This is a genomic window from Azotobacter beijerinckii, assembly GCF_900110885.1.
GTDB lineage: Bacteria > Pseudomonadota > Gammaproteobacteria > Pseudomonadales > Pseudomonadaceae > Azotobacter > Azotobacter beijerinckii.
Genome location: NZ_FOFJ01000001.1, coordinates 1 through 57,671, shown reverse-complemented (window position 1 = coordinate 57,671; position 57,671 = coordinate 1). Strand labels below are relative to the sequence as shown.

The 57,671-nt window shown below is 64.6% G+C and carries 47 protein-coding genes, 2 tRNA genes and 1 pseudogene (1 of these 50 running past the window's edge); 33 read left to right on the top strand and 17 right to left on the bottom strand.

Annotation, left to right across the window (positions count from 1 at the left end):
* The 6 genes from dnaK to greA all read left to right on the top strand — a co-directional run.
* A protein-coding gene (gene dnaK / locus BMY22_RS00245) for a molecular chaperone DnaK (protein WP_090618633.1) crosses the window boundary here: on the top strand, positions 1-1,630 show its 3' portion. It extends 293 nt beyond the left edge of the window; 1,630 of the gene's 1,923 nt are visible here — the last part of the coding sequence; the start codon falls outside the window, past its left edge; it ends in the stop codon at positions 1,628-1,630.
* A 116-nt stretch (positions 1,631-1,746) separates the two neighbouring features.
* The gene (gene dnaJ / locus BMY22_RS00240; RefSeq protein WP_090618632.1) at positions 1,747-2,862 is read left to right on the top strand and encodes a molecular chaperone DnaJ; all 1,116 of its coding nucleotides are present in this window, start codon (positions 1,747-1,749) and stop codon (positions 2,860-2,862) included.
* A gap of 51 nt (positions 2,863-2,913) precedes the next feature.
* Entirely contained in the window at positions 2,914-3,717 is an 804-nt protein-coding gene (gene dapB / locus BMY22_RS00235) for a 4-hydroxy-tetrahydrodipicolinate reductase (protein WP_090618630.1), read from the top strand.
* Between the two features lie 182 nt (positions 3,718-3,899).
* Complete coding sequence (gene carA / locus BMY22_RS00230) at positions 3,900-5,036, top strand: glutamine-hydrolyzing carbamoyl-phosphate synthase small subunit (RefSeq protein WP_090618629.1); 1,137 nt, start codon at positions 3,900-3,902, stop codon at positions 5,034-5,036.
* A gap of 36 nt (positions 5,037-5,072) precedes the next feature.
* Entirely contained in the window at positions 5,073-8,294 is a 3,222-nt protein-coding gene (gene carB, locus BMY22_RS00225) for a carbamoyl-phosphate synthase large subunit (protein ID WP_090618627.1), read from the top strand.
* Positions 8,291-8,767, top strand: a complete 477-nt coding sequence (gene greA / locus BMY22_RS00220; protein ID WP_090618626.1) for a transcription elongation factor GreA — start codon at positions 8,291-8,293, stop codon at positions 8,765-8,767. The genes carB and greA overlap by 4 nt, the downstream gene beginning before the upstream one ends.
* A 127-nt stretch (positions 8,768-8,894) precedes the next feature.
* Here the strand turns inward: greA and yhbY are convergent, their stop codons facing one another.
* Positions 8,895-9,209: a ribosome assembly RNA-binding protein YhbY gene (gene yhbY / locus BMY22_RS00215; protein ID WP_090618624.1), complete on the bottom strand. Its 315-nt coding sequence runs from the start codon at positions 9,207-9,209 to the stop codon at positions 8,895-8,897.
* An 86-nt stretch (positions 9,210-9,295) separates the two neighbouring features.
* Here yhbY and rlmE point away from each other — a divergent pair, with 86 nt between their 5' ends.
* The 15 genes and pseudogenes from rlmE to pnp all read left to right on the top strand — a co-directional run bounded on the left by rlmE (position 9,296) and on the right by pnp (position 23,736).
* Positions 9,296-9,919, top strand: coding sequence for a 23S rRNA (uridine(2552)-2'-O)-methyltransferase RlmE (gene rlmE, locus BMY22_RS00210; RefSeq protein ID WP_090618623.1), 624 nt, complete (start codon positions 9,296-9,298; stop codon positions 9,917-9,919).
* A gap of 157 nt (positions 9,920-10,076) precedes the next feature.
* A complete protein-coding gene (gene ftsH / locus BMY22_RS00205) occupies positions 10,077-11,987 on the top strand; it encodes an ATP-dependent zinc metalloprotease FtsH (protein WP_090618842.1) in 1,911 nt (636 codons plus the stop codon).
* 13 nt (positions 11,988-12,000) lie between these two features.
* Positions 12,001-12,864, top strand: coding sequence for a dihydropteroate synthase (folP, locus tag BMY22_RS00200; protein WP_090618621.1), 864 nt, complete (start codon positions 12,001-12,003; stop codon positions 12,862-12,864).
* Positions 12,861-14,201: a phosphoglucosamine mutase gene (gene glmM / locus BMY22_RS00195; protein WP_090618841.1), complete on the top strand. Its 1,341-nt coding sequence runs from the start codon at positions 12,861-12,863 to the stop codon at positions 14,199-14,201. The genes folP and glmM overlap by 4 nt, the downstream gene beginning before the upstream one ends.
* 95 nt (positions 14,202-14,296) lie before the next feature.
* Positions 14,297-14,390: pseudogene (locus tag BMY22_RS23545) on the top strand (triose-phosphate isomerase); the annotation flags it as partial.
* Positions 14,391-14,392: 2 nt separating this feature from the next.
* Positions 14,393-14,782 carry a preprotein translocase subunit SecG gene (gene secG, locus BMY22_RS00190; protein ID WP_090618620.1) on the top strand — a complete coding sequence of 130 codons (390 nt, stop codon included), beginning with the start codon at positions 14,393-14,395 and terminating at the stop codon, positions 14,780-14,782.
* 8 nt (positions 14,783-14,790) lie between these two features.
* Positions 14,791-14,876, top strand: a tRNA-Leu gene (locus BMY22_RS00185).
* Positions 14,877-14,972: 96 nt separating this feature from the next.
* Positions 14,973-15,049 (top strand) — tRNA-Met (locus tag BMY22_RS00180).
* Between the two features lie 140 nt (positions 15,050-15,189).
* A complete protein-coding gene (rimP, locus tag BMY22_RS00175; RefSeq protein WP_090618618.1) occupies positions 15,190-15,648 on the top strand; it encodes a ribosome maturation factor RimP in 459 nt (152 codons plus the stop codon).
* Positions 15,649-15,695: 47 nt separating this feature from the next.
* Positions 15,696-17,177: a transcription termination factor NusA gene (gene nusA, locus BMY22_RS00170; protein WP_090618617.1), complete on the top strand. Its 1,482-nt coding sequence runs from the start codon at positions 15,696-15,698 to the stop codon at positions 17,175-17,177.
* Positions 17,178-17,204: 27 nt separating this feature from the next.
* Positions 17,205-19,706: a translation initiation factor IF-2 gene (gene infB / locus BMY22_RS00165; protein WP_090618615.1), complete on the top strand. Its 2,502-nt coding sequence runs from the start codon at positions 17,205-17,207 to the stop codon at positions 19,704-19,706.
* A 95-nt stretch (positions 19,707-19,801) separates the two neighbouring features.
* Entirely contained in the window at positions 19,802-20,191 is a 390-nt protein-coding gene (gene rbfA / locus BMY22_RS00160) for a 30S ribosome-binding factor RbfA (RefSeq protein WP_090618613.1), read from the top strand.
* Positions 20,192-20,194: 3 nt separating this feature from the next.
* A complete protein-coding gene (gene truB, locus BMY22_RS00155) occupies positions 20,195-21,112 on the top strand; it encodes a tRNA pseudouridine(55) synthase TruB (RefSeq protein WP_090618612.1) in 918 nt (305 codons plus the stop codon).
* Positions 21,113-21,202: 90 nt separating this feature from the next.
* A complete protein-coding gene (gene rpsO, locus BMY22_RS00150; protein ID WP_090618610.1) occupies positions 21,203-21,472 on the top strand; it encodes a 30S ribosomal protein S15 in 270 nt (89 codons plus the stop codon).
* A gap of 155 nt (positions 21,473-21,627) precedes the next feature.
* Positions 21,628-23,736 carry a polyribonucleotide nucleotidyltransferase gene (gene pnp, locus BMY22_RS00145; protein WP_090618608.1) on the top strand — a complete coding sequence of 703 codons (2,109 nt, stop codon included), beginning with the start codon at positions 21,628-21,630 and terminating at the stop codon, positions 23,734-23,736.
* A 118-nt stretch (positions 23,737-23,854) separates the two neighbouring features.
* Here pnp and BMY22_RS00140 read toward each other — a convergent pair whose 3' ends face one another.
* From BMY22_RS00140 to dksA, 13 genes are all read right to left on the bottom strand, one after another.
* Positions 23,855-26,788, bottom strand: coding sequence for a DUF748 domain-containing protein (locus BMY22_RS00140; protein ID WP_090618607.1), 2,934 nt, complete (start codon positions 26,786-26,788; stop codon positions 23,855-23,857).
* A gap of 124 nt (positions 26,789-26,912) precedes the next feature.
* Positions 26,913-28,850, bottom strand: a complete 1,938-nt coding sequence (gene acs / locus BMY22_RS00135; RefSeq protein ID WP_090618605.1) for an acetate--CoA ligase — start codon at positions 28,848-28,850, stop codon at positions 26,913-26,915.
* Positions 28,851-28,977: 127 nt separating this feature from the next.
* Positions 28,978-30,642 (bottom strand): glucose-6-phosphate isomerase, encoded by a 1,665-nt coding sequence (gene pgi / locus BMY22_RS00130; protein ID WP_090618603.1) that lies wholly within the window; start codon positions 30,640-30,642, stop codon positions 28,978-28,980.
* 123 nt (positions 30,643-30,765) lie between these two features.
* The gene (gene panD / locus BMY22_RS00125) at positions 30,766-31,146 is read right to left on the bottom strand and encodes an aspartate 1-decarboxylase (protein ID WP_090618602.1); all 381 of its coding nucleotides are present in this window, start codon (positions 31,144-31,146) and stop codon (positions 30,766-30,768) included.
* 91 nt (positions 31,147-31,237) lie between these two features.
* The gene (panC, locus tag BMY22_RS00120) at positions 31,238-32,095 is read right to left on the bottom strand and encodes a pantoate--beta-alanine ligase (RefSeq protein WP_090618600.1); all 858 of its coding nucleotides are present in this window, start codon (positions 32,093-32,095) and stop codon (positions 31,238-31,240) included.
* On the bottom strand, positions 32,092-32,892 hold the full coding sequence (panB, locus tag BMY22_RS00115; RefSeq protein WP_090618598.1) for a 3-methyl-2-oxobutanoate hydroxymethyltransferase: 801 nt from the start codon (positions 32,890-32,892) through the stop codon (positions 32,092-32,094). The genes panC and panB overlap by 4 nt, the downstream gene beginning before the upstream one ends.
* Positions 32,893-32,974: 82 nt before the next feature.
* Positions 32,975-33,487 carry a 2-amino-4-hydroxy-6-hydroxymethyldihydropteridine diphosphokinase gene (gene folK / locus BMY22_RS00110; RefSeq protein ID WP_090618597.1) on the bottom strand — a complete coding sequence of 171 codons (513 nt, stop codon included), beginning with the start codon at positions 33,485-33,487 and terminating at the stop codon, positions 32,975-32,977.
* A 2-nt stretch (positions 33,488-33,489) separates the two neighbouring features.
* Positions 33,490-34,878, bottom strand: coding sequence for a polynucleotide adenylyltransferase PcnB (locus tag BMY22_RS00105; RefSeq protein WP_090618595.1), 1,389 nt, complete (start codon positions 34,876-34,878; stop codon positions 33,490-33,492).
* Between the two features lie 664 nt (positions 34,879-35,542).
* Positions 35,543-36,949, bottom strand: coding sequence for a sigma-54-dependent transcriptional regulator (locus BMY22_RS00100; RefSeq protein ID WP_090618593.1), 1,407 nt, complete (start codon positions 36,947-36,949; stop codon positions 35,543-35,545).
* A 22-nt stretch (positions 36,950-36,971) separates the two neighbouring features.
* A complete protein-coding gene (locus tag BMY22_RS00095) occupies positions 36,972-39,917 on the bottom strand; it encodes a sensor histidine kinase (protein WP_090618591.1) in 2,946 nt (981 codons plus the stop codon).
* Positions 39,907-40,083 carry a hypothetical protein gene (locus tag BMY22_RS00090; RefSeq protein WP_090618590.1) on the bottom strand — a complete coding sequence of 59 codons (177 nt, stop codon included), beginning with the start codon at positions 40,081-40,083 and terminating at the stop codon, positions 39,907-39,909. Before BMY22_RS00090 ends, BMY22_RS00095 begins: the two co-directional genes overlap by 11 nt.
* A gap of 89 nt (positions 40,084-40,172) precedes the next feature.
* A complete protein-coding gene (gluQRS, locus tag BMY22_RS00085; protein WP_090618588.1) occupies positions 40,173-41,069 on the bottom strand; it encodes a tRNA glutamyl-Q(34) synthetase GluQRS in 897 nt (298 codons plus the stop codon).
* A 91-nt stretch (positions 41,070-41,160) separates the two neighbouring features.
* Positions 41,161-41,601 carry an RNA polymerase-binding protein DksA gene (gene dksA / locus BMY22_RS00080; protein WP_090618587.1) on the bottom strand — a complete coding sequence of 147 codons (441 nt, stop codon included), beginning with the start codon at positions 41,599-41,601 and terminating at the stop codon, positions 41,161-41,163.
* Between the two features lie 192 nt (positions 41,602-41,793).
* Between dksA and BMY22_RS00075 the strand changes: the two genes are divergently transcribed.
* Positions 41,794-42,975: a pyridoxal phosphate-dependent aminotransferase gene (locus tag BMY22_RS00075; RefSeq protein WP_208599202.1), complete on the top strand. Its 1,182-nt coding sequence runs from the start codon at positions 41,794-41,796 to the stop codon at positions 42,973-42,975.
* Positions 42,965-43,672, top strand: coding sequence for a DNA/RNA nuclease SfsA (sfsA, locus tag BMY22_RS00070; protein WP_090618584.1), 708 nt, complete (start codon positions 42,965-42,967; stop codon positions 43,670-43,672). Before BMY22_RS00075 ends, sfsA begins: the two co-directional genes overlap by 11 nt.
* An 18-nt stretch (positions 43,673-43,690) precedes the next feature.
* On the opposite strand, the gene BMY22_RS00065 is transcribed toward sfsA, so the two are convergent.
* Positions 43,691-44,008: a Rieske (2Fe-2S) protein gene (locus BMY22_RS00065; RefSeq protein WP_090618582.1), complete on the bottom strand. Its 318-nt coding sequence runs from the start codon at positions 44,006-44,008 to the stop codon at positions 43,691-43,693.
* A 118-nt stretch (positions 44,009-44,126) separates the two neighbouring features.
* Between BMY22_RS00065 and BMY22_RS00060 the strand changes: the two genes are divergently transcribed.
* Genes BMY22_RS00060 through BMY22_RS00050 form a run of 3 tightly spaced genes read left to right on the top strand, consistent with a single transcriptional unit; the run spans position 44,127 to position 46,875 of the window.
* Complete coding sequence (locus tag BMY22_RS00060) at positions 44,127-45,170, top strand: FecCD family ABC transporter permease (RefSeq protein WP_090618581.1); 1,044 nt, start codon at positions 44,127-44,129, stop codon at positions 45,168-45,170.
* Positions 45,170-45,937 (top strand): heme ABC transporter ATP-binding protein, encoded by a 768-nt coding sequence (locus tag BMY22_RS00055; protein ID WP_090618579.1) that lies wholly within the window; start codon positions 45,170-45,172, stop codon positions 45,935-45,937. The genes BMY22_RS00060 and BMY22_RS00055 overlap by 1 nt, the downstream gene beginning before the upstream one ends.
* A gap of 11 nt (positions 45,938-45,948) precedes the next feature.
* Positions 45,949-46,875, top strand: a complete 927-nt coding sequence (locus BMY22_RS00050; protein WP_090618577.1) for a ChaN family lipoprotein — start codon at positions 45,949-45,951, stop codon at positions 46,873-46,875.
* A gap of 195 nt (positions 46,876-47,070) precedes the next feature.
* Here BMY22_RS00050 and BMY22_RS00045 read toward each other — a convergent pair whose 3' ends face one another.
* The gene (locus tag BMY22_RS00045) at positions 47,071-48,633 is read right to left on the bottom strand and encodes a bifunctional aminoglycoside phosphotransferase/ATP-binding protein (protein ID WP_244158755.1); all 1,563 of its coding nucleotides are present in this window, start codon (positions 48,631-48,633) and stop codon (positions 47,071-47,073) included.
* Between the two features lie 116 nt (positions 48,634-48,749).
* Here BMY22_RS00045 and mrcB point away from each other — a divergent pair, with 116 nt between their 5' ends.
* From mrcB to BMY22_RS00030, 3 genes are read left to right on the top strand one after another with little or no spacing between them, the layout of a single operon-like run.
* A complete protein-coding gene (mrcB, locus tag BMY22_RS00040; RefSeq protein ID WP_090618574.1) occupies positions 48,750-51,095 on the top strand; it encodes a penicillin-binding protein 1B in 2,346 nt (781 codons plus the stop codon).
* Positions 51,096-51,111: 16 nt separating this feature from the next.
* Complete coding sequence (locus BMY22_RS00035; RefSeq protein ID WP_208599201.1) at positions 51,112-51,843, top strand: tetratricopeptide repeat protein; 732 nt, start codon at positions 51,112-51,114, stop codon at positions 51,841-51,843.
* Positions 51,843-52,172, top strand: coding sequence for a YqcC family protein (locus tag BMY22_RS00030; RefSeq protein WP_090618573.1), 330 nt, complete (start codon positions 51,843-51,845; stop codon positions 52,170-52,172). Before BMY22_RS00035 ends, BMY22_RS00030 begins: the two co-directional genes overlap by 1 nt.
* Positions 52,173-52,186: 14 nt before the next feature.
* Here the strand turns inward: BMY22_RS00030 and BMY22_RS00025 are convergent, their stop codons facing one another.
* Entirely contained in the window at positions 52,187-52,618 is a 432-nt protein-coding gene (locus tag BMY22_RS00025) for a DUF4124 domain-containing protein (protein ID WP_208599200.1), read from the bottom strand.
* Positions 52,619-53,014: 396 nt separating this feature from the next.
* On the opposite strand from BMY22_RS00025, the gene BMY22_RS00020 reads away from it, so the two are divergent.
* The 4 genes from BMY22_RS00020 (at position 53,015) to pssA (ending at position 57,254) form a co-directional block, all read left to right on the top strand.
* Positions 53,015-54,739, top strand: a complete 1,725-nt coding sequence (locus tag BMY22_RS00020; protein ID WP_090618836.1) for an acetolactate synthase 3 large subunit — start codon at positions 53,015-53,017, stop codon at positions 54,737-54,739.
* A gap of 2 nt (positions 54,740-54,741) precedes the next feature.
* Positions 54,742-55,233, top strand: a complete 492-nt coding sequence (gene ilvN, locus BMY22_RS00015) for an acetolactate synthase small subunit (protein ID WP_090618571.1) — start codon at positions 54,742-54,744, stop codon at positions 55,231-55,233.
* 38 nt (positions 55,234-55,271) lie between these two features.
* Positions 55,272-56,288, top strand: coding sequence for a ketol-acid reductoisomerase (gene ilvC / locus BMY22_RS00010; protein WP_090618569.1), 1,017 nt, complete (start codon positions 55,272-55,274; stop codon positions 56,286-56,288).
* A 150-nt stretch (positions 56,289-56,438) separates the two neighbouring features.
* On the top strand, positions 56,439-57,254 hold the full coding sequence (gene pssA / locus BMY22_RS00005) for a CDP-diacylglycerol--serine O-phosphatidyltransferase (RefSeq protein ID WP_090618567.1): 816 nt from the start codon (positions 56,439-56,441) through the stop codon (positions 57,252-57,254).
* The last annotated feature ends 417 nt before the right edge of the window (positions 57,255-57,671 follow it).

Below are 57,671 nucleotides of genomic sequence, written 5' to 3'. Positions count from 1 at the left end.
CGGCGACGCCTGGGTGGAAGTGAAGGGCCAGAAGATGGCGCCGCCGCAGATCAGCGCCGAAGTGCTGAAGAAGATGAAGAAGACCGCCGAAGACTACCTCGGCGAGCCGGTCACCGAAGCGGTGATCACCGTGCCGGCCTACTTCAACGACAGCCAGCGTCAGGCCACCAAGGATGCCGGCCGCATCGCCGGCCTGGACGTCAAACGGATCATCAACGAGCCGACCGCCGCGGCGTTGGCCTACGGCATGGACAAGGCCAAGGGCGATCACACCATCATCGTCTACGACCTGGGCGGCGGTACCTTCGACGTGTCGGTGATCGAGATCGCCGAAGTCGACGGCGAGCACCAGTTCGAGGTGCTGGCCACCAACGGCGATACCTTCCTCGGCGGCGAGGACTTCGACATCCGCCTGATCGACTACCTCGTCGACGAATTCAAGAAGGAAAGCGGCATCGACCTCAAGGGCGACCCGCTGGCCATGCAGCGCCTGAAGGAAGCTGCCGAGAAGGCCAAGATCGAGCTGTCCTCCAGCCAGCAGACCGATGTCAACCTGCCGTACATCACCGCCGACGCCACCGGGCCGAAGCACCTCAACGTGAAGATCTCCCGTGCCAAGCTGGAAGCGCTGGTCGAGGATCTGGTTGCGCGCACTATCGAGCCGTGCCGCGTCGCGCTGAAGGATGCAGGCATCGACGCCGGCAAGATCGACGACGTGATCTTGGTCGGCGGCCAGACCCGCATGCCGCTGGTGCAGCAGAAGGTCGCCGAGTTCTTCGGCAAGGAAGCGCGCAAGGACGTCAACCCGGACGAAGCCGTGGCCATGGGGGCCGCCATCCAGGGCGCCGTGCTGGCCGGCGACGTCAAGGACGTGCTGCTGCTCGACGTCTCCCCGCTGACCCTGGGCATCGAAACCCTGGGCGGGGTGATGACCGCGCTGATCGAGAAGAACACCACCATCCCGACCAAGAAGTCCCAGGTGTTCTCCACCGCTGACGACAACCAGGGTGCGGTGACCATCCACGTGCTGCAGGGCGAGCGCAAGCAGGCCGCGCAGAACAAGTCGCTGGGCCGCTTCGACCTGGCCGACATCCCGCCGGCACCGCGCGGCGTGCCGCAGATCGAGGTCACCTTCGACATCGACGCCAACGGCATCCTGCACGTGTCCGCCAAGGACAAGGCCACCGGCAAGCACCAGTCCATCGTGATTAAGGCCAACTCCGGCCTGTCCGAGGAAGAGATCCAGCAGATGGTGCGCGATGCCGAGGCCAACGCCGAGGAGGACCGCAAGTTCGAGGAACTGGTCTCCGTACGCAACCAGGGCGACCAACTGGTGCACGCTACCCGCAAGATGATCTCCGAGGCTGGTGACAAGGTCGGCGCGGACGAGAAGGTTGCCATCGAGAAGGCAGTTGTCGACCTGGAAGCGGCACTCAAGGGCGACGACAAGGCCCGGATCGAGTCCCAGATGAACGCCCTGTCCCAGGCCACCGCACCGTTGGCGCAGAAGATGTATGCCGAGCAGGCGGAGTCCGGCGAGGCTGCTCAGGGCGGCGAGAAGGCCAAGGCCGGGGACGACGTGGTGGATGCCGAGTTCGAAGAGGTCAAGGACAGCAAGGACAACAAGTAAGCATCACGCTTGCTTCCGTCCCGGCCCATCGCTTGCGATGGGCCTGAACCGCTGCGCGGGAGCTTGCTCCCGCGTCGGCGTGTCTGGGGCAGACGAATCCGGAGTTCATGAGATTTATGGCAAAGCGTGACTATTACGAGGTGCTGGGGGTCGAGCGGGGGGCTGACGAGGCGGAGCTGAAGAAGGCCTACCGCCGTCTGGCTATGAAGTACCACCCCGACCGCAATCCCGACGACAAGTCGGCCGAGGAGAAATTCAAGGAGGCCAACGAGGCCTACGAGGTGCTCTCCGATTCCGGCAAGCGGACGGCCTACGACCAGTACGGGCATGCCGGGGTCGACCAGAGCATGGGCGGCGGTGCCGGCGGGGCCAATTTCTCCGACATCTTCGGCGATGTGTTCAGCGATTTCTTCGGTGGCGGACGCGGCGGTGGTCGTGGCGGGCCGCAGCGCGGCAGCGATCTGCGCTACACCCTGGAGCTCAACCTGGAGGAGGCGGTGCGCGGCACGACGGTGACCATTCGCGTGCCGACTCTGGTGCATTGCAAGACCTGCGATGGCAGCGGTGCGAAGAGGGGAACCGCGCCGGTCACCTGCACGACCTGCGGCGGAATTGGTCAGGTGCGCATGCAACAGGGCTTCTTCTCGGTGCAGCAGACCTGCCCGCGTTGCCACGGTAGCGGCAAGATGATCGCAGATCCCTGCCCGGACTGCCGCGGCCAGGGACGCGTCGAGGAGCACAAGACCCTGTCGGTGAAGGTGCCGGCCGGGGTCGACAGCGGCGACCGCATCCGTCTGGCCGGCGAGGGCGAGGCGGGTACCCTGGGCGGGCCGCCCGGCGATCTGTATGTGGTGGTCAGCGTGCGCGAGCACCCGATCTTCCAGCGTGATGGCAAGCATCTCTACTGCGAGGTGCCGATCAGTTTCGCCGATGCGGCGCTCGGTGGCGAGCTGGAGGTGCCGACTCTGGATGGCCGGGTCAAGCTGAAGATCCCGGAGGGTTCCCAGACCGGCAAGCTGTTCCGTCTGCGCGGCAAGGGCGTGGCACCGGTGCGTGGCGGTGCGGCGGGCGACCTGATGTGCCGGGTGGTGGTGGAGACTCCGGTCAATCTGAGCAAGCGCCAGCGCGAGCTGCTCGAGGAGTTTCGCGGCAGTCTGCAGGGCAACAGCAGCCACTCGCCCAAGGCCAGCGGCTGGTTCGAGGGCATGAAGCGCTTCTTCGACGATCTTTAACCGAACGGGAGGGCGGCGCGGCGTGCTCCGCCCGCCTTCCGGAGCAGAGTTATGCGACGTATTGCAGTGATGGGCGCCGCCGGGCGCATGGGCAAGGCCCTGATCGAGGCTGCGCGGCAGGCGCCGGCAGCCCGTCTGGCCGCGGCCGTCGGTCGGCCGGGCAGCACCCTGGTCGGTGTCGACGCCGGCGAGCTGGCCGGTTTGGGGCGGATTGGCGTGGCCTTGTCGGGCGATCTGGCGACAGTGCTGGACGAGTTCGATGTGCTGATCGACTTCACCCATCCGACCGTGACCCTGAGGAATCTGGAGATCTGCCGCAGAGCTGGCAAGGCCATGGTGATCGGCACCACCGGCTTTTCGGTCGAGGAACGGCAGCAACTGAGCGCGGCGGCTCGGGAGATTCCGATCGTCTTCGCCGCCAACTTCAGTGTCGGCGTCAACCTGTGCCTGAAGCTGCTGGATACCGCCGCGCGGGTGTTGGGCGAGGATGCCGACATCGAGATCATCGAGGCGCACCATCGGCACAAGGTCGATGCACCCTCCGGCACTGCCCTGCGCATGGGCGAGGTGGTGGCCAGCGCTCTGGGGCGAGACCTGGAGAAGGTAGCGGTGTACGGTCGCGAAGGCCAGACCGGGGCGCGGGAGCGGGAGACCATCGGCTTTGCCACGGTGCGTGCCGGCGACATCGTCGGCGATCACACCGTGTTGTTCGCCGCCGACGGCGAGCGGGTCGAGATCACCCACAAGGCCTCGAGTCGCATGACCTTCGCCAAGGGGGCGGTGCGTGCTGCGCTTTGGCTGGAGGGGCGCGTTCCGGCGCTGTACGACATGCAGGACGTGCTCGCGCTGCGCTGAAAAACCAAGTGCGATAGTAGGTTACTAGACCGGGAAGGCCTTTTCCTGTACCCTAGGAATCCAATGTGTCTACTAAAAGCACGCAGACAATTTGAAAAAGAGCGGGATGATGTGTCTACACGTCATTCCGCTTTTTTACAACCTGCGTATGCCCTTTCAGGCTTGATTTACGGGAGGTCTTCTTGACTAAGCCAGCCATTCTCGCCCTTGCCGATGGCAGCATCTTTCGCGGCGAATCCATCGGCGCCGATGGTCTGACCATCGGCGAGGTGGTGTTCAACACCGCCATGACCGGCTATCAGGAAATCCTCACCGATCCTTCATATGCCCAGCAGATCGTCACCCTGACCTACCCGCACATCGGCAACACCGGCACCACGCCGGAGGATGCCGAGTCCTCTCGTGTATGGGCGGCCGGCCTGATCATCCGCGACCTGCCGCTGCTGGCCAGTAGCTGGCGCAACAAGCAGTCGTTGCCGGACTATCTCAAGGAAAACGGCTGCGTGGCCATCGCCGACATCGATACTCGCCGCCTGACCCGCATCCTGCGCGAGAAGGGCTCGCAGAACGGCTGCATCCTGGTGGGTGACGATGCCACCGAGGAAAAGGCACTGGAGCTGGCACGCAGCTTTCCCGGTCTCAAGGGCATGGATCTGGCCAAGGTGGTCAGCTGCACCGAGCGCTACGAGTGGCGCTCCAGCGTGTGGAACCTGGAAACCGACAGTCATCCGGAGCTTCCGGCCGGCAAACTGACCTACCACGTGGTGGCCTACGACTTCGGCGTCAAGCTGAACATCCTGCGCATGCTGGTGGCGCGTGGCTGCCGCCTGACCGTGGTCCCGGCGCAGACGCCGGCCAGCGAGGTGCTGGCGCTGAATCCCGATGGGGTGTTCCTCTCCAACGGTCCCGGCGATCCCGAGCCATGCGACTACGCGATCCGGGCGATCAAGGACATCCTCGAGACCGACATCCCGGTATTCGGCATCTGCCTCGGTCACCAGCTGCTGGCGCTGGCCTCCGGTGCCAGGACGGTGAAGATGGGCCACGGCCACCACGGTGCCAACCACCCGGTGCAGGACCTCGACACTGGCGCAGTGATGATCACCAGCCAGAACCACGGTTTCGCCGTGGACGAAAGCACGCTGCCGGCCAATCTGCGGCCGATCCACAAGTCACTGTTCGACGGCACGCTGCAGGGCATCGAGCGCACCGACAAGGTCGCCTTCAGCTTCCAGGGCCATCCGGAAGCCAGCCCGGGCCCGCACGACGTGGCTCCGTTGTTCGATCGCTTCATCGAAGCCATGGCCAAGCGCCGCTAAGCCCCGCCGATGACCTACGGATTCGAGTGAGTAAACATGCCTAAACGTACTGACATTAAAAGCATCCTGATCCTCGGCGCCGGCCCCATCGTCATCGGCCAGGCGTGCGAGTTCGACTACTCCGGCGCCCAGGCGTGCAAGGCGCTGAAGGAAGAGGGTTTCCGCGTCATTCTGGTGAACTCCAATCCGGCCACCATCATGACCGACCCGGCCATGGCCGATGCCACCTACATCGAGCCGATCAAGTGGCAGACCGTGGCCAAGATCATCGAGAAGGAGCGTCCCGATGCCCTGCTGCCGACCATGGGCGGCCAGACCGCGCTGAACTGCGCCTTGGACCTGGAAAAGCACGGTGTGCTGGAGAAGTTCGGCGTCGAGATGATCGGCGCCAACGCCGACACCATCGACAAGGCCGAGGACCGCTCGCGCTTCGACAAGGCGATGAAGTCCATCGGTCTGGCGTGTCCGCGCTCCGGCATCGCCCACAGCATGGACGAGGCCTACGGTGTACTCGACATGGTCGGCTTCCCCTGCATCATCCGCCCGAGCTTCACCATGGGCGGCACCGGCGGCGGCATCGCCTACAACCGCGAGGAGTTCGAAGAAATCTGCACCCGCGGTCTCGACCTGTCGCCGACCAAGGAGCTGCTGATCGACGAGTCGCTGATCGGTTGGAAGGAGTACGAGATGGAGGTGGTCCGCGACAAGAAGGACAACTGCATCATCGTCTGTTCCATCGAGAACTTCGACCCGATGGGCGTGCACACCGGCGATTCCATTACCGTCGCCCCGGCGCAGACCCTGACCGACAAGGAATACCAGATCATGCGCAACGCCTCCCTGGCGGTGCTGCGCGAGATCGGCGTGGAAACCGGCGGCTCCAATGTGCAGTTCGGCATCAATCCGGTCGACGGCCGCATGGTGGTGATCGAGATGAACCCGCGCGTGTCGCGTTCCTCGGCGCTGGCCTCCAAGGCCACCGGCTTCCCGATCGCCAAGATCGCCGCCAAGCTGGCGGTGGGCTACACCCTCGACGAACTGTCCAACGACATCACCGGTGGCCGCACCCCGGCCTCCTTCGAGCCGGCCATCGACTACGTGGTCACCAAGGTGCCGCGCTTCGCCTTCGAGAAGTTTCCCAAGGCCGACGCCCGCCTGACCACCCAGATGAAGTCCGTCGGCGAGGTGATGGCCATCGGCCGTACCTTTCAGGAGTCGGTGCAGAAGGCGCTGCGTGGCCTGGAAGTCGGCGTCTCCGGCTTCGATCCTAAGCTGGACCTGAGCAATCCTGAAGCCGAGAGCATCCTCAAGCGCGAGTTGACTGTGCCGGGCGCCGAGCGCATCTGGTACGTCGCCGATGCCTTCCGTGCCGGCAAGAGCATCGAGGATGTATTCGCTCTGACCAAGATCGATCCCTGGTTCCTGGTGCAGATCGAGGACTTGGTCAAGGAAGAGGAGCGGGTCAAGACCCTCGGTCTTTCCAGCATCGACCATGGACTGATGTGGAAGCTCAAGCGCAAGGGCTTCTCCGATGCGCGCCTGGCCAAGCTGATCGGCGTCACCGAGAAGAACCTGCGCAGCCATCGCCAGAAGCTCAAAGTGCTGCCGGTATACAAGCGCGTCGACACCTGTGCCGCCGAGTTCGCCACCGATACCGCCTACATGTACTCGACCTACGAGGAAGAGTGCGAGGCCAACCCGTCGAGCCGTGACAAGATCATGGTCATCGGTGGCGGTCCGAACCGCATCGGTCAGGGTATCGAGTTCGACTACTGCTGCGTGCATGCCGCACTGGCCATGCGCGAAGACGGCTACGAGACCATCATGGTCAACTGCAACCCGGAGACCGTCTCTACCGACTACGACACTTCCGACCGCCTCTACTTCGAGCCGGTGACCCTGGAAGACGTGCTGGAGATCGTCCGTGTCGAGCAGCCCAAGGGCGTGATCGTCCAGTACGGCGGCCAGACCCCGCTGAAGATCTGTCGCGCCCTGGAAGAAGCCGGCGTGCCGATCATCGGCACCAGCCCGGACGCCATTGACCGCGCCGAAGACCGCGAGCGCTTCCAGCAGATGGTCGAGCGGCTGAGTCTGCGTCAGCCGCCAAACGCCACGGCGCGCAGCGAGGAAGAGGCCATCGCTGCCTCCAAGCGTATCGGTTATCCGCTGGTGGTGCGCCCGTCCTATGTGCTGGGTGGTCGGGCGATGGAGATCGTCTACGAGGAAGACGAGCTCAAGCGCTACATGCGCGAGGCGGTACAGGTATCCAACGACAGCCCGGTGCTGCTCGACCATTTCCTCAACTGCGCCATCGAGGTCGACATCGACGCCGTGTGCGACGGCGAGAGCGTGGTAATCGGCGCGATCATGCAGCACATCGAGCAGGCCGGCGTGCATTCTGGCGACTCGGCCTGTTCGCTGCCGCCGTACTCGCTGCCCAAGCATATCCAGGACGAGATTCGCGTCCAGGTCGGGAAGATGGCCCTGGAGCTCGGCGTGGTCGGCCTGATGAACGTACAGATGGCGGTGCAGGGCGAAGACATCTACGTCATCGAGGTCAATCCGCGCGCTTCGCGCACCGTGCCGTTCGTCTCTAAGTGCATCGGCACCTCGCTGGCCAAGATCGCTGCTCGAGTGATGGCTGGCAAGAGCCTGGCGGAGGTCGGCTTCACCAAGGAAATCATTCCACCGTTCTTTAGTGTCAAGGAAGCGGTGTTCCCGTTCGCCAAGTTCCCCGGGGTCGACCCTATTCTCGGCCCGGAGATGAAGTCCACCGGCGAAGTGATGGGCGTCGGCGACAGCTTCGCCGAAGCCTTTGCCAAGGCTCAACTGGGGGCCAGCGAGACGCTGCCGACCGGCGGCTGCGCCTTCATCAGCGTGCGTGAGGATGACAAGCCGTTCGTCGCCGACGTGGCGCGCAATCTGGTCGCCCTCGGCTTCGAGGTTGTGGCCACTGCCGGTACCGCTCGGATGATCGAGGCGGCCGGCTTGCCGGTTCGCCGGGTGAACAAGGTGACCGAGGGTCGTCCCCATGTGGTCGACATGATCAAGAACGACGAGGTCACCCTGATCATCAATACCACCGAGGGGCGTCAGTCGATTGCTGATTCCTTCTCGATTCGTCGCAACGCTCTGCAGCACAAGATCTGCATCACCACCACCATCGCCGGTGGTCAGGCGATCTGTGAGGCTCTCAAGTTCGGTCCCGAGAAGACCGTGCGCCGTCTGCAGGATCTCCATGCAGGAATCAACGCATGACCAAATTTCCGATGACTGTCCAGGGCGCGCGTGCCCTGGAGGAAGAGCTCAAACATCTGAAGACCGAACTGCGTCCGCAGATCACTCAGGCGATCGCCGAGGCGCGCGAACTGGGTGATCTCAAGGAGAACGCCGAATACCATGCTGCCCGCGAGCAGCAGGGCATGGTCGAGGCGCGGATCCGCGATATCGAGGGTCGTCTGCAGAATGCGCAGATCATCGACGTGACGGCCATTCCCCATACCGGGAAAGTGATCTTCGGCGTCACTGTGGAGATTGCCAACGTCGAAACCGACGAAACCGTGGTCTACCAGATCGTCGGCGACGACGAGGCTGACATCAAGCAGGGCAAGTTATCGGTCAGCTCACCCATCGCCCGTGCCTTGGTAGGCAAGGAGGAGGGTGATGTGGTCGTGGTGAAGACGCCGAGCGGTACCGTCGAATACGAGGTCGTCGAGGTTCGCCATATCTGATGGCGGTCGGTTGCGGCAGGCTGGCGGTGTTGGAGTGGCGGCCTGGCCGCCACTCTCCGAGGGTGGAGAGTGCGCTTGGCGCGTTAGGTCGGGCTTCTGGCGGGCCTGTGGCGGCTCGCCAGTTGCGTCAAGCCTGCAGAAAGCGGCTTATGTTCGAGAGGTTCTTGTTCGGCTTGGGGTTCTTGCGGTAGAGCAGGGCAACCTTGCCGATCACTTGCGCCAGTTCGCTTCCGGATGTCTCGCAGAGTTCGGCGATCACCGCTTGGCGGTCGTCCCGTTCGGCGAGGTTGATCTTCACCTTGATCAGTTCGTGGTCGTTCAGGGCCCGTTCCAGTTCGCTTAGAACGCCTTCGGTTATGCCATTCTCAGCCACGATCAAGACAGGCTTCAGGTGATGGCCGATGGATTTGAAATGTTTCTTCTGCTCCTGAGTGAGCGCCATAATCTGACCCCTGCGTCCGATCTTGTTGAAAAGCGGCCTAGTCTACCCGAGCGACTCGGGGCCGCCCAGCCAAACACGAGGTGCCTGTGGCCCGATCCAAGACTAGTCATCGTTGGTTGAAAGAGCATTTCGATGACCCCTACGTGAAAATGGCGCAAAAGGACGGTTATCGCTCGCGCGCCAGCTACAAGTTGCTGGAGATCCAGGAGAAGGATCGCATCCTGCGGCCGGGTATGACCGTCGTCGATTTGGGCGCCGCCCCCGGCGGCTGGTCACAGGTGACCAGTCGGCTGATCGGTGATCGCGGTTGCCTGATCGCCTCGGATATCCTGCCGATGGACAGCATTCCGGACGTGACTTTTGTCCAGGGGGATTTCACCGACGATGCGGTGTTCGCCCAGATTCTTGAGGCGATCGGCGGGCAGCCGGTCGACCTTGTGATTTCCGACATGGCACCCAATATGAGTGGAGTCAAGGCGGCCGACCAGCCGCGGGCCATGTATCTCTGCGAGCTGGCACTGGACTTGGCGGGGCGAGTCTTGCGGCCGGGAGGCGATTTCCTGATCAAGATCTTCCAGGGCGAAGGTTTCGACCAGTATCTCCTGCAGGTGCGCGAAGGTTTCGACCGGGTACAGATGCGCAAGCCCCTCTCTTCCCGCGACCGTTCCCGCGAGCAATATCTGCTCGCGCGCGGCTTTCGCGGAGCCTAGACTGCTGGGGAATCGCAAACGTGCCCAAAGGGCGCACACAAAGGGTTACAGAGATGCCTGCCGGGGGGGCGGGGGTTGTGTATTAAGTTAGGCGGGTAGCTGTACCAGCCGTCACGCAGGGACTGGCTCCGTCCCAGAGGGTAATTAATTGAACGACATGGCAAAGAACCTGATTCTGTGGTTGATCATCGCGGCCGTTCTGGTAACCGTGATGAACAACTTTACCAATCCGAGCGAGCCGCAGACGCTGAATTATTCGGACTTCATACAGCAGGTCAAGGACGGCAAGGTCGAGCGGGTCACCGTGGACGGCTATATCATTACCGGCCAGCGGACCGACGGCGACGGCTTCAAGACGATCCGTCCGGCGATTCAGGATGGCGGTCTGATCGGCGACCTGATCGACAACAATGTCCAGATCGAGGGCAAGCAGCCCGAGCAGCAGAGTATCTGGTCGCAGTTGCTGGTGGCCAGCTTCCCGATCCTGGTGATCATTGCCGTGTTCATGTTCTTCATGCGCCAGATGCAGGGCGGTGCCGGCGGCAAGGGCGGGCCGATGAGCTTTGGCAAGAGCAAGGCACGCCTGCTCTCGGAGGATCAGGTCAAGACGACCTTTGCCGATGTTGCCGGCTGCGATGAGGCCAAGGAAGAGGTCAGCGAGTTGGTCGAGTTCCTCCGCGACCCGGGTAAATTCCAGCGCCTTGGCGGACGTATTCCCCGCGGTGTGCTGATGGTCGGCCCGCCCGGTACCGGCAAGACGCTGTTGGCCAAGGCGATCGCCGGTGAAGCCAAGGTTCCGTTCTTTACCATCTCCGGTTCGGATTTCGTCGAGATGTTCGTCGGTGTCGGCGCCTCGCGTGTTCGGGATATGTTCGATCAGGCCAAGAAGCATGCCCCCTGCATCATTTTCATCGACGAGATCGATGCCGTCGGCCGTCATCGTGGTGCCGGTCTCGGTGGCGGTCACGACGAGCGGGAGCAGACCCTCAACCAGTTGCTGGTGGAGATGGACGGCTTCGAGATGAACGATGGCATCATTGTGATTGCCGCGACCAACCGTCCCGACGTGCTTGATCCGGCACTGCTGCGTCCGGGGCGCTTCGACCGGCAGGTGGTGGTCGGTCTGCCGGATATCCGTGGCCGCGAGCAGATCCTCAAGGTACACATGCGCAAGGTTCCGGTGAGCGAGGACGTCAATCCGGCGGTCATTGCCCGGGGTACTCCCGGCTTTTCCGGTGCCGATCTGGCCAACCTGGTGAACGAGGCCTCGCTGTTCGCCGCGCGCGCCAACAAGCGCGTTGTCGAGATGCGCGAGTTCGAGCTGGCCAAGGACAAGATCATGATGGGCGCCGAGCGCAAGACCATGGTCATGTCCGAGAAGGAAAAGCTCAACACGGCATACCATGAGGCCGGACACGCGATTGTCGGCCGACTGGTGCCCGAGCATGACCCGGTCTACAAGGTATCGATCATTCCGCGTGGACGCGCCTTGGGCGTGACCATGTTCCTGCCGGAGGAAGACCGCTACAGCCTGTCCAAGCGGGCACTGGTCAGCCAGATCTGCTCGTTGTTCGGCGGGCGTATTGCTGAAGAGATGACCCTGGGTTTCGAGGGCGTCACTACGGGCGCCTCCAACGACATCATGCGTGCCACCCAGATCGCGCGGAACATGGTGACCAAGTGGGGACTCTCGGAAAAGCTGGGGCCGCTGATGTATGCGGAAGAGGAGGGAGAGGTGTTCCTCGGTCGTAGCGCAGCGGCCCAGCACGCCAACGTTTCGGCAGAGACTGCCAGGCTGATCGATCAGGAGGTGCGCAGCATCATCGACCACTGCTATGGCGCGGCCACGCAGTTGTTGAAGGATAACCGCGACAAGCTGGACATGATGGCGGAGGTGCTGATGAAGTATGAAACCATCGATGCCGATCAGATCGACGACATCATGTCAGGGCGTACGGTTCGCGAGCCGAAGGACTGGCAGGGGGGCTCCGGTACATCTGGAACCTCGGCATCCCAAGGAGTCGATCGTCCCGAGGCTCCGATCGGGGGGCCTGCCGGCGAACATTAAGAACGACTCGAAAATGACCTTGTTGTCCTTGACTCGGTTAGCTTGCGGCAACCGGGCTCTTGATTTTTCACGCTCCCATGTGATGGGGATTCTCAATGTGACGCCAGACTCGTTTTCCGACGGGGGGCGTTTCAGTGAGGTCGAAGCCGCTCTGAACCATGCACGAAGCATGGTCGAGGCCGGAGCCACGCTGATTGATGTCGGGGGCGAGTCGACTCGTCCCGGTGCCCGCGTGGTGTCGGAGGACGAGGAACTGGAGCGGGTCGCGCCCGTCGTCGAAGCCATTGCGGCCGAGCTGGATGTGATCGTCTCGGTGGATACCTCGAGCCCGGCGGTGATGCGCGAGACGGCTCGTCTCGGCGCCGGCCTGATCAATGACGTCCGCTCGTTGCGGCGGGAGGGCGCTCTGGCGGCGGCGGCGGAGAGTCGTTTGCCGGTCTGTCTGATGCATATGCGGGGAGAGCCGGGAACCATGCAGCAGGATCCCCATTATGGGGATCTGCTGGGCGAGGTGCGCGGTTTTCTGGCCGAGCGCATGCACGCATGCGCTGTGGCGGGGATTCCGGCCGAGCGTCTGCTTCTGGATCCGGGTTTTGGGTTTGCCAAGACGCTGCAGCATAATCTATTGCTGTTCCGGCACATGGAAATGCTGCACGAACTCGGTCGTCCGCTACTGGTTGGGGTCTCCCGCAAGAGTATGATCGGTCAGGTGCTGGGGCGCGAAGTCAGTCGGCGCCTGAATGGCAGTCTGGCCCTGGCAGCACTGGCTGTGGCCAAGGGGGCACGTATCGTGCGTGTGCACGATGTGGCGGAAACGGTCGAGGTGGTACGAATGATCGATGCCGTGGAGATGGCGGAATGGGGGGGGAAGAGTTGAGCAAAAAATATTTCGGCACCGACGGTATTCGTGGGCGGGTAGGCGAATACCCCATCACGCCGGACTTCATGCTCAAGCTGGGTTGGGCTGCTGGCAAGGCTTTTCGCCGCCAGGGTGTATGCCGTGTGCTAGTCGGCAAGGATACCCGCATATCCGGCTACATGTTCGAGTCGGTATTGGAAGCGGGGCTCTCTGCGGCTGGTGCCGACGTGCTCTTGCTCGGGCCGATGCCGACGCCGGCCATTGCCTATCTCACACGTACCTTCCATGCTGAGGCCGGCATCGTCATCAGTGCTTCGCACAACCCGCATTACGACAACGGCATCAAGTTCTTCTCCGGGCATGGAACCAAGCTACCGGACGAGCTTGAACTGATCATTGAGGAGTTGCTCGATACGCCGATGTCGGTGGTCGATTCAGCCCACTTGGGCAAGGTTTCACGCATCAATGATGCAGCCGGGCGCTATATCGAATTCTGCAAGAGCAGTGTGCCGACCGGCACCAGTTTTGCGGGTCTCAAGGTCGTCGTGGACTGTGCTCATGGCGCTACCTATAAGGTCGCGCCCAGCGTGTTCCGCGAGTTGGGTGCCGAGGTAGCGGTTCTGGCGGCGCAACCCAACGGCCTGAACATCAACGACCGCTGTGGTTCGACGGATATCGTCGCGTTGCAGGCCGAGGTGCTCATGCAGCGGGCTGATCTCGGCATCGCCTTCGACGGCGATGGCGACCGTGTGCTGATGGTCGATCACACTGGAGCGGTGGTCGATGGTGATGAGCTGCTCTTTCTCATCGCGCGCGACATGCAGGAGCATGGCAGGCTGCAGGGTGGGGGAGTTGTCGGTACCTTGATGAGCAACCTTGGGCTGGAGTTGGCTCTGCAGGACATGGGGGTCCCCTTCGTGCGGGCTAAAGTCGGTGACCGCTATGTTATGGCCGAGCTACTGGCTCGCAATTGGCAACTGGGTGGTGAAAGCTCCGGGCATATAGTCTGTTGCCATCATGCGACGACCGGAGACGGTATCATCGCGGCACTGCAGGTGTTGATGGCTCTGAAGCATCGTGGGCAGAGGCTCGCTGAGGCGCGCCAGGGGATGCGTAAGTTTCCGCAGGTATTGGTCAATGTTCGCTATACCGGCGATAAGGATCCTGTTGGGCATCCTGCCGTGCAGGAGGCTTGTGAGCGTGTGAGCGAGCAGATGGCGGGGCGCGGTCGGGTGCTATTGCGCAAGTCGGGTACCGAACCCTTGGTGCGGGTGATGGTTGAAGGTGACGACGAAAGCCAGGTGCGAATCCATGCGGACCACTTGGCAAGGATTGTTGCGGATGTATGTGCTTGATTCGCTTGCTAGTTAGTTCTGACTTGTATAGTATCTGCCACCACTTTAAGCGATGAAGTGATGCATGCATCGTGCTTTGGTTAATGCACGCTGTGTTGTTTGGTATACCAGATATCGAGGGGGGTGCTTGGTAGGGCCTCCCTCAATGCGGATGAGTTTGGTGCGATTTGTCGTGCTGCGGGTAACTGAAGATGCTGGAAACAGAAACGATCGTTGTCGTCTTTCACTTGCTGGCAGCGCTGGGTGTGGTCGCGCTAGTTCTTGTTCAGCAGGGCAAAGGGGCTGAAGCGGGCGCTTCTTTCGGTTCTGGTGCATCGGCTACCGTTTTTGGTAGTCAAGGTTCCTCTACCTTTTTGAGTCGCGTTACTGCTATACTAGCAGCCGCTTTTTTTGTGACCAGTCTAGGGCTTGGCTTTTTGGCCAAGGAAAAGGCTGGTGCGCTGAGTCAGGCTGGCCTGCCGGATCCGGCAGTGCTGGAGATTCAGCAGAAAAAGCCGGCGGCTGAAGATGTGCCGGTGCTTGAGCAGCAAAAGCCTGTCGATGATAGCGTCGACGTGCCGCAAGCTTCCGAGCAAAAGTAAAGGTTTTTGCCGAGGTGGTGGAATTGGTAGACACGCTACCTTGAGGTGGTAGTGGCCATAGGCTGTAGGGGTTCGAGTCCCCTCCTCGGTACCAAATCAAGAGGCCCGCTGATCAGCGGGCTTTCTTGTCGGCGGAAGTTTAGTTGACCAGAAGTTTTGGTCAGACGTATACTCTCGCTCCAGCTTTTGACGCGGGGTGGAGCAGTCTGGTAGCTCGTCGGGCTCATAACCCGAAGGTCGTTGGTTCAAATCCAGCCCCCGCAACCAGTTGTCGCAGAAGCCCCTTCCTCAAGGGGCTTTTTGCTAGGTAGAGGCAAGCGCCGGTAACGGGCGCACATGGCGAAAATAGTTAAGGGAATGGGCGTTTCGCCCATTTTTTATTTGCACAGCATGCGCGAGGGGTTCAGGTGTCGAGCAAGCTAGAACAGTTGCAGGCCTTGCTGGCCCCGGTAGTCGAGGCGCTCGGCTATGAATGTTGGGGCATCGAGTTCCTGTCGCAGGGGCGACACTCGCTGCTGCGGGTCTATATCGATCATGCCAATGGCGTCCTCATCGACGATTGCGAAAAGGTGAGCCGCCAGATCAGCGGTGTGCTCGATGTGGAGGACCCGATCAGCAACGAGTACACCCTCGAGGTTTCCTCTCCAGGCATGGATCGGCCACTCTTCACCCTTGACCAGTTCGCCCGCAATGCCGGTGAACAGGTGAAAATTCGGCTGCGTTCCCCTTTCGAGGGGCGGCGCAACTTCCAAGGGCTTCTGCGTGGCGTCGAGGATCAGGATGTGGTGGTGCTGGCGGACGACCACGAATACCTGTTGCCGATCGATCTGATCGATAAAGCCAATATCATCCCCCGTTTTGACTGAGACGCGGATCCCGCGGATCCCAATGGATTGCGAAAGGCGAGCGTACGATGAGCAAAGAAGTACTGCTAGTAGTTGAGTCGGTGTCCAACGAAAAGGGCGTTCCGGCTGGTGTGATTTTCGAAGCCTTGGAGCTGGCGCTGGCCACTGCCACCAAGAAGCGCTACGAGGACGAAGTCGACCTACGCGTGCAGATCAATCGCCAGAGCGGTGCGTATGACACCTTCCGTCGCTGGACCGTCGTCGGGGATGATCTGCTGGAAAACCCTGCTGCCGAGTTGACGCTCGACGAGGCTAAAGAGCGAAACCCTGATGCCAGCGTGGGCGATGTGCTCGAGGAAAAGATCGAATCCATCGAGTTCGGTCGTATCGCTGCGCAGACCGCCAAGCAAGTGATCGTGCAAAAGGTGCGGGAGGCCGAGCGTGCCCAGGTGGTGGATGCTTATCGCGAGCGCGTGGGCGAGATCATTTCCGGCACCGTGAAGAAAGTGACCCGCGACAATGTCATCGTCGATCTCGGCAACAATGCCGAAGCGCTGCTGGCGCGAGAGGACATCATTCCGCGGGAGACCTTCCGCGTCGGTGGACGGGTGCGTGCCCTGCTGAAGGAGATTCGCCCGGAAAACCGCGGCCCTCAGTTGATCCTTTCGCGTACCGCGCCGGGCATGCTGATTGAGCTGTTTCGCATCGAGGTGCCGGAGATCGCTGAAGGGCTGATCGAGGTGAAGGCTGCCTCCCGCGATCCGGGGTCGCGCGCCAAGATTGCCGTGCGCTCCAAGGATAAGCGTATTGATCCCCAAGGCGCGTGCATCGGCATGCGCGGTTCGCGTGTGCAGGCCGTTTCCGGCGAGCTGGGTGGTGAGCGTGTCGATATCGTGCTGTGGGACGACAATCCGGCCCAATTCGTGATCAATGCCATGGCTCCGGCCGAAGTGGCAGCGATCATCGTCGATGAGGACGCCCACGCGATGGATGTTGCCGTCGCCGACGATAACCTGGCACAGGCTATCGGTCGCGGCGGGCAGAACGTGCGACTGGCTAGCCAACTGACCGGCTGGACCCTGAATGTGATGACCGAAGCAGACATCCAGGCCAAGCAGCGGGCTGAGACCGGCGGCATCCTGCGCTCCTTTGTCGAGGAGCTGGAGGTTGACGAAGAGTTGGCTCAGGTGCTGGTGGAGGAAGGTTTCACCAGTCTGGAAGAGATTGCTTATGTACCGATGGAGGAGATGCTCGCCATCGATGGTTTCGACGAGGGAATCGTCAACGAATTGCGCGCACGCGCCAAGGATCGCCTGCTGACCAAGGCTATTGCGACTGAAGAAAAGCTGGCGGAAGCCCATCCGGCCGACGACCTGCTCTCGCTCGAGGGCATGGACAAGGAGCTGGCGGTTGAGCTGGCGATGCGCGGAGTGATTACCCGCGAAGACCTGGCCGAGCAGTCGATTGACGACCTGCTCGACATCGACGGCATGGATGAAGAGCGTGCCGGCAAGCTGATCATGGCCGCCCGAGCCCACTGGTTCGAGTAAGTATTAGCGGCCTGAGGAGAGAGATGCATGACGCAAGTCACGGTGAAAGAACTGGCCCTGGTGGTCGATACACCGGTCGAGCGCCTGCTGCAGCAGATGCGTGAGGCAGGCCTGTCGCATACCAGCGCCGAGCAGGTAGTGACCGATAATGAAAAGCAGGCCCTGTTGGCTCACCTCAAGAGCAGCCACGGCGTGAAGCTAGAGGAACCGCGAAAGATCACCTTGCAACGCAAGACCACGACTACCTTGAGAGTTGCCGGTAGCAAGACCATCAGCGTCGAGGTGCGCAAGAAGAAGACTTATGTCAAGCGTAGCCCGGACGAGCTTGAGGCCGACAAGCAGCGCGAGCTGGAGGAGCAGCGTGCTGCCGAAGAGGCTGCTGCTCGCCAGAAGGTGGAGGAGGAGGCCAAGCGCCGTGCCGCCGAGCAGGAAGTGCAGCGCCAGGCCGAGCAGGCTGCCGCTGTCGCGGCTGCGCCGGAGCCGGCGCGGAGCATAGCGGCCGAAATCGTGCCTGCGCCGGCTGCTGCCGAAGAGCGCAAGCGGGAAGAGCCGCGCCGCGTGGAGAAGGAGAAGGTGCGTAACGTCGACGATGAGCGTCGCGAGCGTAAGAATGCCCAGCATCGTCCCTCGGTCAAGGAAAAGGCGCCGGTTGCCCGTGCGGCAGTGCGTAATGTCGATGAAGAGGGCGGAGGCTTCGGTCGCCGCGGTGGCCGCGGTGGCAAGTCCAAGCTGAAGAAGCGCAACCAGCATGGTTTCCAGAGCCCGACCGGGCCGATCGTGCGCGAAGTGACCATTGGCGAGACCATCACCGTGGCCGATCTGGCCGGGCAGATGTCGGTCAAGGGCGCCGAGGTGGTCAAGTTCATGTTCAAGATGGGCACCCCGGTGACCATCAACCAGGTGCTCGATCGGGAAACTGCGCAACTGGTGGCCGAAGAGATGGGCCACAAGGTCAAGCTGGTCAGCGAGAACGCCTTGGAGGAGCAACTGGCCGAGTCCCTCAAGTTCGAGGGTGAGACCAAGTCGCGCGCACCGGTGGTCACCGTCATGGGGCACGTCGACCATGGCAAGACCTCGCTGCTCGACTATATCCGTCGTACCAAGGTGGCGACCGGCGAGGCGGGTGGCATCACCCAGCACATCGGTGCCTACCACGTGGAAACCGACCGTGGCATGGTTACCTTCCTCGATACCCCCGGCCATGCTGCGTTTACCGCAATGCGTGCCCGTGGTGCCAAGGCCACCGACATCGTCATCCTGGTGGTGGCGGCCGATGACGGTGTGATGCCGCAGACCGAGGAGGCCATCCAGCATGCCAAGGCAGCTGGCGTGCCGATCGTCGTGGCGGTCAACAAGATCGACAAGCCGGCAGCCGACCTGGACCGGATCAAGAACGACTTGGCCGCGCGTGACGTGATCCCAGAAGAGTGGGGGGGCACCACCCAGTTCGTCCCGGTTTCGGCAAAGGTCGGTACCGGTATCGATGAGCTGCTGGAGGCGGTGCTGCTGCAGGCCGAAGTGCTCGAACTGACCGCTACGCCGAGCGCTCCGGGGCGCGGTGTGGTGATCGAGTCGCGCCTGGACAAGGGGCGTGGCCCAGTGGCCACGGTGCTGGTGCAGGACGGTACCCTGCGCCAGGGCGACATGGTGCTGGTCGGTGTCAACTATGGCCGCGTGCGAGCCATGCTCGACGAGAACGGTCAGTCGATCAAGGAGGCCGGTCCGTCGATTCCGGTCGAGATCCTCGGCCTGGATGGTACGCCAGACGCCGGCGACGAGCTGACGGTGATCGCCGACGAGAAGAAGGTGCGCGAAGTCGCCCTGTTCCGCCAAGGCAAGTTCCGCGAGGTCAAGCTGGCCCGCGCGCATGCCGGCAAGCTGGAAAATATCTTCGAAACCATGGGTCAGGACGAGAAGAAGACTCTCAACGTCGTTCTCAAGACCGACGTGCGCGGCTCGCTGGAGGCCCTGCAGGGCGCCTTGGGCGACCTGGGCAACGAAGAAGTGCAGGTGCGCGTAGTCGGCGGTGGTGTCGGTGGCATCACCGAGAGCGATGCCAACTTGGCATTGGCTTCCAATGCCGTGCTGTTCGGCTTCAACGTGCGTGCCGACGCCGGTGCGCGCAAGATCGTCGAGCAGGAAGGTCTGGACCTGCGCTACTACAACGTCATCTACGACATCATTGAGGACGTCAAGAAGGCGCTGTCTGGCATGCTGGGCAGTGAGGTGAGGGAAAACATCCTGGGCATCGCCGAGGTGCGCGACGTGTTCCGTTCGCCGAAGTTTGGCGCTATCGCTGGCTGCATGGTGGTCGAGGGCAATGTCCATCGCAACCGCCCGATCCGCGTACTGCGCGACGACGTGGTGATCTTCGAGGGCGAACTGGAGTCTCTGCGCCGCTTCAAGGACGATGTGTCCGAAGTGCGGGCCGGCATGGAGTGCGGTATCGGCGTGAAGAGCTACAACGACGTCAGAGTCGGCGACAAGATCGAAGTGTTCGAGAAGGTCCAGGTGGCGCGCTCGCTCTGACGCGCGCACAAGCACGAAGCTGGAAGCATGAAGCTGGAGGCCAGAAGGCTTCCGGTTTTCGGCTTCCAGCTTTTGGCTTATGAGAGAAGCGAAATATGGCCAAAGATTATAGTCGCACCCAGCGCATTGGCGATCAGATGCAGCGCGAGCTGTCCCTGCTGATCCAGCGCGAGATCAAGGACCCGCGCCTCGGCATGGTCACCATTACCGCTGTCGAGGTCGCTCGCGATCTGTCTCATGCCAAGGTGTTCATCACCGTCATGGGCAAGGAAGACAGCGCCGAGGAAATCAAGCGGAACCTTGAGATCCTTAATGAGGCGGCCGGCTTCCTGCGCATGCAGCTGGGCAGGTCGATGAAGCTGCGCACTGTGCCGCAGTTGCATTTCACCTACGACGTGAGCATTCGTCGGGGTGTCGAGCTGTCCGCGCTGATCGAGCGTGCGGTGGCCGAAGACCGTCTGCATCCCGGCAAGGATGAGGAGTGAGGCGTGGCTCAGGTCAAACGTATCCGCCGCAAGGTCGACGGCATCCTGATACTCGACAAACCTCGCGAACTGACCTCCAACGCCGCGTTGCAGAAGGTTCGTTGGCTGCTGAATGCGGAGAAGGCTGGGCATACCGGTAGTCTTGATCCGCTGGCCACCGGCGTGTTGCCGCTGTGCTTCGGCGAGGCGACCAAGTTTTCCCAATACCTGCTGGAGGCCGACAAGGGCTACGAAACCCTGATGCATCTCGGGGTGACTACCACCACCGGGGATGCCGAGGGCGAGGTGCTCGAACGGCGCGATGTGCGGTTGGAGCGCGATGTGCTAGAGGCGGTGCTGGCCGACTTCCGTGGTGAGATCAGCCAGGTTCCGCCCATGTACTCGGCACTCAAGCGCGACGGGCAGCCCCTCTACAAGCTGGCCAGGGCCGGTGAGGTAGTGGAGCGCGAGGCGCGTTCTGTTACTATTGCGCGCCTGGATTTGTTGGCTTTCGAGCCGCCGTTCGCACGGCTGGCGGTGGCCTGTAGCAAGGGCACCTATATTCGTTCCCTGGTCGAGGACATTGGCCAGCGGCTCGGGGTCGGGGCGCATGTCGCGGAGTTGCGCCGGACCCAGGCCGGTCCCTTCGGCTTGGCCCAGACGGTTAGCCTCGAAGCCCTGGAGCAGGCCCACGCCGAAGGTGGCAATGCGGCGCTGGACCGCTTCTTGCTGCCGTCGGACAGCGGCCTGGAGCACTGGCCCGTGCTGCAGCTCTCTGAACACAGCAGCTACTACTGGCTGCACGGGCAGCCGGTGCGTGCACCCGAAGCGCCGAGGTTCGGCATGGTACGGGTGCAGGATCACACGGGCCGCTTCATCGGTATCGGTGAAGTGAGCGACGACGGGCGCATCGCGCCGCGTCGACTGATTCGGTCGGAATGACCGATGCGAGGGTGGCTGTCGGCAGGCACGGTCATTCCTTTTCTACTCAACACGGGAGATGTCCCGGCCTGTTCACTCTAGGAGCCCATCATGGCACTGAGCGTCGAAGAAAAAGCCCAGATCGTCAACGAGTACAAGCAAGCTGAAGGCGATACCGGTTCCCCGGAAGTGCAGGTTGCCCTGCTGACCTTCAACATCAACAAGCTGCAGGATCACTTCAAGGCCAACGGCAAGGACCACCACTCCCGTCGTGGCCTGATCCGCATGGTCAACCAGCGCCGCAAGCTGCTGGACTACCTGAAGGGTAAGGACACCACTCGTTACAGCGCCCTGATCGGTCGCCTGGGGCTGCGTCGCTAAGGCGCGCGCCAAGCTGGAAGCGGGAGGCTGGAAGTGAGACATCGTGCTTGCTTCCAGCCTTTTGCTTTCAGCTTCCCCCTTTTCAGGAAGCCCTCCGGGTCCGACTCCCGCCTTCCTGAGGATTTCCCCCGAGCAACAAAGAGAAGGAAAATACCGTGAATCCGGTTATCAAGACATTCCAGTTCGGCCAGTCGACCGTCACCCTGGAAACCGGCCGCATCGCCCGCCAGGCCTCCGGCGCCGTATTGGTCACCGTCGACGAGGACGTGACCGTACTGGTCACCGTGGTCGGCGCCAAGCAGGCCGATCCGGGCAAGGGTTTCTTCCCGCTGTCCGTGCACTATCAAGAGAAGACCTATGCCGCCGGCCGCATTCCGGGTGGCTTCTTCAAGCGCGAAGGCCGTCCGAGCGAGAAGGAAACCCTGACCTCGCGCCTGATCGATCGGCCGATCCGCCCGCTGTTTCCGGAAGGCTTCATGAACGAGGTGCAGGTGATCTGCACCGTGCTTTCCACCAGCAAGAAGACTGATCCGGACATCGCTTCGATGATCGGCACCTCTGCTGCCCTGGCAGTCTCCGGGATTCCCTTCAACGGCCCGATCGGCGCCGCCCGCGTGGGCTACCACGAGGAGACCGGCTACCTGCTGAACCCCACCTACGAGCAACTCAAGGCCTCCCGCCTGGACATGGTGGTGGCCGGTACCGAATCCGCCGTGCTGATGGTCGAGTCCGAAGCCGAGGAGCTGACCGAGGATCAGATGCTGGGCGCCGTGCTGTACGCCCACGAGGAGTTCCAGGCGGTGATCCGGGCGATCAAGGAATTTGCCGCCGAGGCTGCCCATCCGGCTTGGAACTGGGCGCCGCCGACCGAGCCGAGCGCGTTGCTCGAGGCCATTCGCGCCGGGTTCGGCGAGGCGATCTCGCAGGCCTATACCATCACCGTCAAGCAGGAGCGCTACAACCGCCTCGACGAGCTGCGCGCCCAGACTGTGGCTAGCCTGGCCGGTGAAGCCGAAGGCCAGCCATCCGTCGGCGAGGTCAAGGATGCCTTCGGCCTGATCGAATACCGCACCGTGCGCGAGAACATCGTCGACGGCAAGCCGCGCATCGACGGTCGCGACAACCGCACCGTGCGCCCGCTGAAGATCGAGGTCGGCGTGTTGCCGAAGACCCACGGTTCGGCCCTCTTCACCCGTGGTGAGACCCAGGCGCTGGTGGTGGCCACCCTGGGTACCGCGCGCGATGCCCAGGTGCTCGACACTTTGGAAGGCGAGCGCAAGGACAGCTTCATGCTGCACTACAACTTCCCGCCGTTCTCGGTGGGCGAGTGCGGCCGTATGGGCAGTGCCGGCCGTCGCGAGATCGGCCACGGTCGTCTGGCCCGCCGCGGCGTGCAGGCCATGCTGCCGAAGGGCGACGAGTTTCCCTACACCGTGCGCGTGGTCTCGGAAATCACCGAGTCCAACGGTTCCAGCTCCATGGCGTCGGTCTGCGGCGCCTCCCTGGCGCTGATGGATGCCGGCGTGCCGATGAAGGCGCCGGTGGCTGGTATCGCCATGGGTCTGGTCAAGGAAGGCGAGAAGTTCGCCGTGCTGACCGACATCCTCGGCGACGAGGACCACCTGGGCGACATGGACTTCAAGGTGGCCGGTACCGCCAAGGGCGTCACTGCGCTGCAGATGGACATCAAGATCCAGGGCATCACCGAGGAGATCATGGAGATCGCCCTGAACCAGGCGCTGGAAGCCCGCCTGAACATCCTCGGCCAGATGAGCGAGGTGATCGCCCAGTCGCGCAGCGAACTGTCGGCCAACGCCCCGACCATGCTGGCGATGAAGATCGACCAAGACAAGATTCGCGACGTGATCGGCAAGGGCGGCGCCACCATCCGCGCCATCTGCGAGGAGACCAAGGCCTCGATCGATATCGAGGACGACGGCTCGATCAAGATCTTCGGCGAGACCAAGGAGGCCGCCGAGGCCGCCAAGCAGCGCGTGCTGGGCATCACGGCGGAAGCCGAGATCGGCAAGATCTACGTCGGCAAGGTCGAGCGCATCGTCGACTTCGGCGCCTTCGTCAACATCCTGCCGGGCAAGGACGGTCTGGTGCACATCTCGCAGATCAGCGACCAGCGCATCGAGAAGGTCACCGATGTGCTCAAGGAAGGCCAGGAAGTGAAAGTGCTGGTGCTCGACGTGGATAATCGCGGCCGCATCAAGCTGTCGATCAAGGACGTCGCCGCCGCCGAGGCTTCCGGCGTCTGACGCCGAAATATCCGGCTGGTAAAGGAGAGGGCCCTGCGGGGCCCTCTTTCGTTTGGGCACGGGATCGCCCGTCCCGCTCATAATGGAAGCCCCCGTCGCCGAAGGCTCACCGGCTTGGCTATTCGCTGGCCAGTTGCAGCGGGACGCCGACGCGCGCGCCGGCCGGCGCCTCGCTGACGCTGACATCCATCTGGTAGATGCGCTGGTCGTCCAGGCCGCCCCGCTCGACCAGGTAGGCCTTGATGCTGGCGGCGCGCGCTTGGGCCAGTTGGCGGAGCAGCAGCATGCTGTCATCCCAGGAAGCCAGCACGGCTTCGCGCAGCCTGGCGGCGCGAAGCGCCTGGTCCAACCCACTCCATTCCGCCGGCGGCTGATGCTTCAGGCGGCTGCGGTAGATGCCTTCCAGCAGCGGCCCTTTCTCTTCCTCGGGAACCTTCAGTCCCTCGGCGCTGGCCGGCACGCGCTCGCCCCGCTCTTGCAGGAGGCGGTAGTAGCCGTTCCGGTATTCGCGCTCCAGGCGCTGCTCAGCCAGCAGGGGGCCGTCGCTGGCTTGGGCGCTCATGCCTTCGACTTCCAGGCGCAACTGCGGCCGTTCCTTCAGGGCCTTGCCGAGGATATCCAGGTTGCGCTGTGCGGTGGTATCCAGTGCGCTGCTACCCGGACTGAACTCGACCTGGCTGAGATCGGCCTCGCCGCTGTCGAGCAGCCCGGCAATGAACTTGAACGGCGCCTGTGCCGTGCGCATCACCAGGTTGCGCAGGGTCTGCCAGACGATGGGCATGACCCTGAATTCTGGGTTGTTCAGGTTGCCTTTGACCGGCAGGTCGATGGCAATCCGCCCCTGGCTGTCCTTCAGTAGGGCCACTGCCAGGCGGATCGGCAGGTCCACCGCGTCCGGACTGTCGACGCGCTCGCCCAGTTGCAGCTGCTCCAGAACCAGGCTGTTCTCGGCATTCAGCTGACCCTTCTCGATGCGGTAGTGCAGGTCTAGGTTGAGCCGTCCCTTGCGGATGCGGTAGCCGGCGAACTTGCCGGAGTAGGGGGTGAGGGTGGTCAGCTCGACGTGCTGGAAGCGGGTCGCGATATCCAGGCTTTCGAGCGGATCGAAGGGGTTCAGGCTGCCCTTGATGCTGACCGGTGCGTAGCGGTCCACCCGGCCCTTGACGTCCACCGTGGCCGGCTTCGGCTGGCGGTTGTCCAGGCTGCCGATGCGCCCGTTGAGCTGCTGGATGGTGGTAGCGAAGTTGGGCTTCAGGCTGAAGTCGGCGAAGTTGGCCGAACCGTCTTTGATCTCCACCGCGCCGACCTGGATGCCCAGCGGCTGTGCGGGCGGTTGCTTCGTCGCGCGGCTGTGCGGCGCCTGTGCTGGCGGGTTTTGCTTTTGGGCGATCAGCAGTTCGCTGACGTTGGTGCTCAGGTTCTCGTTGACGATGAAGCGGGCATAGGGCTGTTCGAGCACGATACGCTCGATGTCAAGCCGTTCGCCATGACGGTAGCTGAGGTTCTCGAGGGTCAGCTGTCGCCACTTGACGAAGTCGCGGTTCTTCAGGGTATCGAGGGTGTGCAGCTGTTTGACGGCGGCGCGGCCGTCGGCCTGCAGGGCCAGCCGTTCGCCGTCCTTCAGGTCGATCTTCAGGCTGCTGTCGAGTTGCCCGCTGCGTAGTTCCAGGCGGATGAAGGGGGCGATGTAGGCCTGCGCCGGGCGCAGGTCCAGGTCGCGGCTGTCGATCTGCAGTTGTGCGGCAAGCGGGCTCAGGCGCACCTGGCCGGCGGCTTCGAGCCGTCCTTGCCGGCCGATGCCGCTGTTCAGTTCGAGGTGGAAGGGGGTCTGGCCGAGGCTGTCGAAGTCGCGCAGGGCCAGGTCCAGCGGGCCGATCTGCAACTCCACGTTCTGCGTCGGCACTCGGTCGACCAGATGCAGCCGGCTGCCGCGCAGCCAGGCATCCGCCAGCAGGATCTGCCAGGACTTGCCGGATGCTTTGTCGGGTTTATCGGGCTTTTGGGCCTGCGCATCGCCGGCACGGCCGCCCGGCGGTTGTCCGGCGCTGCGGGGGGCGAAGAGTTTCTGCCAGTCCAGCGTGCCGTCGGCCTCGCGGGCCGCCCAGGTTTCCAGTCCCTGGCCCTGCAGCTGGCCGATCGAGACCTGGCGTTTGGCCAGGTCCAGCGAAGCCTGGCCGAGTTCCAGGCTCTGCAGGCGCGCCAGGGGCCGTCCGTCCGGTGCCGCGAGGGCGAATGGAGCGAGCTTGAGGGCGGCGTTCTGCAGTTGCAGCCGGAGGCTGTCCGTCAGCTCCAGCCGGTAGTCGCTGCTCAGGCTGAGCGTACCGTCTTCCAGCACCAGGGGCGCAGCATCCCGCACGTAGGGCCACCAGGGGCGCAGGCCGGTCTGGTCGATGCCCAGCTTGCCGCTGGAGCGCAGCGGCACCAGACTGAGTTGTCCGCTCCAGGCGATCCGTCCGACCTGCTTGCCGCTGGCCTGCAGGCTCAGCTCGGCGGTGTCGTTCGACAGGGTGCCGAGATGATGCACGTCGAGGTTAAGGGCGTCGTAGCGAACCTCGACCGGCTCGCTCGGCCGCCGGTCCTGGAAATGCACCTGGCCGCCGCTCAGCAGGAAGCGGTCGAGGTGTAGCGGAAAGGGGGCTCCGGCAGGCCCTTCCTTCCTCGCAGGGGCGGACGCCGGGAGCTTGAACAGACGGGCGAGGTTGAGCCCGCCCTGCTGGTCGAACAGCACGGCCACCTGCGGGCGTTCCAGACGCACCTCGGCAAGGTGCAGGTGATTGCGCCACAGGCTGTCCCAGTGCAGCTTGCCGTACAGGCGTTCGAAAGCTAGCTGCTCGCTGCCCGCCTCGCCGAGGCGCAGCCGGTGCAGGGTCAGTTCCAGGGTAAAGGGATTGAACTCCAGACGTTCGAGCCTGGCCGGTTGGGTGACGAAGCGGGGCAGTTGCCGGTTGATCGCCTGCAGGGCGACGCCGGGGAGAACAAGGAAGCCAAGCAGGCTGTAGAGGGCAGGTGCGATTGCCAAGGTGGCGAGGGCGGGTTTCAGTCCTTTGGGCATGGGGGAACATCTTTTTTTCGGCAATACATGGCTTGGAGTATGGCACGGGAGGGATGTTCCCCGAAGCCGACCCGGCCGCGCTGCAGGCCGGGCAGCCGCCTGCGCCCTGCCTGCGCCGCCTGCCTCAGCGGTTCAGGCGGCAGTCGATCAGTTCCTGGAGCACCGAGGGATCGGAGAGCGTCGAGGTGTCGCCCATGTTGTCCAGTTCGTTGCAGGCGATCTTGCGCAGGATGCGCCGCATGATCTTGCCCGAGCGGGTCTTCGGCAGGCGCGGTGCCCATTGCAGGAACTCCGGCTTGGCGAAGCTGCCGATCTCCCGGCTGACCAAGGCGATCAGTTCCTGCTTGAGCGTATCGTCGGGTTGGCGGCCGGTCACCAGGGTGACGAAGGCGTAGATGCACTGGCCTTTGACGTCGTGCGGGCAGCCGACCACGGCCGCTTCGGCGATCCCGTCGTGGAGTACCAGGGCGCTTTCCACTTCGGCGGTGCCGATGCGGTGGCCCGACACGTTGATCACGTCGTCGACCCGGCCGGTGATCCAGTAGTAGCCGTCCTCGTCCCGGCGCGCGCCGTCGCCGGTGAAGTAGTAGCCGGGGTAGGGCTTGAAGTAGGTGTCGATCAGCCGCTGGTGATCGCCGTAGATGCTGCGGATCTGGCTCGGCCAACTGCCCTTGATCGCCAGCACGCCGGCACCGGGGCCTTCGATCTCCTTACCCTTGTCGTCGAGCAGCACCGGCTGCACGCCGAAGAACGGACGGGTCGCCGAACCGGGCTTGAGCAGGGTGGCGCCGGGCAGCGGGGTAATCATGATGGCGCCGGTCTCGGTCTGCCACCAGGTGTCGACGATCGGGCAGCGGCTCTCGCCGACCACATGGTAGTACCACTCCCAGGCTTCCGGGTTGATCGGCTCGCCCACCGAACCGAGCAGGCGCAGGCTGGCGCGCGAGGTCTTCTTGACCGGGCCTTCGCCGTCGCGCATCAGCGAGCGTAGTGCGGTGGGGGCGGTATAGAAGATGTTCACCCGGTGCTTGTCGACCACCTGCCAGAAGCGCGAGGCGTCCGGGTAGTTCGGCACGCCCTCGAAGATCAGGGTGGTGGCGCCGTTGGCCAGCGGGCCGTAGACGATGTAGCTGTGCCCGGTGACCCAGCCGATGTCGGCGCTGCACCAGTAGATGTCGCCGTCGTGGTAGTCGAACACGTACCTGTGGGTCATCGCCGCCTGCAGCAGGTAGCCGCCGGTGCTGTGCAGCACGCCCTTCGGCTTGCCGGTGCTGCCCGAGGTGTAGAGGATGAACAGCGGGGCCTCGGCGTCCATCGGCTCGGCCGGGCAATCGCTGCTGCAGCCCGCCACGGACTCGTGGTACCAGAGGTCGCGCCCGGCATCCCAGTCGACTGTGCCCCCGGTGCGGCGTACCACCAGCATGCTGGAGACCTTCGGGCAGCTCTTCAGGGCCTGATCGGCGTTGCGTTTGAGGGGGACGGCCTTGCCGCCGCGCAGGCTTTCGTCGGCGGTGATCAGCAGGCGGCAGTCGGCGTCGAGGATGCGGTCGCGCAGCGCCTCCGGGGAGAAGCCGGCGAACACCACCGAATGGATGGCGCCGATGCGGGTGCAGGCGAGCATGGCGTAGGCGGCTTCGGGAATCATCGGCAGGTAGATGCAGACGCGGTCGCCCTTGCCGATACCGCGGCTTTTCAGCAGGTTGGCCAGGCGGCAGACCTGTTCGTGCAACTGGCGGTAGGTGATTCGCGCGGAGTCGGCAGGGTTGTCGCCCTCCCAGATGATCGCTACCTGATCGCCGCGCCGTTCCAGATGGCGGTCGATGCAGTTGTGGGCGACGCTCAGCCGGCCGCCCTCGAACCAACTGGTCTGGCCTTTGCCCATGTCCCCACGGTGGACACTCTGCCAGGGCCTGAACCAGTCGAGGAAGGTGCTGGCCTGTTCGGCCCAGAAGCGCTCCGGTTGCTCGACCGATTGCCGGTACAGGCGCAGGTAGTCGTCATTGTTCAGCCAGCTGTACTGGCGCAGCGCGTCGCTGACGGGATGGTTGGCGATCTCGAACATGGCGGTTCCTTGTTGTTGTCTGTCCGCGGGTGTTCGTAAGCGTGGACCGACAGGTCGCCGGGTTCAAGTCTGCCAGGAGGGTGGGAAGAGGGGGGCGCAGGCCGGGCAGGGCCTGCGCCGGCCTGGCTCAGCCGCGGTGACGGCCGCGGAAGTAGTCGATCAGGCCCTGGGTCGAGGCATCCTCGGCCGGCGCCTCGTCGCAGCCGGTCAGGCGCTGGTAGACGGTTTTGCCGAGCTCCTTGCCGAGTTCGACGCCCCACTGGTCGAAGGCGTTGATGCCCCAGACGACGCTCTGCACGAAGACCTTGTGCTCGTAGAGCGCGACCAGCGCACCGAGGCGCCGCGGGCTGACGCGCTCCATCACCAGGGTGTTGCTCGGCCGGTTGCCGGGGATCACCTTGTGCGGCGCCAGGCGCTTCACTTCCGCGTCCGGCAGGCCCTTGGCGTGCAGCTCGGCCTCGGCCTCCGCGCGGGTCTTGCCGCACATCAGCGCCTGGCTCTGCGACAGGCAGTTGGCGTACAGCCACTGGTGGTGGTCGGCGACCGGGTTGTGGCTGACCACCGGCACGATGAAGTCCGCCGGAATCAGCAGGGTGCCCTGGTGCAGCAGTTGGTGGTAGGCGTGCTGACCGTTGCAGCCGACGCCGCCCCAGATCACCGGGCCGGTGTCGCAGGATACCGGACGGCCGTCCTGACGCACGCTCTTGCCGTTGGATTCCATATCCAGCTGCTGCAGGTGCTGGGTGATGTTCCGCAGGTAGTGGTCGTAGGGCAGGATGGCGTGGCTCTGCGCACCCCAGAAGTTGCCGTACCAGACGCCGAGTAGAGCGAGCAGCACTGGCATGTTGCTTTCGAAGGGGGCGTTCTGGAAGTGCTGATCCATGCTGTAGGCGCCGGAGAGCAGGTCCTTGAAGTTGGCCATGCCAATGGCTAGGGCGATTGGCAGGCCGATCGCCGACCACAGGGAATAGCGTCCGCCGACCCAGTCCCACATCGGGAAGATATTCTCCTCGCGGATGCCAAAGGCCACCGCCGCCGCGACGTTGCTGGAGACGGCGATGAAGTGGCGGTGCAGCTCGCTTTCCGTGCCGCCCTGGGCCAGGTACCAGGTGCGCGCGGCCTGGGCGTTCTTCAGGGTTTCCAGGGTGCCGAAGGATTTGCTGGAGACGATGAACAGGGTGGTTTCGGCGCGCAGGCGGCTGGACAGCTCGTGGAACTCGCTGCCGTCGATGTTCGCCAGGTAGTGGCAGCGCACGCCGCGCTGGGCGAACGGCAGCAGGGCTTCGGACACCAGCTGGGGGCCGAGGAAGGAGCCGCCGATGCCGATGTTCACCACGTCGGTGATGGGCTTTTCCGAGTAGCCGCGCCACAGCCCGTCGTGGATGCGCCCGACCAGCTCGGTCATCTGGTTGAGTACCCGGTGCACCTGGGGAATCAGGTTCACGCCGTCGACCAGCAGGCGGTCGCCGACCGGGCGGCGCAGCGCGGTGTGCAGTGCCGGACGGCCCTCGGAGGCGTTCACCGCCTCGCCCTCGAAGAGCGCGTGGATGGCCCTTTCCAGCCCGGCTTCCCGCGCCAGGCGCACCAGCAGGTCGCGGGTTTCGTGGGTCAGCAGGTTCTTCGAGTAGTCGAGAAACAGGCCGCTGCTGCTCAGGGAAAACTGCTTGAAGCGCTGTGGGTCGCTCTGGAAGGCCTCGCGCATGCTGAAGGACTGCATGGCGTGGCGATGCTGGCGCAGCGCCTCCCACGAGGCCTGGGTCGTCATATCGAGAGGTTGCTGGTAGTGCGACATGGGATTCTGCTTCCTTTGAATCTGTTCGGATAGCAAAAAGCCCGGAGCATGCCGGGCTTTTCGGGGAGACGCTTGCGGCGGACGTTGCCAAAGGGGGAGGTCCGGGAGCTGGCACGGGGCGATTCAGGCGACTTGGACCGGGATCGCGTTGCTGGTATGGCTGAGCACGTTGCCGGGCGCCATGTAGAGCATGCGCGGCTTGTGGCTGGCCAGCTCCGTCTCGCCGTAGTGGGCATAGGCGCAGATGATAACGCGGTCGCCCTTCTGAGCTTTGTGCGCGGCTGCACCGTTTACCGAGATCATCTTCGAGCCGTCTTCGGCGCGGATCGCATAGGTGGTGAAGCGCTCGCCGTTGTCGACGTTGTAGATCTGGATCTGTTCGTACTCGCGGATGCCTGCCAGATCCAGCCATTCCCCGTCGATGGCGCAGGAGCCTTCATAATCGAGTACCGAGTGGGTCACCTCGGCACGGTGCAATTTGGCCTTGAGCATGATGGCATGCATGGCGATTCCTCTTCAGGTTCCACAAGCGGCGGCCGAGTTTGCCTCAACCGCATAGGGTGATCAAGAAAACGGCCCGTCAGACCTTAGTCGTTCAGTCGCCGGCGATGTCGACACTCAGGTTGTCGATCAGGCGGGTATTGCCCAGGTAGGCGGCACCGAGCACCACCAGGCGGCAGTCCTCGGCGTTCGCCGGGCGCAGGCTGGTGGCTTCGCGGATTTCCAGGTAATCCGGGCGGAAGCCGGCTTGCTGCAGCGCTTCCCGTCCCCTGGCGCAGAGCTCGGCGAAGTCCCGCTCGCCGGCCAGGAGGGCGGTACGGGTGTCGCACAGGATGCGGTACAGCGCCGGCGCCACGCCCCGCTGTTCGTCGTTCAAGTAGCCGTTGCGCGAGGACAGCGCCAAGCCGTCGGCGGCGCGCACGGTGGGTTCGCCGAAGATCTGGATCGGCATGTTGAGATCGTGCACCAGGGTGCGGATCACCGCCAGCTGCTGGAAGTCCTTCTCGCCGAACAGGGCGATGTCCGGCTGGGCGATGTTGAACAGTTTGGTCACCACGGTGGCGACGCCCTCGAAGTGGCCGGGGCGCGTCGCGCCGCAGAGTCCCTCGGAGACGCCGGGGACGGCGATGCGCGTCTGTCCCTGCATGCCGTCCGGGTACATCTCCTCGACGCCGGGGGCGAACAGCAGGTTGCAACCGCCTTCGAGCAGCTTTTCCTGGTCGGCGGCGAGGGTGCGCGGATACTTGTCCAGATCCTCGGCGGGGCCGAACTGCAGGGGGTTGACGAAGATGCTGGCGACCACGAAGTCGGCACGCTGGCGAGCTTTTTCCACCAGGGCGATATGGCCGGCATGCAGGTTGCCCATGGTCGGCACCAGGGCGATGCGCTTGCCTTCGCTGCGGGCGTGGGCGATGGCGGCGCGCAGTTCGCGGACGGTCTTGAGGGTGATCATGCGGAAAATCCGTGTTCGGCTGCGGGGAATTCGCCTTGCTTGACCGCCCTGACGTAGGCGGCAAAGGCCGCCTGGATGCTCTCTTGGCCGGCCATGAAGTTTTTCACGAACTTCGGTGTGCGGCCGCTCAGGGACAGGCCGAGCAGGTCGTGCATGACCAGCACTTGGCCGTCGGTGGCGGCACCGGCACCGATGCCGATGACCGGGACTCCGGCCGCCTGGGTGATCTGCTCCGCCAGCGGGCTGGGCACGCATTCCAGCAGTAACATGGCCGCGCCGGCCCGCTCCAGGGCCTCGGCGTCGGCGCGCAGCTGGCGCGCCCGGCCCTCGTCGCGACCCTGCACCTTGTAGCCGCCGAACAGGTTCACCGATTGCGGGGTCAGGCCCAGATGCACGCATGTGGGGATGCCGTTCTCGGCCAGGCGCGTCACGGTTTCGCCCAGCCAGGCGCCGCCTTCCAGCTTGACCATGTGGGCGCCGGCGCGCATCTGCGCGGCACTGCTCTCCAGCGCCTGCTCGAGGGTCGCGTAGGCCATGAACGGCAGATCGGTGACCACCAGGGCGCCACGGTTGCCGCGCTTGACGCAGGCGGTGTGGTAGGCCATGTCGGCCACGCTGGTCGGCAGGGTGCTGTCATGACCTTGCAGGACCATGCCGAGGGAGTCGCCGACCAGCAGCACCTCGACGCCGGCCTGGCAGGCGGTCTGGGCGAAGGTGGCGTCATAGCAGGTCAGCATGGCGATCTTTTCGCCGCGCTGCTTGAGGCCTTGCAGGGTGGTCAGGGTTACATCGGGCATGTTCGGTTTCGTCCTGGTCGGCATCGGCGGGCACCGGTGCGGAGCAATGGGAGGCCTATAGTCCAGATGGGGGGGCTTCAAGTCAATTGGTGCTTTGGCCGCCTGGCTCCGGGGCGGCACGGCGGTGCAGCCCCTGCAGTGGGCAGGCCGCGAGCAGTTCGTCGAGCGAGCGGCCATCCGGCAGGCGCAGCCCGGGGGCGATCTCGGCCAGCGGATAGAGCACGAAGGGGCGCGCATGGAGGTGGTAGTGGGGGACGGTCAGGCGCTCTCCGTGCAGCTGGCGGTTGCCGAACAGTAGGATGTCCAGGTCGAGGGTGCGCGGTCCCCAGCGCTCCGCCTTGCGCACCCGGCCCTGTTCCCGCTCGATCGTCTGGAGGGCGTCGAGTAGTTCGAGGGGCTCCAGCGCGCAGTCCAGCGCAGCGACGGCATTCACGTAGTGCGGCTGGTCGGCCGGCCCCAGGGGCTCGCTGTCATAGAAGGAGGACACCGTCACCAGGCGCGTGCGCGGCAGTTCCTGCAGGGCGGTGAGGGCGGCGTGCAACTGCTCGGTGGGGCCGGCCAGATTGCTGCCCAGGCCGATATAGACGCGCTCCATGCTCAGTCTCCGTTCGCACCCGAGCCACGCTGCCGCCGCCCGCCGCTGCGGCGCCGCTTGCGCGGCGCGCCGACGGTGTCGTCCTTGCCGGCGAGGGCGCGGATCATGCTGCGCCTTTCGCTGTCGCTGGCCTCCTGGTAGTCGGTCCACCAGTCGCCCAGCCCGCCGGTCTGCTCGCCGGCTTCCTCGCGCAGCAGGAGGAAGTCGTAGCCGGCGCGAAAGCGCGGGTGTTCGAGCAGCAGGTCGGCACGCTTGCCTTGGCGGCGCGGCAGGCGCTCCTGCAGGTCCCAGATTTCCCGGGCGGGCAGGGTGAAGCGCTTGGGAATGGCGGTGCGCCGGCATTGCTCGGTGATCACCAGATGGGCGGCTTCCTGCATCGCCGGGATCGGCGGCATGCCGCGCTCCTGCAGTGCCAGGACCCTTGCCGGCAGGGCCGGCCAGAGCAGGGCGGCGAACAGGAAGGCGGGCGTCACCGTCTTGCCCTGCGCGATGCGTTCGTCGGTGTTGGCCAGCGCCTGGCGAATCAACCGGCCGACATAGCCTGGGTTGCGCTCCAGGGCTGCCGCGCTGGCGGGAAACAGCGGGGCGAACAGGTCGTGTTCGAGCAGTAGCTCGAAGGTGTCCTCGGCGTAGCCGGACAGGAACAGCTTGAGCACCTCCTCGAACAGGCGGGGCGCGGGAATGTCGCGCAGCAGCGGCGCCAGCCGGGAGATCGGCGCGGCGCTGTGCTTTTCGATGTCGAAGTCGAGCTTGGCGGCGAAGCGTACGGCGCGCAGCATGCGCACCGGGTCTTCCAGGTAGCGCTGCTCGGGATCGCCGATCAGGCGGATCAGGTGGTTGCGGATGTCGTGCACGCCGTGGGCGTAATCGAGGATGCGCTCGCGGGTGACGTCGAAATACAGCGCGTTGATGGTGAAGTCGCGGCGCTGGGCATCCTCCTCCAGGCTGCCGTAGACGTTGTCGCGCAGGATTCGGCCGCTTTCGTGGCGCGCCGCCAGGTGACTGTCCTCGTCGTCCTCGTCGTCTTCCGGGTGGTGGGCGCGAAAGGTGGCGACCTCGATGATTTCCCGGCCGAAATGCACGTGGACCAGCTTGAAGCGGCGGCCGATCACCCGCGCATTGCGGAACTCCGCCCGGACCTGTTCGGGGGTGGCGCTGGTGGCCACGTCGAAGTCCTTCGGCTCGATGTCGAGCAGCAGATCCCGCACGCAGCCGCCGACGACATAGGCCTGGTAGCCGGCATTCTGCAGGCGCTCCACCACGTTGACGGCATGGCGGCTGATGTCGCTGCGACGCAGCGGGTGCTGCTGGCCGCCGAGTACTTCGGGAGTGCTGCGCGGATGGCTGCGGTTCAGGGATAGGCGGAAAGACTTGAACAGCTTCTTCAGCATCGGGGTCACTGCTTGACGGAGTGGTCGGCCAGAATGAGCTTGACCGCGGAATGGCTGCGGATTCTAGCACCGGCGCCGAAGGATGTACGAAGCCGGAGTAGCCGCCGAACGCAGAAAGGGAGCCGAGGCTCCCTTTCCAATCGAAGTGCGTTCTTTGTTCTTGTTCTGTTTCCGGGCGTGTTGTTCTTGTCGTATGCCCGTCCCGGTTGGCCCGTGGGCTCCGGGATGGCCCCCAATGGGGAGCCAATAGCAAACGGATTTCTTTGGTCGCTGATGTTGCCTGGGTCGTGCCGACCCACCAGTTCGGGTGCTGCCTGGGGGCAGTTTTGTTGTTCTCGGTCTGGCTGCGGGCTGTGCCCGGTGGGCAAAGTATCTACTCCAAAAAAATCGGTTGGCCCCGTCTCCGCGTCGTTGTTTTTGTAAGGCTAGAGTCGTGTCAATCGTTCTTATTCTGAGTGCTGCGTCTTGTTATTGTTGTTGTGTCAGTAATAAGGCAGATCCCGTGCCAGTTTTTAAAAATCCTTATTAAACATGTACTTAATTGTTTTGTGCTGAAGGGCTGGGAGCGGATAGTCGACCTTTGGTTACCTGTCGACCCGGTTTCTGTTACCACTTTGGTCGAAGGTAACAGCCGGCCTTCGGCAGGCTGTTACCTGGGCAGGGATCAGGAGCTGCTGGGGGCGCTCGACTTGCGCCGTGGGATGCCGAGGCGCTGGCGACGTTCCCACAGGCACTTGCGGCTGATGCCGAGCTTGCGGGCCAGTTCGGTTTCGGTCATGTGGTCCTGGTGCTCCAGAACGAAGTGCTGGAAGTAGTCCTCCAGCGAGAGATCCTCGGTGGGCTCGTGGCTGGTATCGACATCCGGACCGGGGTGTTCGGCGAAGTCCTCGTCCTCCAGGTCTTCCAGCTCGATGTCGATCCCTAGCAGGTCGGCAGGTATCGACAGGCCTTCGCAGAGGATCACCGCGCGCTCGATGGCGTTCTCCAGTTCGCGCACGTTGCCCGGCCAGGCGTACTGGCAGATGGCCTGCTCGGCCTCGGGGGAGAAGTGCATCTCGCCGCGCTCCATGCGCCGACTCTGGCGCTTCAGGAACGCCCGGGCGATTTCCAGGACGTCGCCGTCGCGCTCGCGCAGGGCCGGCAGCTTCAGCGCGATGACGTTGAGCCGGTAGAACAGGTCCTCGCGGAACTGGCCGATCTTGGACAGTCCCTTGAGGTCGCGGTGGGTGGCGGCGATCAGGCGGACGTCGACTTTCTGCGACTGCACCGAGCCGACCCGACGGATCTCGCCTTCCTGCAGCACGCGCAGGAGGCGCGCCTGGGCCTCCAGGGGCAGCTCGCCGATCTCGTCGAGGAACAGGGTGCCGCCGTCGGCGGCCTCGACCAGACCGGTGCGCCCGGCGATGGCGCCGGTGAAGGCGCCTTTCTCGTGGCCGAAGAGTTCGGACTCGATCAGGGTTTCCGGAATGGCTGCGCAGTTCACCGAGATCAACGGCGCCTTGGCGCGTTTCGACAGGTTGTGCAGGGCGCGGGCGACCAGCTCCTTGCCGGTGCCGGATTCGCCCTGGATCAACACCGTGGAGTCGGTCGGGGCGACCTTGCGGATCTTGCCGAACAGGTCGCGCATGGCCGGGCAGGAGCCGATGATGCCGATCTCGCCCTCGGCCGGGGCAGGGGCTTGCGCCGCCGGTCCTCCGGAGGCGGCCTCCGCTGGCGTCCGGCGGCGCTCGCTGAGGATGCGCGACACGGCCTGGAGCATCTCGTCGTGGTCGAAGGGCTTGGCGATGTAGTCCATCGCGCCCATCTTCATCGAGTCGACTGCCGAACGCAGGCTGGCATAGCTGGTCATGATCAGCACCGGCGTGCCCTCGGCCAGCCGGATCAGTTCGGTACCGGGCGCGCCGGGCAGGCGCAGGTCGCTGATGACCAGGTCGAAGCCGGGAATGCTGTAGCTGTCCCGGGCTTCCTGCACCGAGCCGGCCTCGCTGACCTGGTACTGGTTGCGTTCCAGCAGGCGGCGCAGGGCGGAACGGATGATGGCTTCGTCTTCGACGATCAGAATGTGTGGCATCGGGCGGGTTCTCTCGACGGTCTCACGGCGCCGGCGGCGTATCGACATGCCGTGGCAGGGTGACCCGGATGCGGGTCCCGCGTTGCCGCTCGGGGTCGGCCGGGCTGTCGATGGTGATTCGGCCATAATGCTCTTCCACGATCGAATAGACCAGTGCAAGGCCAAGGCCGGTCCCTTTGCCAGGGTCCTTGGTGGTGAAGAAGGGCTCGAACAGGCGGCCGACGATGGCTTTGGGAATGCCGCTGCCCTCGTCCTCGACGATCAGGTCGACGCTGTGTTCCGTGGCCTCGCTGCGCACGCGGATGGTACCGCCGGACGGGGAGGCGTCGCGGGCGTTGCTGAGCAGGTTGACCAGCACCTGGACCAGCCGCTGCGGGTCGCCGACCACGCAGTGGGTGGAGTCGCTCAAGTTGAGGAACTGCACCTCGATGCTCTCGCGGTTGAGCGACAGCAGGGCGATGGCTTCGCGGGCGATGTCGGCCAGGCATACTTCCTCGCTGGCCTGCTTGTGGCTGCCGGCATGGGCGAAGCTCATCAGCGAGCGGACGATGCGTGTCACCCGTTTGGTCTGGTCGACGATCTGGCTGCTGATCTCGCCCACTTCGGTGTCGCCCTCGCGCTCCTCGCGCAGGTTCTGCGCCAGACAGGCGATACCGGTGATCGGGTTGCCGATTTCGTGGGCCACGCCGGCGGCCAGGCGGCCGATGCTGGCCAGGCGTTCGGAATGCACCAGCTTGTTTTCCAGGAGCTGGGTTTCGGTGAGGTCCTCGACCAGCAGGACCAGGCCGCTGCTGCCCGGCGCCAGGGGCTCGTCGATTGCCGCCTTGTGCAGGTTGAGCCAGCGCACCTGGCCGTCCAGCGACAGCCGCTGCTTGTGCAGATGCTCGTCGGCGCGCTGGATGAAGCCTTCCAATAGGCCTTTCCAGGGGGCATCGAGGGTCGCCAGGCAGGACCCTATCACGCGCTCGGCGGAAATCCCGGTGAGTTCCTCCATGGCCCGGTTCCACATGAGGATTTCCCGGTCCTTGGACAGCGAGCAGACGCCCATCGGCAGCTCCTGCAGGGTCTGTCGGTGGTAGCGGCGCAGCGCGTCGAGTTCGGCGGCCAGGCCGGTCAGGCGCGAGCGGTAGTCCTCCAGGCGGCTTTCGATGAAGTGGATGTCCTCGGTGACGTAGTCTTCGCTGGCGGTCTTGTAGGGCAGGAAGGTCTCGACGATGTCCTGTGCCACGCTCGGCCCCATCAGGCCGGACAGGTTGGCCTCGATGCGGTCGCGCAGGCGGCGCAGGGCGAAGGGGCGGCTCTCGTCGAACGGCAGATGCAGGTCGCGCAGGGCCTGCTTGACCTCGCGCTGGGCGATCTTCGCGCCGAGCGGGCGGGCCAGTTGGTCGGCGAACGCCTGGGCGGAGGTGGCCAGCAGTTCGCGGCGCTGCGGCCGGCGCACGTTGTCCACGGCGCAGGCCTCGCCGGCGCTGCGCTCCTCGACGCTCGGTTCGGTGAATATCGACACCAGGGAGAACACCAGCACGTTGGAGGCCAGCGAGGCGATTGCCGCCAGGTGCCAGCCGGTGTCGTCCAGCACGTAGACGAAATTCAGCAGCGGCAGGTGCACGCCCTGTAGGTTGCCCAGCATGGGCAGCATCATGCCGAGCAGCCAGACCGTCATGCCGACCAGCAAGCCAGCGATGAAGCCGCGACGGTTGGCGGTTTGCCAGTAGAGGAGCGAGAGCACGCCGGGGAGGAACTGCAGGGTGGCGACGAAGGCGGTGACGCCGAGGTTGGAGAGGTTCTGGCGGGCGTCGAGCAGGCGGTAGAAGGCGTAGCCGGCGGCGATGATGGCGAAGATCAGGGCGCGGCGCGTCCACTTCAGCCAGTTGTAGATATTGCCCTCGGCCGGCGGCTGGTACAGCGGCAGCACCAGGTGGTTGAGGGTCATCCCCGACAGGGCCAGGGTCAGGACGATGATCAGCCCGCTGGAGGCGGACAGGCCGCCGATATAGGCCAGCAGGGTGAGGGGCTCGTTTTCCAGTGCCAGGCCCACGCCGAGGGTGAAGTATTCCGGGCCGGCGGCGACCTCGAGGCGCATGCCGGCCCAGAGAATCAGCGGGACCGCCAGGCTCATCAGCAGGAGGAACAGCGGCAGGCCCCAGCTGGCGCTGGCCAGGTTGCGGGGGTTGAGGTTCTCGGTGAAGGCCATGTGATACATGTGCGGCATGACGATGGCCGAGGCGAAGAACAGCAGCAGCAGGGTGCGCCAGGGGCCTTCCTGCAGCGGGGTATGCAGCGTACCCAGCACTTCCCGCTGCTGCAGCAGCCAGTCTTCCAGGCCCTGGGGGCCGTCGAAGACGCGGTACAGGGTGTAGATCCCGATGCCGCTAAGGGTCGTCAACTTGACCAGCGACTCGAAGGCGATGGCACAGACCAGGCCCTGGTGCTTCTCGCGGGTGGCGACGTGCCGCGAGCCGAAGAGGATGGTGAAGAGGATGATCAGGGCGCAGAAGCTCAGCGCCACGCGCTCCTTCACGGGCTCCTGGGTGAGGATGCCCACCGAGTCGGTGACCGCCTGGATCTGCAGGGCCAGCAGCGGCAGCACCGCGACCAGCATGAACAGGGTGGTCAGTGCGCCGGCCCAGGTGCTGCGGAAGCGGAAGGCGAACAAGTCGGCCAGGGACGACAGCTGGTAGGTACGGGTCAGGCGCAGGATCGGATAGAGCAGCACCGGCGCCAGCATGAAGGCGCCGGAGACTCCCAGGTAGCAGGCGAGGAAGCCGTAGCCGTACTGGTAGGCCATGCCGACTGCGCCGTAGAAGGCCCAGGCGCTGGCGTACACGCCAAGGGACAGGGTGTAGACCAGCGGATGGCGGACCACCCGTTGTGGGATCAGGCCCTGCTCGCTGAGCCAGGCGACGCCGAACAGAGCCAGCAGGTAGGCGGCGCTGATCAGCAACAGTTCACTCAGGCTAAAGCTCATCGGCGTCGGGCTGGCTCTGGAGGATGAAGGTCACCACGATGAGGATCAGCCACAGCAGGTACGGGCGGTACCAGGCGCCGTCGGGGTCGATCCACCAGTCCATGATGGCGGGGGAGAACAGGTAGATTCCCACCACCAGCAGCAGGACCAGCCGATAGATGTACATGGCGTTTCCCTTTGATGGGACGTGAGTGCTGCGGATGGTAATGGATGTACGGTCCGGCGCAAACGTGGCGGCGTGCTTTTGCCGGTTGCTCAGTCCAGTGCCGCCTCGGCCAGGGTTCGGCAGTGCGGGATGCGCCCGGCGTCCCAGTGGGCGATGCCCCAGTCGAGCAGTTCCCGCGGGCGGGCTTTGCCCAGCTCGGCCGGCGGGTGCTGGCCGAGGGCGCGCAGGGCGCGCAGCAGCAGCGGTCCGGCCCGTTCGGCGGGCAGCGGGGGCGAGCGGTAGGACTTGCCCAGCTTGTGGCCGTCCGTCTGGACGATCAGCGGTACGTGCAGGTAGTGCGGGCGGGGCAGGCCGAGCAGTTTCTGCAGGTAGAGCTGGCGTGGCGTCGAATCGAGCAGGTCGGCACCGCGCACCACGTCGGTTACCCCCTGCCAGGCATCGTCGAGGACCACCGCCAACTGATAGGCGTAGAGGCCGTCGCGGCGGCGGATCACGAAGTCGCCGACCTCGCGGCCGAGGTGCTGGGTGAAGGCGCCCTGCACCCGGTCGACGAAGGCGTATTCGCGCTCCGGCACGCGCAGGCGGATGGCGGCGTCGCGGGGCTCCTGCCCGGCCTCCCGGCAGAAGCCCGGGTAGATCCCGGAGAATCCCTCCAGCTGCCTGCGCGAACAGGTGCAGGCATAGGCCAGGCCCTGTTCGAGCAGGCGCTCGACCACCTCGCCGTAACGTGCGAGACGCTCGCTCTGCCGCACGACAGGCCCGTCCCAGGCGAAACCGTAGTCTTCCAGGGTCTTGAGAATAGCGGCTTGGGCGCCCGGCACCTCGCGGGGCGGGTCGAGATCCTCCATGCGCAGCAACCAGCGGCCGCCGGCATTGCGTGCATCCAGATAGGACGCCAGAGCGGCGATCAGCGAGCCAAAGTGCAGGTAGCCGCTGGGGGTGGGCGCGAAGCGGCCGACGTAGGGGGAGGGAGATGAGGCGGTCATGCGGCGCTCGGCAGGAGCTGCCGATCGGGGCGGCGGAAGCCGGCCGGGCTGCAGATGCGACGCGGGGCGCCGTGGCGCCCCGGACACCGGATCAGCCGCCGATCTGCTTTTCCTTGATCTCCGCAAGGGTCTTGCAGTCGATGCACAGGGTGGCGGTGGGGCGGGCTTCGAGGCGGCGGATGCCGATCTCCACACCGCAGGAGTCGCACCAGCCGTACTCGTTGTCTTCAATCAGTTGCAGGGTTTCGTCGATCTTCTTGATCAGTTTGCGCTCGCGGTCGCGGGCGCGCAGTTCCAGACTGAACTCCTCTTCCTGGCTGGCCCGATCGGCGGGATCGGGGAAGTTGGCGGCCTCGTCCTGCATGTGGTGCACGGTACGGTCGACCTCCTCCATCAACTCCTGCTTCCATTTATTGAGGATATTGACGAAGTGAGCGCGCATGTTGTCGCTCATGTATTCCTCGCCCGGAGTTTCCGGGTAGGGCTCGAAACCGCGAACCAGTTGGTTGTTCTGCTTTGCTTTGGTGGGCATGGATGACCGCCTCGCTCTCTCTAATCCATACACGCAGGCACTGTTCCCTGCCGACGCCGTCGGCCCTGCGACTGCAAGCGGCCGAACTTACCAGAAGCTATGGGGCTGCGCCACTCTCCGTTGCCAAGGCTGCTGCCAGAGCGGTCCGGTGGGGGTAGAATCCGCCCTCCGCCCCGTCTCGAAGGAAGGCCCGTGGCCATGTCCTACAGTGCGCGCAGCCGTGCCATCGAACCCTTTCACGTCATGGCCCTGCTGGCCCGTGCCAACCAGCTCCAGGCCCTGGGCCACGACGTGATCCATCTGGAGATCGGCGAGCCGGACTTCACCACGGCGACGCCCATCGTCGTCGCAGGGCAGGCGGCACTGGCAGCCGGACATACCCGTTACACCGCCGCGCGCGGCCTGCCGCAGCTTCGCGAAGCCATCGCCCATTTCTATGCACGACGTTACCGTTTGACTATAGACCCCGAGCGCATTCTGATCACGCCCGGCGGCTCCGGCGCCCTGCTGCTGGCCGCGAGCCTGCTGGTCGATCCGGGCCGGCACTGGCTGCTGGCCGACCCCGGCTATCCCTGCAACCGCCATTTCCTGCGCCTGGTCGAGGGCGGCGCGCAGCTGGTACCGGTGGGTCCGGAGCAACGCTATCACCTGACCCCGGAGCTAGTGGCGCAGCACTGGATGGCCGAAAGCGTCGGCGCCCTGGTCGCTTCGCCGGCCAATCCCACCGGGACGCTGCTGCGGCGCGACGAGCTGGCAGCGCTGGCGGCTGCCCTGCGCGCGCGCGGCGGCCATCTGGTGGTCGACGAGATCTACCACGGGCTGACCTACGGCATGGACGCCTCCAGTGTGCTGGAGGTGGACGACGACGCCTTCGTGCTCAACAGTTTTTCCAAGTATTTCGGCATGACCGGCTGGCGGCTCGGCTGGCTGGTCGCGCCGGATGAGGCAGTGCCCGAACTGGAGAAGCTGGCGCAGAACCTCTACATCAGTGCGTCGACGGTGGCCCAGTATGCCGCGCTGGCCTGCTTTTCGGACGAGACCCTGGCGATCCTCGAGGAGCGTCGCGCGGAGTTCGCCCGGCGCCGCGACTACCTGCTGCCGGCGTTGCGCGAGTTAGGGTTCAGGATTGCCGTGGAGCCCGAGGGCGCCTTCTATCTGTATGCCGACATCGGCGCCTTCGGCGATGACTCCTTCGCTTTCTGTCGGCACTTCCTGGAGAGCGAATTCGTCGCGATCACCCCGGGGATCGATTTCGGTCGCCATCTGGCCGGTCGCCATGTGCGCTTCGCCTATACCCAGAGCCTGCCGCGCCTAGCGCAGGCGGTCGAGCGCATCGCCCGGGGTCTGAGGAGCTGGCGGCCCGATGCAGTTTGACCCGCGGCTGGAGGAGGGGCGCCTGCTGCGCCGTTACAAGCGCTTTCTCGCCGACATCGAGACGCCGGCCGGCGAGCTGCTGTGCATCCACTGTCCGAACACCGGCTCCATGCTCAACTGCATGAAGGCGGGCGGGCGCATCTGGTTCAGCCGCTCGAACGACCCCCGGCGCAAGCTGCCCGGCACCTGGGAGCTGAGCGAAACGCCGCAGGGGCGGTTGGCCTGCGTGAACACCGCGCGGGCCAATCCTCTGGTGGAGGAGGCGTTGCGCGCCGGGCTGATCGTCGAGCTGGCCGGTTTCACCGGGCTGCGCCGGGAGGTGCGCTACGGCACGGAGAACAGCCGGGTGGATTTCTGCCTGGACTATCCGGGCGGGACGGCCTTCGTCGAGGTGAAGAGCGTCACCCTGGGGTTCGCCGACAGCTCGGTCGCGGTCTTCCCCGATGCGCGCACCGAGCGCGGCGCCAAGCACCTGCGCGAACTGGCGGCCCTGGCGCGGCAGGGCGTGCGCGCGGTGCAGCTGTACTGCGTGAACCTGTCCGGCGTTGCGGCGGTGCGCCCGGCGGCGGAGATCGATCCGGGCTATGCGCAGGCGCTGCGCGAGGCGGTGGCGGCGGGCGTCGAGGTGCTCGCCTACGGCGCCGAGCTGTCGCCCGCGGCGATCCGCCTGACGCGCCGGCTGGAGGTGTGCCTGTAGGCCCGGCAGGGGGGTGGGTTACAGCCGCACCCAGATGCCGGCGGCGTCCTCGCGGCAGTCGATGCGCGGCAGGTGCTGCCCGGCACAGGGGCCGGCCACGCATTCGCCGTCGTCAATGAGAAACAGCGCGCCGTGGGTGGCGCACTGGATCAGGCTGCCGCTGGGGTCGAGGAACTGGTCGGCCTGCCACTCCAGCGGAATGCCGCGGTGCGGGCAGCGGTTGAGGTAGACGAAGACCCGACCGTCCCGGCGGACCGCGAGGAGTTTCCGCCCTTCCAGCCGGAAGCCGCGGCTTTGTCCTTCGCCGAGGTCGTTCCCGCTACAGAGAAACTGCATGGCGCCTCCCGAAAAGCCCGGGATTATCCACGCCGGCAGGCGGCGGCGGAAGCCGTGCGCTGGCGATTGGCCGGGCCGCCTCTTATCCTTGCCGCCACCGTTGCCGCCAGATCCCTTCATGAGCGCCTTCGTCCGCCGCCCCCGTGTCCTGCTGATCGCCCTGAGCCTGTTGCTGCTGCTCGCCTTCTGGCTGTCGCTGGCGCTGGGGCCGCTGCGGCTGCCCTTGGTCGACTCCCTGCTGGCCCTGCTGCGCCTGGCCGGCGTGCCGCTGTCCGGGGCAGGGCTCGAGCAGGCCGAGCTGATCGTCGGGCAGATCCGTCTGCCGCGGGCCTTGCTCGGCCTGGCGGTGGGCAGCGTGCTGGCCCTGAGCGGGGTGGCGATGCAGGCCCTGTTCCGCAACCCGCTCGCCGATCCCGGACTGATCGGGGTGTCCAGCGGTGCGGCGCTAGGCGCGGCGCTGGCGATCGTCGGCGGTTCGCTGCTCGGCGCTGGAGTGCCGCCCGAGGCGTCGCCCACTCTGCTGTCGGCGAGCGCCTTCGCCGGTGGTCTGGCGGTGACCGCGCTGGTCTACCGGCTGGGGCGGCGCGACGGCCAGACCCGGGTGGCCACCATGCTGCTCGCCGGACTTGCCCTCAGCGCTCTGGCGGGGGCGGCGATCGGCCTGTTCGGCTATCTGGCCGACGATGCCGCGCTGCGCCGGCTGACTTTCTGGAACCTCGGCAGCCTGAGCGGCGCCAGCTACGCCCGGCTCTGGCCGCTGCTGCTGGCGACCCTTGGCGTGGCGCTCTGGCTGCCGCGTCGTGCCGGGGCGCTGAACGCCCTGTTGCTGGGCGAATCGGAGGCACGCCATCTGGGCTTCGAGGTGGAGCGGCTGAAACGCGAGCTGGTGTTCTGCACGGCGTTGGGCGTCGGTGCGGCAGTGGCCGCGGCAGGGCTGGTCGGCTTCGTCGGCCTGCTGGTGCCGCATCTGCTGCGCCTGCTCTGCGGGCCGGATCATCGACTGCTGCTGCCGGCTGCCATGCTCGCCGGCGCCAGCCTGCTGCTGTTCGCCGATCTGCTGGCGCGCCTGCTGCTGGCCCCGGCCGAGCTGCCGCTCGGTATCGTCACGGCGCTGCTCGGTGCGCCCTTTTTCCTCTGGCTGCTGCGCCGGGAGCCGCTCTGATGCTGCAGGCCGAGCAACTGGCCGTGCAGCGCGGCGGCCGTCAGGTGTTGAGCGGTATCGACCTGGAGCTGCGGCCCGGCGAGCTGCTCGGCGTGCTGGGGCCGAACGGGGCGGGCAAGTCCTCGCTGCTGGCGGCGCTGTCCGGCGAGCTGCGCCCGGCGGAGGGCCAGGTCCGCCTGGATGGCCGGCCGCTGGCCGACTGGCGGGGGCCTGAACGGGCGCGCCGGCTGGCGGTGCTGCCGCAGAGTCCGGTGCTGGAGTTCGCCTTTCGCGTCGAGGAGGTGGTCGGCTTCGGTCGTCTGCCTCATGCCAGCGGCCGGCGGCGCGATGCCGAGATCGTCGCCCGAGCACTGGCGGCGGCGGACGCCACGCACCTGAGGGGGCGCAGCTACCTGACCCTGTCCGGCGGCGAGCGCCAGCGGGTCCATCTGGCGCGGGTGCTGGCGCAGCTCTGGCCGGGTGGGGCGCAGCAGGTGCTATTGCTCGACGAGCCGACCTCGATGCTCGACCCCCTGCACCAGCACAGTATCCTGCAGGCGGTGCGGGCGTTCGCCGGACACGGCACGGCGGTGCTGGCGATACTCCACGACCTGAACCTGGCGGCGCGTTATTGCGACCGCCTGCTGCTGCTGGCCGACGGTCGCGTGCAGGCGCTCGGCAGTCCCGAGGAGGTCCTGCTTCCCGGGCCGCTGAAGGCGGTTTTCGGTCTCGAGGTGCTGGTACAGCGCCACCCGGAGCGGGGGCATCCGCTGATCGTGGCGCGCTGAGGAGGATATTCATGCGCTCATTGCTGTTCGTCTGCTTGGTATTGCTGGCCGCCTGCCAGACACTGCCGCCGTTGCCCGCCTGGCAGGCCAGCGGGGGACGGCAGGGTGTCGAACCCGGCACCATCCGCGACCTGCGCAGCGGCGCGAGCCTGACGCCGGCACAACTGGTCGAGCGGCTAGCGGCGGCGCCGCGGCTACTGGTCGGCGAGAAGCACGACAACCCCGATCATCATGCCCTCGAGCTGTGGCTGCTCGAGGCGTTGGCCGGACGGCGGGCGCAGGGCAGTCTGCTGCTGGAGATGCTTGAGCCGGATCAGCAGGCCCGGGTGGCGGCAACCCAGGCCGCGTTCGCCGCGGGCCAGGTGCCAGCGGATCTGCCGGTGGCCCTGGCCTGGCGCCAGGGGTGGGACTGGGCGCTGTACGAGCCGCTGCTGCGCCACGCGCTGGCGCAGCCCTATCCGCTCCTGGCGGCCAATCTGGATAGGCTGGAGGTCCGCCGCGTCTATGCCGAGCGGCCGGCGTTGTCCGGCGCCGCCTCGAGCGGCGCGCGGGTGCGCGAGGTTCTGCTCGCGCAGATCGGCGCTTCCCACTGCGGTCAACTGCCGGAGTCCCAGTGGCCGGCGATGCTCGCCGTTCAGCAGCAGCGCGACCGGCGCATGGCCGAACGCCTGCTGGCCGCGCCGCAGCCGACCCTGCTGCTGGCCGGCGCCTACCATGTACGGCGCGACCTGGGCGTGCCCCTGCATCTGGCCGATCTCGGCGGGGCAGCCGGAAGCGTCGTGCTGCTGCTCGCCGAGGCCGGGGAGGCGGTGGGGGCGGAGGCCGCCGACTATGTCTGGTACACCCCGGCAACGCCGGCCCGCGACTACTGTGCCGCGATGCGGGCCGCCGACGCGCAGGCAAAAAAAGACCCGGCAGAGCCGGGTCGAAAACCGTAATTAGCCTGATGAGGAGATAACCTGAAGAGTAGCCGCTCTGTCAGTTTACCGCTGATCTCGCGATCAGTTTTCAAAAAATAACGCTTCTCATTTATTGGTCAAGCACTGTTTGTGACTTTTTTGTTTGCTGGCTTCTTCGAGCGCCAAGAGAAAGAAGGCGCCCCGTGGGCGCCTTCTTTCGGTGGGGGAGGGGGCTTACAGGCCGGGGAGGCTCTTGCGCATGCGCGCGACCAGTTCGTCGAGGCTGGTGGCGAGGTGGGTGTCGACTCGCCGGCTGCGCTGCTGTTCGGCCTCGGTCAAGGGCTCGCGACTGGCCTGCTGCGCCCGGACCACCTCCAGCGTGGCGTCGGAGGGGTCCTTTCCTTCGGCCTGGCGTTCGGCGAGCCATTCGGCGATCAACGCTTCGGGCGCCTGGCAGTCGACGATCAGGAAGGGCACGCCATGCTCCTCGGCGACCTGCCAGGCGGCCGTGCGCTGGGCCTGCTTCAGGTAGGTGGCGTCGATCACCACCGGAAAGCCGGCCTGCAAGGCACCGGCGGCCAGTCGGTGCAGGTGCGCGTAGGTCGCCTCGCTGGCCTGTGCACTGTAGATGCCGCTCGCCAGCCGGTCCCGCTCGGGGGCCTGCTGCTCGCCGAACAGGCGCTTGCGCTCGACGTCCGATCGCAGGCGGATGGCGCCGAATTCTTCGGTCAGGCGCTGGGCGACATGGCTCTTGCCGACCGCGGAAACCCCGTGGGTGATGGCCAGAAAGCACGAGGGAATGGCGCTGTAGCGCTCCGCCAGGCTGGCGTAGTTGCGGTACAGCTGGAGAATGGCGACACGCTGCTCGGCGCTCACCTCCTGCGCCAGGCGGAACAGGTTGACCTTGCCGCGCACCATGGCGCGGTAGGCCTTGTAGAAGTTCAGCAGCGGCAGGGCGGCGTAGTCGCCGGTCAGCTCCAGCCAGGCGCTGACGAAGCGTCGGGAAAGTCCCTTGAGGCCACGATCCTCCAGGTCCATGGCGAGGAAGGCGGCATCGCACATGACGTCGATCAGGCGGAACGGCTCGTTGAACTCGATGCAGTCGAACAGTACGACCTGGCCGTCGAGCAGGGTGGCGTTGCCGAGATGCAGGTCGCCATGGCATTCGCGGATGAAGCCGTCCGCCTTGCGTTGTTCGAGCAGCGGCCGCAGACGTTCGAAGCTGGTTTCCGCCCAGGCCTCGAGGGTATCGAGTTGCTGCAGGTCGGCCGGTTCGGCGAGCAGCGGGCGGATCTGCTCGAAGTTCTGCCGCACCGGGCTCATTACCGCCTCCGCGCTGCCCAGCGGATGGTCCGCCGGCACCTTCGGCGCGTGCAGGTGGAAGCGGGCGATCCGTTCGGCCAGGGCATCGATATGTTCGGGGGCGAGCTCGCCGCGGATCTGGATCTCGCCGAGCAACTGGCTCTGCGGGAACTGGCGCATCTTCACCGCGTATTCGATGATCGGACCTTCGCCGGCCAGCTGCGGCGCGCTCTCGCTGCCGGTGATCGGCAACACGTCCAGGTAGAGGTCCTGGGTCAGGCGCTGGTTCAGGCGCACTTCCTCCTCGCAGAAGTGCTTGCGCGCCGCCAGTCCGGTGAAGTCGAGGAAGCCGAAGTCGACGGCCTTCTTGAACTTGTAGGCGTAGGGGCCGGTGAGCAGGACCCAGGAAATGTGGGTCTCGATGACCTTGAACTCAGTCACCGCGTGCGGGTAGAGCGCGGGGTTCTGCAGGGCGTTGATCAGGGCTTGGCTCACGGTCAGTCCTTGCTGGGAAGTCTGGGCGAAGGCTCGCATTATGGCCGCTGGTGCCGCCCCTGCAAACCGCTGGGCTGCGCTATCGAGGGTGGGCAAAGTGCGTATAATGCGCCGCCATGACACGTACCCGCTCCCCTCAATCGCGCTCTTCCCGCCGCTTCGGCGCACTCCGTTCCTGGCTAGGTTGGACCGTCAAGCTCTCTCTGGTCGGTCTGGTGGTGCTGGCTGGTTTTGCCGTCTATCTCGATGCCGTGGTGCAGGAGAAATTCTCCGGCAAGCGCTGGACGCTCCCGGCCAAGGTCTATGCCCGGCCGCTGGAGCTGTTCTCCGGCCTCAAGTTGTCGAAGCAGGACTTCCTCACCGAGCTGGATGCCCTGGGCTACCGCCGCGAGGCCGTCGCCGGGCCCGGCTCGGCTGCCGTGTCCGGCAATACCGTCGAGCTGCATACCCGCGGTTTCCGTTTCTACGAGGGCGATGAGCCGGCCCGGGCGATCCGCGTGCGTTTCTCCGGCGACTACGTCGCCGGGCTGAGCGGTGCCGACGGTGGCGATCTGGCCGTCGTGCGGATGGAGCCGCTGCTGATCGGCGGCCTGTATCCGGCGCACAACGAGGATCGCATCCTGGTCCAGCGCAACGAGCTGCCGCCCTATCTGGTGGAAACCCTGGTGGCGGTGGAGGACCGCGAGTTCTTCAGCCATTTCGGGGTGTCGCCGAAATCCATCGCCCGCGCCCTGTGGGTCAATGCCGCGGCGGGCGGGGTGGTCCAGGGCGGCAGTACGCTGACTCAGCAGCTGGTGAAGAACTTCTATCTGAGCAACGAGCGCAGTCTGGTGCGCAAGGCCACCGAGGCCATGATGGCCGTGCTGCTGGAGCTGCACTACGACAAGGACGAGATTCTCGAGGCTTATCTCAACGAGGTGTTCCTGGGGCAGGACGGCAATCGCGCGGTACACGGCTTCGGCCTGGCCAGCCAGTATTTCTTCGGCCAGCCGCTGGCTGAACTCCAGCTGCATCAGGTTGCCCTGCTGGTAGGCATGGTCAAGGGGCCCACCTACTACAACCCGCGGCGCAACCCCGAACGGGCCCTGACGCGGCGCAATCTGGTGCTCGACCTGCTGGCCGAGCAGGGGGTGATCGATGCCGAGCAGGCCGCCGCCGCCAAGCAGAAGCCGCTCGGCGTTACCAGTCGCGGCAGCCTGGCCAACAGTTCCCATCCGGCGTTCCTCGATCTGGTCAAGCGCCAGTTGCGCGAGGATTACCAGGAGGCCGACCTCACCGAGGAAGGGCTGCGCATCTTCACCAGTTTCGACCCGATTCTGCAGAACAAGGCTGAGGCCGCGGTGCACGACACCTTCAAGCGCATCGGCAAGGGGGGCGATCCGGTCGAGGCGTCGATGGTGGTGAGCAACCCGGAGACCGGCGAGGTGCTGGCCCTGCTCGGCAGCCGGCAGCCGCGCTTCGCGGGCTTCAACCGGGCGTTGGATGCGGTGCGGCCGATCGGTTCGCTGATCAAGCCGGCGATCTATCTCACCGCGCTGGAGCGGCCCGGTCAGTACACCCTGACCAGCTGGCTGGCGGATGTGCCCTTCTCGGTGAAGGGGCAAGATGGTCAGGTCTGGCGGCCGGAGAACTACGACCACCAGGCCCATGGCGACATCTATCTCTATCAGGGGCTGGTCAACTCCTACAACCTGTCGACCGCCAAGCTCGGTCTCGAGCTGGGTGTGCCGAACGTGTTGAAGACGCTGGCGCGTCTGGGCGTCGACCGCGAGTGGCCGGCCTACCCGTCGATGTTGCTGGGGGCCGGGGCGCTGACTCCGATGGAGGTGTCCAGTATGTACCTGACCATCGCCAGCGGTGGCTTCAACACGCCGCTGCGGGGCATTCGCAGCGTCCTGGCTGCCAATGGCGAGCCGCTCAAGCGCTATCCGTTCCAGATCCAGCAGCGCTTCGATCCGGGGGCCATCTATCTGCTGCAGAATGCCATGCAGCGGGTGATGCGCGAGGGAACTGCTCGCTCGGTCTACAACCAGTTGCCGCGCTCGCTGAATCTGGCCGGCAAGACCGGCACCACCAACGATTCGCGCGACAGCTGGTTCGCCGGCTTCAGCCAGGATCTGCTGGCGGTGGTCTGGCTGGGGCGCGACGACAACGGCAAGACGCCTCTGACCGGTGCGACCGGCGCCCTGCGGGTCTGGACCGACTTCATGGTCAAGGCCAATCCGCTGCCGCTGGACATGCCGGTACCGGACAACATCACCCTGGCCTGGGTGGACGCGCGCAGCGGGCAGGGCTCCGAGCAGGGTTGTCCATCGGCGGTGCAGATGCCCTATATTCGAGGTAGCGAGCCGCCGCCGGGGGGCGCTTGTGGCCTGCCTCAGCAGGCCCCTGTCGGGAATGTGCAGGATGTGATCGAGAACGTTCAGGATGTCATGGATTGGGTGCGCGACTGGTCGAATTGAGCAAAGAGGGCGCTAGGTGAACAGGTGGTTGATGGGTGCAGTGGCGGCCAGTGCGCTGCTGAGCGGTTGTGCGACGGTCGAGCGTGGCTCGATCCCGGTGGTCGATGCGAGCGGCTCGGTTTATGACCGGCAGGAGGGGCGTGGCAGTGCTGCGGTTTCCCGTCCCCCGGTAGCGGTGGCCCCCCAGGCGCCGGCCTCCGCCCAGGATTCCGGGGTGGTGGTGATGGTGCCCGGCGGGAGCGCCAATGGGGCGCCGATCCGGGCTTACCCGTCGGCGGGCACTGCGGGCAGCGTGGCGCCGATCGTTTCGCCGCCGATCGCCGCCACATCTGGCGGCAGCACGGGCTACTCCGTGCCCAGCGTGCCGAGCGGCGTTGCGAGCAGGAGCGCCGCCGCCTCGGGCAGCTTGGCCGCCGACGAGCAGCTCGATGGTCCGGTTCTGGCGCTGCTGACCACTGCGCAGCGGGAACAGGGCGGCGGCAATCTGGAAAGCGCCGCCTCCAGCCTGGAGCGAGCGCAGCGCATCGCTCCGCGCGAGCCGCAGGTGCTCTACCGCTTGGCCGAGGTGCGCCTGGCCCAAGGCGATGCCGCCCAGGCCGAGCAACTGGCGCGGCGTGCCTTGACCTACGCCAGCGGTCGCCCGGCCTTGCAGGGCAGTCTGTGGAACCTGATCGCCCAGGCGCGCGAGCGTCAGGGGGATGCGGCCGGTGCGGCCCAGGCCCGCGAACGGGCGCGGGTCAATCTGTGATGGATGCGCGCGTCCCGGCGCTGGCCGAGCAACTCTTGTTGATCGAGCGGGAGCTGCGGGTTCTGGGGTTGTGGGCGCGCGTGCCGCCGAGCGACGAGGCGCTGTCCAGCGGGCAGCCATTCGGTGTCGGCGTCCTGGCCTTCGAGGAGTGGCTGCAGTGGGTCTTCCTGCCGCGGATGAAATTGATCCTCGAGAGTGATGCCGATCTTCCCGCATCCTCGGGAATTCGGCCGATGGCCGAGGTGGTCTATCGCGAACGGTTTGCCGAGGTGGGGCGTCTGCTGGAGTCGCTCGGCGAATTCGACCGGCTGATTTCCGCGGTGGGCTGAGCGCGGCCGAGGGGTCAGCGGCAGCTGCTCTCTATGGCTCTTTGGGTTTCGGCGATGCGAGCCTGGCGTTCTTCTTCGGTCAGCCTGCGCATTTCGCCATTGATCTGCGCGCGAAGTCTGGGGTTGTTTTCCAGTTGGGCCAGGTTGGCGCGCACGGTCTCGCAGTATTCCTTGCGCTTGGTTTCCTGGATGGCGATGTCGCGCTTCACCTTGCGCTCGACGGCTTCTTGTTCGGGGTCGCTTGGCTTTGCAGGCGGCAGCTTTTCCGGTGCGGGCAGTCGAGGCGCGGGGGTAGCGGTGCCGAGCGCGGTGCTTGACTGGTCGTTTGGGGGTTGCTCGCTGAAGTGGGTCACGCCTTGCTTGTCCACCCAGGTGTAAACCTGGCCAGCCATGGCGGTCGTGCCCAGGGTGAGCAGCAGGCTGCTGGTGAGGATCATGCGTCGCATGGGGGTTCCTTGAGTCTCTGTAGAGGCTTGGGACTACTATACCGGAACGTTCGTGCGTCTCATGGCATCCCGTCACAGCGGCGGGATGGGCGAAAGCCCGATGCATCACTTGACTTGACTTGAATGAATCCGAACAATTCAAGGTTCGCTGCAGGGGGGTTCGCCGCAAGCGGGCTTCAACTCAGCTGACATGAGGCGTCACCCACGCCGACCTGATACACCCGCAACGCGTTACCTCGCGCTGGGTGGGAGAATCCTGCAACACCCCGGGGCCTCCCGATACTTGCTCGACAGCGCTGCGTAGGCGGCGACAACCGTCGCTCATGCCTGTTTGGCAGTAACCTATTCAGGCCGCTCGGTCGAGGGCGGCAATCTGGCGTTCTAGAGGTGAACAACGTGGAGCTTTTATCCGGCGCTGAAATGGTCGTCCGCTTCTTGCGCGACGAGGGCGTTAAGTACATCTACGGATATCCGGGCGGTGCCCTTCTGCACATCTACGATGCCCTGTTCAAGGAAAAGGAAGTCACCCATATCCTGGTCCGCCATGAGCAGGCGGCTACCCACATGGCCGACGGTTATGCCCGTGCCACCGGCAAGGCCGGTGTGGTGTTGGTGACCTCGGGTCCCGGCGCGACCAATGCCGTCACCGGTATCGCCACCGCCTACATGGATTCCATCCCGATGGTTGTGATCTCCGGGCAGGTGCCGAGCACCATGGTCGGCAGCGACGCCTTCCAGGAAACCGACATGATCGGCGTTTCCCGACCGATCGTGAAACATAGTTTCATCGTCAAGCATCCCTCGGAAATCCCCGAGGTGCTGAAGAAGGCTTTCTACATCGCCGAGTCCGGTCGCCCAGGTCCGGTGGTGGTGGACATTCCGAAGGACATGGGCGATCCGACCCAGAAATACGAATACGTCTATCCGAAGAAGGTCAAGCTGCGCTCCTACAGCCCGGCCCTGCGCGGTCATTCGGGGCAGATCCGCAAGGCGGTCGAGATGCTCCTAGCAGCCAAGCGTCCCGTGCTCTACTCCGGTGGCGGCGTGATCATGGGTGGGGCGGCTGCTCAGTTGACCGAGCTGGCACAGATGCTCAATCTGCCGGTGACCAATACCCTGATGGGGCTGGGCGGCTATCCAGGTAGCGACCGGCAGTTCCTCGGTATGTTGGGCATGCACGGCAGCTACGCCGCCAACTTGGCAATGCATCATTCCGACGTGATTCTCGCCGTCGGCGCGCGTTTCGATGATCGGGTGGTCAACGGGGCGGCCAAGTTCTGCCCGAATGCCAAGGTCATCCATGTCGACATCGATCCCGCGTCGATTTCCAAGACCATCAAGGCCGACGTTCCGATCGTCGGTCCGGTCGACAGCGTGCTCACCGAGATGCTCTCCATCGTCAAGGAGATCGGCGTGATGCCGCAGAAGGACGTCGTGGCCAGCTGGTGGAAGCAGATCGACGAGTGGCGCGGTGCGCGCGGCCTGTTCCCTTATGACAAGGGCGACGGCAGCATCATCAAGCCGCAGACCGTCATCGAGACCCTGTGCGAGGTCACCAGAGGGGAGGCCTACATCGCTTCCGACGTGGGCCAGCATCAGATGTTCGCAGCCCAGTACTACAAGTTTGCCAAGCCCAATCGCTGGATCAATTCCGGCGGTCTCGGCACCATGGGCTTCGGCTTTCCGGCCGCGATGGGCGTCAAGCTGAACTTTCCCGAGTCCGATGTGGCCTGCGTGACTGGCGAAGGCAGCATCCAGATGAATATCCAGGAAATGTCGACCTGCCTGCAGTACGACCTGCCGGTGAAGATCGTCAACCTGAACAACGGTGCGCTGGGCATGGTCCGCCAGTGGCAGGACATGCAGTACAACAGCCGCTACTCCCATTCCTACATGGAGTCGCTGCCCGACTTCGTCAAGCTGGCCGAGGCCTATGGTCATGTCGGCATGCGCATCACCAACCTGAAGGACCTCAGGCCGAAGATGGAGGAGGCCTTCGCCATGAAGGACCGCTTGGTGTTCCTGGACATCGCGGTGGATACCAGCGAGCACGTCTATCCGATGCAGATCAGGGACGGCGCGATGCGTGACATGTGGCTGAGCAAGACGGAGCGGACCTGAGCATGCGACACATCATTTCCCTGCTGCTGGAAAACGAGCCTGGTGCCTTGTCCCGCGTGGTCGGCCTGTTTTCGCAGCGCAACTACAACATCGAAACCCTCACCGTGGCTCCTACCGAGGATCCCACGCTGTCGCGCCTGACGCTGACCACCATCGGTCAGGACGAGGTCATCGAGCAGATCACCAAGAACCTCAATAAGCTGATCGAAGTGGTCAAGCTGGTGGACTTGTCCGAAAGCGCGCACATCGAGCGCGAGCTGCTGCTGGTCAAGGTCAAGGCCACCGGTGCTCAGCGCGCCGAGATCAAGCGCACCACCGACATCTTCCGCGGGCAGATCGTCGATGTCACCAGCAGTGTCTATACCATCCAGCTTGCTGGAACCAGCGACAAGCTGGACAGTTTTCTGCATGCCATCGGCACCTCCTTGATCCTCGAAACTGTGCGCAGTGGCGTCACCGGCATCGCCCGGGGCGACAAAGTACTCACCATTTAGCAAATGGCCGTACCGGGCCAGATAACAGGGGTAACCTCATGAAAGTGTATTACGACAAAGATTGCGACCTTTCCATCGTCCAGAGCAAGAAGGTTGCCATCATCGGTTACGGCTCCCAAGGTCATGCACACGCTTGCAATCTGAAGGATTCCGGTGTCGATGTCTGCGTCGGTCTGCGTGCCGGTTCCGCTTCGGTAGCCAAGGCCGAAGCCCATGGTCTGACCGTGAAGAGTGTCAAGGATGCCGTTGCTGCCGCCGACGTGGTGATGATCCTGACTCCCGACGAGTTCCAGGGCCGCCTGTACAAGGATGAAATCGAGCCGAACCTGAAGAAGGGGGCGACCTTGGCGTTCGCCCACGGTTTCTCCATTCACTACAACCAGGTGGTGCCGCGTGCCGACCTTGACGTGATCATGATTGCGCCGAAAGCACCGGGCCATACCGTGCGTTCGGAATTCGTCCGCGGCGGCGGCATCCCTGACCTGATCGCCATCTACCAGGATGCCTCCGGCAATGCCAAGAATGTGGCGCTGTCCTACGCTTGCGGTGTGGGCGGCGGTCGTACTGGTATCATCGAAACCACCTTCAAGGACGAGACCGAAACCGACCTGTTTGGTGAGCAGGCGGTTCTGTGTGGTGGCTGCGTCGAGCTGGTCAAGGCCGGTTTCGAGACCTTGGTGGAAGCTGGTTACGCGCCGGAGATGGCCTACTTCGAGTGTCTGCACGAGCTGAAGCTGATCGTCGACCTGATGTTCGAAGGCGGCATCGCCAACATGAACTACTCGATCTCCAACAACGCCGAGTACGGTGAGTACGTGACCGGTCCTGAAGTGATCAATGCCGAGTCTCGTGCTGCCATGCGCAATGCCCTGAAGCGCATCCAGAACGGCGAGTATGCCAAGATGTTCATCACCGAAGGCGCGGCCAACTATCCGTCGATGACGGCTTATCGCCGCAACAATGCCGCGCATGGCATCGAAGTGGTGGGTGAGAAGCTGCGTGCCATGATGCCGTGGATCGCAGCTAACAAAATCGTCGACAAGACCAAGAACTAAGGTCGAAAGGCGAAACGAAAAGACGCGGCTTCGGCCGCGTTTTTTCGTTGCGGATCGAGCTTCTGGTATAAAGCCCGACAGCATGGAGTGCCTGCAGATGCGCATTGCAGGCATCGGTTGAATTCTTTCTGAACCTGCAAGGTATTGTTCATGAGCGAACACCCGGGTGAGCCCAACAAAGGGCCCGCAGCTGAAAGCCTATTGCCCGTCGACGAGCACATCGAGGAGGGGCAGGATGCGGAGGGGCGCAAGGTCCGTCACCGCGGTATCTATCTGCTGCCTAATCTGTTCACCACGGCCAACCTGTTTGCCGGCTTCTATTCGATTGTGAGTGCGATCAATGGAAACTTGTACGTGGCGGCGGCTGCGGTCTTCGTCGCGATGGTGCTGGACAGTCTGGACGGTCGCGTGGCCCGCCTGACCAATACGCAGAGTGCGTTCGGGGCTGAGTACGACTCGCTTTCCGATATGGTGGCTTTCGGCTTGGCGCCGGCCATTCTTGCCTTCGAGTGGGCGTTGAGCAGTATGGGAAAGGTCGGCTGGATGGTCGCGTTCGTCTATGTGGCTGGTGCGGCCTTGCGTCTGGCGCGTTTCAATACCCAGATCGGCAAGGCCGACAAGCGCTTCTTCATTGGACTGGCCAGTCCGGCGGCAGCGGGGGTGGTTGCTGGTACCGTCTGGGCCTTCAGTGATTTCGGCATCCAAGGCTCGAACATTGCCTCCCTGGTCGCCCTGCTGGTGGCAGGGGCCGGCATGTTGATGGTCAGCAACGTCAAGTACCACAGCTTCAAGGATCTGGACTTAAAGGGGCGAGTGCCTTTTGTCGCCATTCTGGTGGTAGTGCTGGTCTTCGCTGTAGTTTTCAGTGATCCGCCGCGGGTCCTGCTGCTGATTTTTCTTGCCTATGCGGCTTCTGGTCCTGTGCAGTACCTGCTGCAATGGTGGCGCCGAAAGCGAGTTGGCTGAGCGCTTTTCAGCTGAAGGCGAGGTTGGCGCGTTTGTGTTGAGTTGTGAGGCATTAATGTACTCAGCCTTATTTGGATGAAGTAGTTCAATTTCCTATTGACGTCAAAAGTTAACGCCCTATAATGCGCCCCACTTCCTGAGCAGGTCTGCAGAAGTCCTTGTAAATCAAGGAGTTGGTTGCGGAGTCTGGCGGGTTGGAGAGTCGGGCGGCGGCGGTGAAAGAAACTTCATCGAAGTGCTTGACAGGTTAGAAGGCTGCTGTAGAATGCGCGGCCTCGGTTGAGACGAAAGGCTCAAGCGAAACGCTCTTTAACAAGTTGAATCAAGCAATTCGTGTGGGTGCTTGTGGGGATAAGACCGGTGGTCGCAAGATTATCGGCAACACAAGCAACACTCGTGAATTCATGAGTTTGTTTG

Excerpts from the sequence above, each read along its gene's own strand:
- nusA (WP_090618617.1), top strand. The coding sequence starts at position 15,696 with ATGAGCAAAGAAGTACTGCTAGTAGTTGAGTCGGTGTCCAACGAAAAG.
- ftsH (WP_090618842.1), top strand. The coding sequence starts at position 10,077 with ATGGCAAAGAACCTGATTCTGTGGTTGATCATCGCGGCCGTTCTGGTA.
- BMY22_RS00105 (WP_090618595.1), bottom strand. The coding sequence starts at position 34,878 with ATGCTGAAGAAGCTGTTCAAGTCTTTCCGCCTATCCCTGAACCGCAGC.
- acs (WP_090618605.1), bottom strand. The coding sequence starts at position 28,850 with ATGTTCGAGATCGCCAACCATCCCGTCAGCGACGCGCTGCGCCAGTAC.
- panB (WP_090618598.1), bottom strand. The coding sequence starts at position 32,892 with ATGCCCGATGTAACCCTGACCACCCTGCAAGGCCTCAAGCAGCGCGGC.
- BMY22_RS00140 (WP_090618607.1), bottom strand. The coding sequence starts at position 26,788 with ATGCCCAAAGGACTGAAACCCGCCCTCGCCACCTTGGCAATCGCACCT.
- pgi (WP_090618603.1), bottom strand. The coding sequence starts at position 30,642 with ATGTCGCACTACCAGCAACCTCTCGATATGACGACCCAGGCCTCGTGG.
- dnaJ (WP_090618632.1), top strand. The coding sequence starts at position 1,747 with ATGGCAAAGCGTGACTATTACGAGGTGCTGGGGGTCGAGCGGGGGGCT.
- infB (WP_090618615.1), top strand. The coding sequence starts at position 17,205 with ATGACGCAAGTCACGGTGAAAGAACTGGCCCTGGTGGTCGATACACCG.
- BMY22_RS00025 (WP_208599200.1), bottom strand. The coding sequence starts at position 52,618 with ATGCGACGCATGATCCTCACCAGCAGCCTGCTGCTCACCCTGGGCACG.
- mrcB (WP_090618574.1), top strand. The coding sequence starts at position 48,750 with ATGACACGTACCCGCTCCCCTCAATCGCGCTCTTCCCGCCGCTTCGGC.
- secG (WP_090618620.1), top strand. The coding sequence starts at position 14,393 with ATGCTGGAAACAGAAACGATCGTTGTCGTCTTTCACTTGCTGGCAGCG.
- yhbY (WP_090618624.1), bottom strand. The coding sequence starts at position 9,209 with ATGGCGCTCACTCAGGAGCAGAAGAAACATTTCAAATCCATCGGCCAT.
- BMY22_RS00050 (WP_090618577.1), top strand. The coding sequence starts at position 45,949 with ATGCGCTCATTGCTGTTCGTCTGCTTGGTATTGCTGGCCGCCTGCCAG.
- rbfA (WP_090618613.1), top strand. The coding sequence starts at position 19,802 with ATGGCCAAAGATTATAGTCGCACCCAGCGCATTGGCGATCAGATGCAG.
- panC (WP_090618600.1), bottom strand. The coding sequence starts at position 32,095 with ATGATCACCCTCAAGACCGTCCGCGAACTGCGCGCCGCCATCGCCCAC.
- folP (WP_090618621.1), top strand. The coding sequence starts at position 12,001 with ATGACCTTGTTGTCCTTGACTCGGTTAGCTTGCGGCAACCGGGCTCTT.
- ilvC (WP_090618569.1), top strand. The coding sequence starts at position 55,272 with ATGAAAGTGTATTACGACAAAGATTGCGACCTTTCCATCGTCCAGAGC.
- BMY22_RS00095 (WP_090618591.1), bottom strand. The coding sequence starts at position 39,917 with ATGAGCTTTAGCCTGAGTGAACTGTTGCTGATCAGCGCCGCCTACCTG.
- BMY22_RS00090 (WP_090618590.1), bottom strand. The coding sequence starts at position 40,083 with ATGTACATCTATCGGCTGGTCCTGCTGCTGGTGGTGGGAATCTACCTG.
- ilvN (WP_090618571.1), top strand. The coding sequence starts at position 54,742 with ATGCGACACATCATTTCCCTGCTGCTGGAAAACGAGCCTGGTGCCTTG.
- carB (WP_090618627.1), top strand. The coding sequence starts at position 5,073 with ATGCCTAAACGTACTGACATTAAAAGCATCCTGATCCTCGGCGCCGGC.
- BMY22_RS00100 (WP_090618593.1), bottom strand. The coding sequence starts at position 36,949 with ATGCCACACATTCTGATCGTCGAAGACGAAGCCATCATCCGTTCCGCC.
- BMY22_RS00030 (WP_090618573.1), top strand. The coding sequence starts at position 51,843 with ATGGATGCGCGCGTCCCGGCGCTGGCCGAGCAACTCTTGTTGATCGAG.
- BMY22_RS00065 (WP_090618582.1), bottom strand. The coding sequence starts at position 44,008 with ATGCAGTTTCTCTGTAGCGGGAACGACCTCGGCGAAGGACAAAGCCGC.
- gluQRS (WP_090618588.1), bottom strand. The coding sequence starts at position 41,069 with ATGACCGCCTCATCTCCCTCCCCCTACGTCGGCCGCTTCGCGCCCACC.
- BMY22_RS00055 (WP_090618579.1), top strand. The coding sequence starts at position 45,170 with ATGCTGCAGGCCGAGCAACTGGCCGTGCAGCGCGGCGGCCGTCAGGTG.
- rpsO (WP_090618610.1), top strand. The coding sequence starts at position 21,203 with ATGGCACTGAGCGTCGAAGAAAAAGCCCAGATCGTCAACGAGTACAAG.
- dapB (WP_090618630.1), top strand. The coding sequence starts at position 2,914 with ATGCGACGTATTGCAGTGATGGGCGCCGCCGGGCGCATGGGCAAGGCC.
- panD (WP_090618602.1), bottom strand. The coding sequence starts at position 31,146 with ATGCATGCCATCATGCTCAAGGCCAAATTGCACCGTGCCGAGGTGACC.
- folK (WP_090618597.1), bottom strand. The coding sequence starts at position 33,487 with ATGGAGCGCGTCTATATCGGCCTGGGCAGCAATCTGGCCGGCCCCACC.
- pssA (WP_090618567.1), top strand. The coding sequence starts at position 56,439 with ATGAGCGAACACCCGGGTGAGCCCAACAAAGGGCCCGCAGCTGAAAGC.
- sfsA (WP_090618584.1), top strand. The coding sequence starts at position 42,965 with ATGCAGTTTGACCCGCGGCTGGAGGAGGGGCGCCTGCTGCGCCGTTAC.
- dksA (WP_090618587.1), bottom strand. The coding sequence starts at position 41,601 with ATGCCCACCAAAGCAAAGCAGAACAACCAACTGGTTCGCGGTTTCGAG.
- greA (WP_090618626.1), top strand. The coding sequence starts at position 8,291 with ATGACCAAATTTCCGATGACTGTCCAGGGCGCGCGTGCCCTGGAGGAA.
- BMY22_RS00060 (WP_090618581.1), top strand. The coding sequence starts at position 44,127 with ATGAGCGCCTTCGTCCGCCGCCCCCGTGTCCTGCTGATCGCCCTGAGC.